General features: G+C 44.9%; 33 protein-coding genes, 6 tRNA genes and 6 rRNA genes (2 of these 45 only partly in view). 32 read left to right on the top strand and 13 right to left on the bottom strand.

All coding sequences use genetic code 11. The features are described 5' to 3' along the window. The 5 genes from fabR to OCU30_RS11800 form a co-directional block, all read left to right on the top strand. A protein-coding gene (gene fabR, locus OCU30_RS11820; protein WP_077315501.1) for an HTH-type transcriptional repressor FabR crosses the window boundary here: on the top strand, positions 1-382 show its 3' portion. 242 nt of this gene lie to the left of the window's left edge; only the last 382 of its 624 coding nucleotides appear in the window; its start codon lies beyond the left edge, outside the window; its stop codon occupies positions 380-382. A 12-nt stretch (positions 383-394) separates the two neighbouring features. Beyond that, positions 395-769, top strand: a complete 375-nt coding sequence (locus OCU30_RS11815) for a YijD family membrane protein (RefSeq protein WP_077315502.1) — start codon at positions 395-397, stop codon at positions 767-769. 201 nt (positions 770-970) lie between these two features. Continuing rightward, positions 971-2,098, top strand: coding sequence for a threonine synthase (locus OCU30_RS11810; protein WP_077315503.1), 1,128 nt, complete (start codon positions 971-973; stop codon positions 2,096-2,098). A 14-nt stretch (positions 2,099-2,112) separates the two neighbouring features. After that, positions 2,113-2,490: a RidA family protein gene (locus OCU30_RS11805; RefSeq protein WP_077315527.1), complete on the top strand. Its 378-nt coding sequence runs from the start codon at positions 2,113-2,115 to the stop codon at positions 2,488-2,490. Positions 2,491-2,557: 67 nt separating this feature from the next. Beyond that, on the top strand, positions 2,558-3,532 hold the full coding sequence (locus OCU30_RS11800) for an asparaginase (RefSeq protein WP_077315504.1): 975 nt from the start codon (positions 2,558-2,560) through the stop codon (positions 3,530-3,532). A gap of 39 nt (positions 3,533-3,571) precedes the next feature. On the opposite strand, the gene OCU30_RS11795 is transcribed toward OCU30_RS11800, so the two are convergent. The 3 genes from OCU30_RS11795 to OCU30_RS11785 form a co-directional block, all read right to left on the bottom strand. Continuing rightward, the gene (locus OCU30_RS11795; RefSeq protein WP_077315505.1) at positions 3,572-4,432 is read right to left on the bottom strand and encodes a LysR family transcriptional regulator; all 861 of its coding nucleotides are present in this window, start codon (positions 4,430-4,432) and stop codon (positions 3,572-3,574) included. A gap of 190 nt (positions 4,433-4,622) precedes the next feature. Beyond that, positions 4,623-5,834, bottom strand: coding sequence for an MFS transporter (locus OCU30_RS11790; protein ID WP_077315506.1), 1,212 nt, complete (start codon positions 5,832-5,834; stop codon positions 4,623-4,625). Positions 5,835-6,012: 178 nt separating this feature from the next. Further along, positions 6,013-6,804 carry a CLCA_X family protein gene (locus tag OCU30_RS11785; protein ID WP_077315507.1) on the bottom strand — a complete coding sequence of 264 codons (792 nt, stop codon included), beginning with the start codon at positions 6,802-6,804 and terminating at the stop codon, positions 6,013-6,015. Positions 6,805-7,230: 426 nt separating this feature from the next. Here OCU30_RS11785 and OCU30_RS11780 point away from each other — a divergent pair, with 426 nt between their 5' ends. Further along, the gene (locus tag OCU30_RS11780) at positions 7,231-9,039 is read left to right on the top strand and encodes an AAA family ATPase (RefSeq protein WP_077315508.1); all 1,809 of its coding nucleotides are present in this window, start codon (positions 7,231-7,233) and stop codon (positions 9,037-9,039) included. An 8-nt stretch (positions 9,040-9,047) separates the two neighbouring features. Continuing rightward, positions 9,048-10,355 (top strand): HNH endonuclease, encoded by a 1,308-nt coding sequence (locus tag OCU30_RS11775; RefSeq protein WP_077315509.1) that lies wholly within the window; start codon positions 9,048-9,050, stop codon positions 10,353-10,355. Positions 10,356-11,011: 656 nt separating this feature from the next. Here the strand turns inward: OCU30_RS11775 and trmA are convergent. The 4 genes from trmA to OCU30_RS11755 all read right to left on the bottom strand — a co-directional run bounded on the left by trmA (position 11,012) and on the right by OCU30_RS11755 (position 16,924). Then, on the bottom strand, positions 11,012-12,121 hold the full coding sequence (gene trmA, locus OCU30_RS11770) for a tRNA (uridine(54)-C5)-methyltransferase TrmA (protein WP_077315510.1): 1,110 nt from the start codon (positions 12,119-12,121) through the stop codon (positions 11,012-11,014). A gap of 272 nt (positions 12,122-12,393) precedes the next feature. Next, positions 12,394-14,364 carry a TonB-dependent receptor plug domain-containing protein gene (locus OCU30_RS11765; protein WP_077315512.1) on the bottom strand — a complete coding sequence of 657 codons (1,971 nt, stop codon included), beginning with the start codon at positions 14,362-14,364 and terminating at the stop codon, positions 12,394-12,396. Between the two features lie 19 nt (positions 14,365-14,383). Beyond that, positions 14,384-15,958 (bottom strand): alpha/beta hydrolase, encoded by a 1,575-nt coding sequence (locus tag OCU30_RS11760; protein WP_077315513.1) that lies wholly within the window; start codon positions 15,956-15,958, stop codon positions 14,384-14,386. Positions 15,959-16,138: 180 nt separating this feature from the next. Then, on the bottom strand, positions 16,139-16,924 hold the full coding sequence (locus OCU30_RS11755; protein WP_077315514.1) for a 2,3-dihydro-2,3-dihydroxybenzoate dehydrogenase: 786 nt from the start codon (positions 16,922-16,924) through the stop codon (positions 16,139-16,141). A gap of 178 nt (positions 16,925-17,102) precedes the next feature. Between OCU30_RS11755 and OCU30_RS11750 the strand changes: the two genes are divergently transcribed. From OCU30_RS11750 to murI, 9 genes are all read left to right on the top strand, one after another. Then, positions 17,103-18,287 carry an isochorismate synthase gene (locus OCU30_RS11750; protein WP_077315515.1) on the top strand — a complete coding sequence of 395 codons (1,185 nt, stop codon included), beginning with the start codon at positions 17,103-17,105 and terminating at the stop codon, positions 18,285-18,287. A gap of 10 nt (positions 18,288-18,297) precedes the next feature. Further along, complete coding sequence (locus OCU30_RS11745; RefSeq protein ID WP_077315516.1) at positions 18,298-19,923, top strand: (2,3-dihydroxybenzoyl)adenylate synthase; 1,626 nt, start codon at positions 18,298-18,300, stop codon at positions 19,921-19,923. 10 nt (positions 19,924-19,933) lie between these two features. Next, entirely contained in the window at positions 19,934-20,818 is an 885-nt protein-coding gene (locus OCU30_RS11740) for an isochorismatase family protein (protein ID WP_077315517.1), read from the top strand. A gap of 12 nt (positions 20,819-20,830) precedes the next feature. Further along, positions 20,831-21,511, top strand: coding sequence for a 4'-phosphopantetheinyl transferase family protein (locus tag OCU30_RS11735; protein ID WP_077315518.1), 681 nt, complete (start codon positions 20,831-20,833; stop codon positions 21,509-21,511). A gap of 41 nt (positions 21,512-21,552) precedes the next feature. Beyond that, complete coding sequence (locus OCU30_RS11730; protein ID WP_077315519.1) at positions 21,553-21,747, top strand: MbtH family protein; 195 nt, start codon at positions 21,553-21,555, stop codon at positions 21,745-21,747. A gap of 32 nt (positions 21,748-21,779) precedes the next feature. Further along, on the top strand, positions 21,780-28,862 hold the full coding sequence (locus OCU30_RS11725) for a non-ribosomal peptide synthetase (RefSeq protein ID WP_077315520.1): 7,083 nt from the start codon (positions 21,780-21,782) through the stop codon (positions 28,860-28,862). A 65-nt stretch (positions 28,863-28,927) separates the two neighbouring features. After that, on the top strand, positions 28,928-30,208 hold the full coding sequence (gene entS / locus OCU30_RS11720; RefSeq protein WP_077315521.1) for an enterobactin transporter EntS: 1,281 nt from the start codon (positions 28,928-28,930) through the stop codon (positions 30,206-30,208). Between the two features lie 273 nt (positions 30,209-30,481). Beyond that, on the top strand, positions 30,482-32,308 hold the full coding sequence (btuB, locus tag OCU30_RS11715; protein ID WP_077315522.1) for a TonB-dependent vitamin B12 receptor: 1,827 nt from the start codon (positions 30,482-30,484) through the stop codon (positions 32,306-32,308). A gap of 100 nt (positions 32,309-32,408) precedes the next feature. Further along, entirely contained in the window at positions 32,409-33,215 is an 807-nt protein-coding gene (murI, locus tag OCU30_RS11710) for a glutamate racemase (protein ID WP_077315523.1), read from the top strand. On the opposite strand, the gene OCU30_RS11705 is transcribed toward murI, so the two are convergent. Further along, on the bottom strand, positions 33,181-33,642 hold the full coding sequence (locus tag OCU30_RS11705; protein ID WP_077315524.1) for an RNA recognition motif domain-containing protein: 462 nt from the start codon (positions 33,640-33,642) through the stop codon (positions 33,181-33,183). The genes murI and OCU30_RS11705 overlap by 35 nt on opposite strands. A 627-nt stretch (positions 33,643-34,269) precedes the next feature. Between OCU30_RS11705 and OCU30_RS11700 the strand changes: the two genes are divergently transcribed. The 12 genes from OCU30_RS11700 (at position 34,270) to OCU30_RS11645 (ending at position 45,416) form a co-directional block, all read left to right on the top strand. Continuing rightward, positions 34,270-35,810: ribosomal RNA gene (locus OCU30_RS11700) — 16S ribosomal RNA — on the top strand. 73 nt (positions 35,811-35,883) lie between these two features. Then, positions 35,884-35,959, top strand: a tRNA-Glu gene (locus tag OCU30_RS11695). A gap of 2 nt (positions 35,960-35,961) precedes the next feature. Further along, positions 35,962-36,037: transfer RNA gene (locus OCU30_RS11690), tRNA-Lys, on the top strand. A gap of 27 nt (positions 36,038-36,064) precedes the next feature. Beyond that, a tRNA-Val gene (locus OCU30_RS11685) sits at positions 36,065-36,140 on the top strand. Positions 36,141-36,510: 370 nt separating this feature from the next. Further along, positions 36,511-39,404, top strand: a 23S ribosomal RNA gene (locus OCU30_RS11680). A 128-nt stretch (positions 39,405-39,532) separates the two neighbouring features. After that, positions 39,533-39,648 (top strand): 5S ribosomal RNA (gene rrf, locus OCU30_RS11675). A gap of 372 nt (positions 39,649-40,020) precedes the next feature. Next, a 16S ribosomal RNA gene (locus OCU30_RS11670) occupies positions 40,021-41,561 on the top strand. A 69-nt stretch (positions 41,562-41,630) separates the two neighbouring features. Continuing rightward, positions 41,631-41,707 (top strand) — tRNA-Ile (locus OCU30_RS11665). A 44-nt stretch (positions 41,708-41,751) separates the two neighbouring features. After that, a tRNA-Ala gene (locus tag OCU30_RS11660) sits at positions 41,752-41,827 on the top strand. 322 nt (positions 41,828-42,149) lie between these two features. After that, positions 42,150-45,043, top strand: a 23S ribosomal RNA gene (locus OCU30_RS11655). Positions 45,044-45,173: 130 nt separating this feature from the next. Beyond that, positions 45,174-45,289 (top strand): 5S ribosomal RNA (gene rrf / locus OCU30_RS11650). Together the 16S, 23S and 5S rRNA genes with 6 tRNA genes alongside form the textbook arrangement of a ribosomal RNA operon. Positions 45,290-45,339: 50 nt before the next feature. Then, positions 45,340-45,416 (top strand) — tRNA-Asp (locus OCU30_RS11645). 249 nt (positions 45,417-45,665) lie between these two features. Here OCU30_RS11645 and add read toward each other — a convergent pair. The 4 genes from add to glnA all read right to left on the bottom strand — a co-directional run bounded on the left by add (position 45,666) and on the right by glnA (position 51,033). Beyond that, positions 45,666-46,667: an adenosine deaminase gene (gene add, locus OCU30_RS11640; RefSeq protein ID WP_077315199.1), complete on the bottom strand. Its 1,002-nt coding sequence runs from the start codon at positions 46,665-46,667 to the stop codon at positions 45,666-45,668. A gap of 127 nt (positions 46,668-46,794) precedes the next feature. Then, entirely contained in the window at positions 46,795-48,198 is a 1,404-nt protein-coding gene (gene glnG / locus OCU30_RS11635) for a nitrogen regulation protein NR(I) (RefSeq protein WP_077315198.1), read from the bottom strand. 34 nt (positions 48,199-48,232) lie between these two features. Beyond that, positions 48,233-49,282 carry a nitrogen regulation protein NR(II) gene (glnL, locus tag OCU30_RS11630; protein WP_077315197.1) on the bottom strand — a complete coding sequence of 350 codons (1,050 nt, stop codon included), beginning with the start codon at positions 49,280-49,282 and terminating at the stop codon, positions 48,233-48,235. Positions 49,283-49,623: 341 nt separating this feature from the next. Further along, on the bottom strand, positions 49,624-51,033 hold the full coding sequence (glnA, locus tag OCU30_RS11625; protein ID WP_077315196.1) for a glutamate--ammonia ligase: 1,410 nt from the start codon (positions 51,031-51,033) through the stop codon (positions 49,624-49,626). A 513-nt stretch (positions 51,034-51,546) separates the two neighbouring features. Between glnA and typA the strand changes: the two genes are divergently transcribed. The 4 genes from typA (at position 51,547) to OCU30_RS11605 (ending at position 55,879) form a co-directional block, all read left to right on the top strand. Then, the gene (gene typA, locus OCU30_RS11620) at positions 51,547-53,373 is read left to right on the top strand and encodes a translational GTPase TypA (protein ID WP_077315195.1); all 1,827 of its coding nucleotides are present in this window, start codon (positions 51,547-51,549) and stop codon (positions 53,371-53,373) included. A gap of 162 nt (positions 53,374-53,535) precedes the next feature. Continuing rightward, on the top strand, positions 53,536-54,444 hold the full coding sequence (locus OCU30_RS11615; protein ID WP_077315194.1) for a virulence factor BrkB family protein: 909 nt from the start codon (positions 53,536-53,538) through the stop codon (positions 54,442-54,444). Further along, positions 54,416-54,850 carry a D-aminoacyl-tRNA deacylase gene (gene dtd / locus OCU30_RS11610; RefSeq protein ID WP_077315193.1) on the top strand — a complete coding sequence of 145 codons (435 nt, stop codon included), beginning with the start codon at positions 54,416-54,418 and terminating at the stop codon, positions 54,848-54,850. The genes OCU30_RS11615 and dtd overlap by 29 nt, the downstream gene beginning before the upstream one ends. Before the next feature lie 102 nt (positions 54,851-54,952). Continuing rightward, positions 54,953-55,879: a bifunctional GNAT family N-acetyltransferase/hotdog fold thioesterase gene (locus OCU30_RS11605; RefSeq protein ID WP_077315192.1), complete on the top strand. Its 927-nt coding sequence runs from the start codon at positions 54,953-54,955 to the stop codon at positions 55,877-55,879. On the opposite strand, the gene OCU30_RS11600 is transcribed toward OCU30_RS11605, so the two are convergent. Further along, positions 55,876-57,671 carry the 3' portion of an AsmA family protein gene (locus tag OCU30_RS11600; RefSeq protein ID WP_077315191.1) on the bottom strand. It continues 91 nt past the right edge of the window, so 1,796 of the gene's 1,887 nt are visible here — the last part of the coding sequence; its start codon lies off the right edge, out of view; its stop codon occupies positions 55,876-55,878. The two genes, OCU30_RS11605 and OCU30_RS11600, sit on opposite strands and share 4 nt — an antisense overlap.

Below are 57,671 nucleotides of genomic sequence, written 5' to 3'. Positions count from 1 at the left end.
GCAAAGGATAGTGCGTGAAGGGAGTGTGATTCGGACCTCAGTACTCACGTTTATGGAATTTATTGATAATAGCCCTAACATATTTCGTTTATTATTACGTGAGCGCTCAGGTACCTCGGCCGATTTTCGTGCTGCTGTCGCTCGTGAGATCCAACATTTTTCTGCCGAGTTAGCCGAGTACCTAATTGCTACAGGTATCACTCGTGATGATGCTAAAACTCAAGCAGATGCATCGGTTACCTTAGTGTTTAACTCGGGAGCTGAAGCATTAGATCTCAATAAAAAAGCACGAGAGGAGTTAGCGCTCCGTTTAATTAAACAGTTGCGCATGATGGCCCAAGGGGCACATCATCAACGTAAAACCTTACATACGATCAAATAAGAGGCTAGGTGAATGTCTAAGCAAAGTGAGAGCATGCCATGCTCTGAACGCAAAACGTTAGTTTTGGCACTGGTTGCTGGTATGAGTGGTGATGCCATTTTATCTTGGATGACAATGAGTCAGGTGTCATTTTCGATTTTTCCACTGATTGCATTGGTATTATCACTGCAAGCGCTGTATCAAGAATACTTGCGTCACCCGATTGCTGAAGACATTCCTTTGGTTGGTTTAGCATGTTTCTTTGTTGGCGCATTTGGTCACTCTGCCTTTATTAAAGCGCAATACCCAGATGCCGGCTCCAACTTCTTTTCCCTGATTATTTTGGTCGCTCTTGTCTTGTGGGTCGGTTATAAACTGGGATTTTTAACCCCTAAAAATAAAAAGTAAGTGAAGTGGAACTACCTATCTAAATAAAAACGAGCCTTTGGGCTCGTTTTTTTGTGGTTAGCGTTGCGTGCTTACCTCGCCAATGTGTCTGATATGTTCTATTCCAATTAGGAATAGAACATATACCTGAGTTTCTCTAACGGGCAAACACCAGAAGTTTGTATGCTGGCGTGAAGACGAATGATTAAACAGGTGTGAGACGTGAAATATAACTGTATGCATTGTGACAAAGAATATGAGCCTAATCCGCTTTTAATTCGTTGTGAGTGTGGCGCGGCGTTATGGGTAAAGTCCGACTTTAGTTTGACCAAAGCTGACCTTATTTCTAATGACTTTACGATGTGGCGCTACGCAAAGGCGTATCCGCTGAGCAAAGAATCGATCACTATTTCTTTTAATGAAACCATTACACCGCTCGCATCAGCACGCATCGGCGATGTTGATATTTTCGCAAAAATGGATTCGCTCATGCCGACAGGGTCTTTTAAAGATCGCGGTGCTGCGATGGTGGTCAACTATCTTAGCCAGCAAGGCGTGCGTTCGATTGCCGAAGATTCGAGTGGTAATGGTGGCTCGGCATATGCCGGTTATGCGGCTAAAGGAGACTTTGATTGTCATATATTTGTGCCGGCTGGTACGTCCTTGGGAAAAACGGTACAGACTCGGCTTTATGGAGCGCAATGTATCGAGATTGCCGGATCTCGAGAAGATGTGGCGAATGCGGCCATGAACAGTATTCAGACTCATAGTAGTTATTATGTCGGTCATAATTGGCATCCCTTGTTTATTGAAGGAGTCAAATCGATAGCGTATGAGCTTTGGGAGCAGTGCGGTTATCAAGCGCCCGATAACTTTATTGCACCAGCCGGTAATGGCAGTTTGTTAGCGGGGGCTTATTTAGGTTTCCAAGAGTTATTGAGAAGTGGTGAGATTGATAAAATACCACGTTTATTTGGTATTCAAACGGAAGGTATTCAGCCTTTTGTGCAGCAATTTAATCATGAAGATATCGAAATTACCTCGACGAAGACTTTGGCTGAGGGCATTAAAATTCAACGCTCATCTAGAATCAATGAAATTATTCACTTTGTACGTGAATCTCAAGGTGGGTTCGTGAGTGTTAATGAAGAGCAGATCGCCAGTGCGTTACATACCATGGGGAAACAAGGCTTCTTTATTGAACCGACGTCTGCAACCGCATTTGCAGGTATTCAGACGCTGATTGAGCGCCATGAGATTACCGCAGGACAGGTGACAGTTGGCGTGGTAACCGGAAATGGGTTGAAATCAACCAATACTATTCAAACTTTGCTGACCGATAATCAATAGGCTGACTGATGACAATGGAATATATACAAACAAATAATGCACTCAAGCCTGCAGGCCACTACAGCCAAGCGATTAAACACCAAGGACTGCTCTACGTATCTGGGCAGTTACCGATTGACCCGGATTCGGGCAAGAAAGTAACGGGAACAATTCAAGCTCAAGCGCGACGTGTGTTTGATAATCTGAAACTTATCTTGGCTGAAGCGAATACTGACCTGAATCAGGTTATTAAGCTGGTGGTATATATCTCAAGTGTTGAGCTATGGGATGAAGTTAACCAAATTTGCGGTGAATATTTCGTCGTACATAAGCCTGTGCGCACTATTGTCCCAACGCGCGATCTGCATTTTGGCGTCACAATTGAGATCGATTGTATTGCTGCATGTGATTGAATAGTTTTATTAAGCATGACGCCTTGATGGGCAATGATTTATAACAATTTGGCGGTGAGGAGAACACATGCCTAAGCAACATATTATTGTACTGTCGACTGGCGGTACAATTACCAGTAACACCGATAGTGAGCAGTCATCGACGTATCAGTCCGGTGGCGTGGATGTGGCGGATTTAATCGCCGTGAATGCCACGGTCAGTGTGAGTTGTGAAACGCTCGCGTCGGTCAGTTCACAAGATGTCGATGATCATATTTGGGATGTTTTATTGACACGTATTCGAGAGATATCCATGAATAATGCGGCTGATGGAATCGTGGTCTCTCATGGTACGGATACGCTGGAGGAATCCGCTTTTTTATTAGAGCTAACCTTGCAGCCAACGTGTCCCATTGTGTTGGTGGGCGCAATGCGTACCGCCAATACCCTTGGCTCGGATGGCGAAAGGGCGTTAGCGAATGCAATACAAGTCGCTGCTCATCCACAGTCTCAAGGTATTATCGCGATTTCTGGTGATCGAATTTTGCAAGGGCGTACTGTCTATAAATCTCGTACCGATGGCATTGATGGCTTTGCTAGTTACCCGGTGGGTGAGTTAGGGCGAGTGACACCGAAGAGGGTCGATTATTTTACTCAGGTGATGCCGCCCGTGTTCACGGAGCAATTGACTTTACCAAGTGCTGGCCTCTGGCCGAGTGTGCCGATTATTTATGTATCAGCGAATATGGAAAAATCGACGCTCTTGGTCTTGCGTGATGAGAACATAAAAGGTGTCGTGATTGCGGGGGTAGGGCACGGTAATGCTCCGCGTTGGTTGATGGATGAACTGCAAGCATTAGCGGCACAAGGTAAAAGCATAGTACGCTCTACCCGCTTGAATACTGGACATGCCTATCGCAACTTAGAAGTGGACGATGATGAGTTAAACTTTATTGCCTGTCGCAGTCTAAATCCACATAAATCTAGGATTTTACTACAATTATTGCTCGCTAATGACGTTGATTCGCCTCAAGCTCAGCAGCAGTATTTTGACTATTTTTAGCGTATTATTCCAACAATGACTGGCATGCATTGATATCGATTAAGAAGGTAAAAAAGCATTTGGATCATGGTAGGCGTAAAACTCCTCAATCAGCGTTTTAACACGCGGTAAGTTGTAATTATTTTGCCGTACACAAATGTGCACTGGGCGAGTGAGTTCATTGAGCTCGGTAAAATAGTGTAGGTGCTGGGGGGCAATATTTAACGCATTAATGATCGATAAAGGGATTAAGGCCGGCGTCGCACCACTTAACGCTAAATGGGCGGCGGCGGTATACGAGTCTAACTGCATGGCTGATGTTATTTGCAGTTGATTGAGAATCACGGCCTGATAGGCATTCGCTGAGTTACTTAAATCCGTGGTAATAACGTGGGACGGCAGATCTGTTAACGGTGCTTGGCTTAAAATATAAAAGGGCTCATCAAATAAATGAAAGGTGAGCAATCCTGTATGTGCCGGTAAATAACCCGCACATAATCCCATAGTTGCTTTACCAGAAACGACATTTTCAATGATTCTTGGTGTGTGATTCGTCGAGAGAATAATGCGACTATCTTTCTGAATCGCGGTGGACAACAACGTACTGAAATATCCAGAAATTAACGTTTCAGAGCAGTCTATCTTAATCGGGATGTCATTAGGCGTTGAGAGACTCTGTTCGTAGATTTTCCCTCGTAGCTCATTGAAGGTCGGGCCTATATTATCCAGCAGGGTGTTTGCCTCTGGCGTAAGGCGGACATACCTTCCCTGCGGCTCGATCAGTTTTTTCCCCAGTTTTTTTTCTAAGTGGCGAATACGTTTACTGACCGCTGATTGGCTGATATATAGCATGCTGCCTGTTTTACTCATTGTTTTAGCTTCTGCCAGCACCATGAGCGTTTCTATGCCTTCGAGTAACATATGTCATCCTTGAATATTGGGAATAGAAAGATTTTACGTGATCATCTAAGAAAAGGAAGCGTTCGGCTTAAAGGGATACTCACATCACCATGAGCTTATCCACTTAGAGCGTGATTGCCCTTTGCCGTGCGTCCATGCTGTCGCTGTGCCCATCCCATTTAACGCCACTCGCGCAAACGCGAGTAAGCCGTTATTTGTCGACGTGCATAGGTTTGGGACTGGCAAACCAACCCAATAAGATCCATATAAAACCAATCACTAATAGTGCAAGTAATGCGCCCGTCCATGAATGTTGCCAATCATGTAATGCACCGATCATAACGGGACCTAGCGCCGCTAAAGTGTAACCAATAAGTTGTGCCATCCCTGATAATGCAGCCGCTTGTCGAGTACTCGTCGTTCGTAGTGCCACAAAAGATAATCCCATAATAAAACCCATGCAGATCCCAAAACCAAATAAGATAGCCCATACACCTGACCAGCTTGGCAGGAAAAGTAATCCCAATATACTTAACCACGTTAAGCTGGTGGCGATTAGACACAGTCGACGATGACTCCCTAAACGGTTTATGAAGGGCGTGAGTATCAACGAGGGTAATGCACCTGCTAATTGCATATAGCCTTGATATAGCCCAGCGGTGGTGTCGCTATAGCCAAAAGCAATTAAAATCGATGGTATCCAAGCGATAACAATATAATTAAACAGAGAATTGACCGCGAGAAACCCAGCAACCTGCCATGCCGTTCGTGAGCGCCAAACATTGACGTTAGGCTCGACGGCGTTGCGTGGAGGCTGAGTGTGCGGAGTGAATTTTCCAGTAAACCAAATAACCAAAGGGAATAGGATCATCATGGCCTGACAGGCGAGGGCGAAAGCCCATCCGCTCATAGGCAGTGCGACACTGCCGCGTTCTAGCCATTGACTTAAAGGGACCGCAACACTGGACATAACAAAGCCGCCAACACTCATCATTAGTACATATAGGGCCGTCAACTGGACGATGTGCTGAGGATATTCACGCTTAAGCAAACTAGGTAATAAAACATTGCCAATCGCGATACCAGCACCGATAAATATCGCACCGAGATACAGAACGCTGATATTACCCACAGAGCGAATGGCCATGCCAAAAGCGATTAAACCGACGCCAGAAGCGAGAAGACGCTCAATATGAAAATATCGAGTCAGCCACGACGCCACAGGTGCAAACACCGCAAAGGCTAATAACGGAATGCTGGTTAATAAGCCGGATTGGGTACTCGACAGTTGTAAGTCGCGACTAATGCTCTCCAATAGCGGCGGTAATCCTGTTACTGGGCCGCGTAAATTAAGTGCAATAAACAAAATAAATAGTAGCAAATACAGTGTGTTTTTCTCAGTGATACGACGTGAATTATTCATAGGGAGATCCAAACTTGAGAGATTTTAAAGGTCGTACTAAATGCGTTAGACGTTGCGTTTAATTGAGTTATTTGGACAGTCAGTGACTCAATCCAGAGATGACGACCTTGCCGACGTTTTTGTCACCTCGTGTGTGGCTTTAGGACTGATACAATGTTCTAGAGCCTTTGCTGAGCGCTTAACGACTGAGCGCATTCCCGAGCGGTGAAAAATAGGCGAGTACCGCCTGATAAATCCCCTGGCGATGCGTGATATCGGGGTAAACTGGCTGCACATCCTGGCGCATGGTTCCAGCCACTAGATAAGCATTGTCAATCTGTGCACACGACTCGATCGCCGCCTCAAACGCCCGCGCCATCATCTCTGTGGGCGTGGAAAAGTACCGCTGGGCTAACGCCTGATCGGCTCGGACACTACGAGCCACATAATCATGCTTGTCGAGGGTGTCGTCGCTCAATAAAGTGATCGCGAATAGGGCCATCAGTCGCTCATTCAGCGGATGCTTTATCGGTGTACAGTTCTCAAGCCAGCAGTCACTGGCAAATCGGGGACGTAAGGTCGGCTGCACTGACGTGTCGAGGTTAAAGGCTTTATCCGCAATGTAATGATCGAAGGCGTGCCAGAATTCATGCGCCAGTGCGCCTGCGCCAGCATTCTTGGCTAAAGCTAACTCACGCTGGCGGGGATCATAATGTGCTTGCACGCCCTGACGTCCACCAGTGCCAAAGGCTAAGTTTAATGTGCCGCGCAGGCCTATGGCGTGCGGCGGAAGAGCGAGCAGATAGGCGAGATCGGCCAACGAGTCGTAGATAAGATTAGCCGCAAGCGCCTTTTCTTCTTGTGTCACCCAACGGCCAACCCGCAGGTTACCCATGGCAAAGGTGCGTTGGATGTCTTTGAACGTCGCAGGTTCGCCATGCCGATAGTCAGGGCCGCAGCGGGTTCGGTGTTTGAAATGCGTCAGCTTCACTGTTGGGGAATCCGGTCGCCTAATGTCTTAGTTGGGTAGTATACCCTAATCTCGGGGACAAGGACGAGGCCTGAGGTGGGTCATATCTAACTAAAAGGCGTCTAGGAAATCAGTGGCGATTCATCTGTCCATCTTCGATTCAGCTTGATCTTAGCTGACTTATTTGTGCCCCAAAGTCGTTTAGAGTTGGGACTCATTCATAGGCTGTTCATGTTGATTTGTCATGCCTAAAATTATGTAGTGATGGTGGGCTTGAGAGCCAACATTGCGCAATGACAAGTAGTCACTATTTGAACTATATTTGTGCTTCTTTACCCACTGTAGTAGAGCTGATAGTCTGTCAACGGTATTTGTTTTGTTGGGCTACAAACAAAAATTTGGTTATATTACCTTATTGGCTTAACCTCTATAAATAATAAAATTCACATGAATGACTACCGACTTATTTATCTTCGGATTGATCAGTATAAAAATGTTCAAAACAAAGGTATTCGCTTTACACTCGACTACAACATCCAAATTGACCAACACTGTGTCACTGTAACCTCCAGTGACTTTGGTTCAAGCGATCCTGTCAAAAATCCGCTCTCAGGTTTGGATGGTTTTAGTGCGATAGTTGGGCCTAACGGCTCAGGAAAATCTAACGTTTTAGAAGTACTTACGCATTTAGTTTGTCTAAATGAGTTCCCCTCAGACGGGAACAATGCCTCAGGTTTTCTGATCATTGAACGGTATAACTCTGGGTGTGACTCGGATCTCGTTATGATAACTAATAACAATGATTACACATTTAAGAATGGTGAAATTTCAAATAACATTAATTTTACAGAAAAAAAAGCCATTTATTACAATCCAATAGATGAAAATCACAGGCCAATAAATATAAAGATAGATGGAAGAAACCTATATCGTATTGGAGGTGATCCCGTACATAATAAGTTCAAAAATTCTAGTACCACAAACAATGTAAAGCAATTCGCAAGTTTTAAAGAAAGTATTGGTAATTACGACATATTTGAACAGATTTTCAAGAACTCTCACGCAAGTTATGTACTGCAATATGAGGAAATTAAAAATAAGGTTAGTTCATACTTATCTGCAATGGGGATTGGGGGCAATGCGATAAGACATAAGTGGTTTAGAGAACTCAAAACGGAGACGATAAAAATATTAGATGATGATAAGTTTAGCATTAACTACTTTTATATTTGTTATTTTTTCCTTTTCGCTACAAAATTCATTGAAAGAGAACAAATTAATGGAACTAAGTTAAAATATCACAAAGATGACATTTCATTATTATTTACAATACTTAGATTTGGTATTAATAATGATAATATTAAAAATGCCCAAGATAAAGCTCAATCTTTTTTGGAAGATCTCGGCCTTCAAAGCCATTATATTGAGTTTCATAAGTATGTAGGCCAAACTAGACATAAATTAGATCTCATTTCTGATTGTTTTCAAGAAACCGAAGTTTATGGTGGTTGTATCATTATCCCCTTCAATCAGGCTGGAAAACTTGATTTACTTAAACACCTAGTTGATGGAAATGAGTTAGAAGAGTTAGGAACTTACGAGATCAGCGGTGATAATATTTTCTCCTCTGTCTGTATCGATGGTTTGAGTTCAGGTGAAATGAATATCATCAACTTCATTGGAAATCTTGAGGAGAAACTCGACTATTTTACTAATATTCAGCCTATTGTGATTTTTGACGAAGTTGAACACACGTTTCACCCAGAGTGGCAACGCTTATTAATAAATACACTTATTAAAGTGTTCGAAAATAATAGAGTACAACCTCAGGTGGTGTTAGCTACGCATTCTCCGTTTATTTTATCTGACATCCTAAATAAAAAGACACTTTCATTAGGGAATCATAATGATATCAATGTAAATACATTTGCAGCAAATATTCATGACATATTAAAGTCTCAATTTATTTTACAGCGTTCAATCGGAGAGCATGCGGCAAATATTATAAAAAAGATAGCCGTTCAATTAGAAGATTTAGATACTAACAGTTGTGAAGAGTACAACTTAGAAACTATTAAAACGATAGAGCTAGTAGTGGATCAAGTCGGAGACCCACTGCTAAAAAGGGAATTACAATCCCGACTCGATCGAGTTAAAATACATCCTAGATCTATTAAAGGGCGTATTTTATCTCTTCTGGATGAAGGCTTAGACGAAAGGCAACTTTTAGCTCGTATCAAATCAATAGATGAATAAATATAATCATGTTTCTTATTAACAATGCAACCATTATCGATGCAATAAAAAAACACAAAGCGCATTTTAATCAACGACCATCTCAGATAAATATCTATACGGTTTATTTATCTAGAAATTTTGAAGAAATAATAACTGGCACGCCTGAAACTTTATTGAAAATTCTTAATGGTTTTTTTGACAAAATTAAAGATGACTTAATCAGTTTACCTATCTCAGATCAACTTAAACACAAATATGTTCATATTAGTGGTATCAAGAAAAAAAGCGGAAAAATTATTGATGTTGAGCTTACTTTTGAATGCCCTATATCACTAAGATCATTTTGGGATGCGCTGGACAACCATCTTGGAACTAATGCCAACATAGATTATGCTATTCAAGCTTTAGATAACATTGATTATCAATTGAAATGTCACTTAGATATACATACTTTAAATCGCCAAAAACTCAGTGAATATAAGAGGAAAAGTAAGAATCTTAGATCTGGAAAAACAGTAACAATTCTTGCGTCAAAATTAAATCCTTACCTTAATGAAAGGCTAATTACCTGCTATGTGGAATGTAAGGCAGTGTTTGATTACGATCTGTTTAGAGAAAAAAGTTTGGAATGGTGTGCGTACTCATTGACCAAGTATGTAGCGCCTAGGATTTGCCCTTATTGTAATCGAAATTTTACTCCAGTTGTTGTCATAGATAAAAATGATGAGGCAAGACCTGAGCTTGATCATTTTATTCCTAAGTCACTGTTTCCGATGTTTGCTGTTTCTTTTTATAACCTGATACCTGCTTGCCACAATTGTAATCATGCCAAAGGTAACTACAATGTGATCAATATCGACGCTCGAGGAAACTTGTCTTATAACATATCACATCCGTATTTGGTAGAAGATGACCTTAGCGAAAGGAAAGTATTTACTATAAAAAATAAGGCCCAAGATATTGGTATATTTTTTGATTACAATTCTCAAGAAAAATTACAGATAGCTCTTGAGCCTAACTTACCCTTCAAAGTTACTAACTCCCTGTCTATATATAAGTTAGCCGTGGCAACTGAAAATGGGCTTGAAGGTTATTATAGTCATCATGATAAAGAGCTTATCACCAGCCTAAATATGGTTAGAAAGTACCCTGATACTGCCATTGAGTCTATCGTTAAATTGTTTAAAGAAGAACAACAGATTATAACACCTCAATCAATTGGAAATTTAAAACGCTCATTGCTACAAATGGTTATTCCAGAAAACGCAAAAGAAGAGACCTTGGGAAAGTTGAAAAAAGATATACTCACTGAACTACTTATGCATCTTATATGATGATATGAAAATGGAATTGTATTAACTATTTTACTAACTCAATTAGACGATAGTACTTTAGTGCATTTTGTCCAAAAACGCGATAAGTCCGCAAAGAAATCGGATTGTGATGGCGTATAAAATATCGATATTTATGAATATTTTAGATGACTAAACTGATTATTTGAATACATGCTTCTACCCAAATCAAGCGTGAGAGATGCATTAGAGATGGGATATCGTAAGTCATTCATGATGCCTCAAATTATTCGAGTTATCGATATTAGGGCAGATGATCTAACAAGGTTTTGTCCAGAAACGTGTTACTGATCACCAAGCGATTCTGTCGTACTACTAAATCAAAATTGTCAGATCGTGCATGAATCAGCACATTTAAAAAGAGGATGCCAGTGGCATCCTCTTTTTTTGCTTATGTCTAAATGACTATGTGATTTAAACAGCGCTCTGCGATATGGCTAGGAACTTTTACTGAAGCGAGTAGGCTACGGCATGTGCGGCGTAGATCGTGAACCGCAAAGTGTTTGATGTTTCCACTCTAGCTGGGGGCTAAAACATAGCCCCAAATATTTATAAATACTTTACCCTGTTTAAATGTTTCCCGTACCCCACGCCGTACCCAGATTGATTTTTATTGGATATATAATCCGTCAAATCCCTTATTTAATGCGCTCTAAAAACACACCTGCTTCCATATGGTGGGTGTATGGGAACTGATCAAATAAAGCAAAACGTGTGATTTTGTGTGTTTCGCTCAGCACATCGAGGTTTTCTTTTAATGTGTCTGGGTTACAAGAGATATACATGATGCGCTCGTAGCCCTGCACCATTTTACAGGTATCAATATCCATCCCCGAACGTGGCGGATCAACAAAAATGGTATTGCAGTTATAGCTTTGCAGATCAATACCTGCAGCATTTAGGCGACGAAACTCGCGCTTGCCTTCCATTGCTTCGGTAAAATCTTCGGCCGACATGCGAATAATTTGTACATTCTCAACTTTGTTTGCGGCAATGTTATATTGCGCTGATTGAACCGATGGTTTAGCGAGCTCTGTCGCTAAGACACGCTCGAAGTTTTGTGCTAATGCGAGTGAGAAATTACCGTTACCACAGTACAGCTCTAATAAATCACCTTGGCTGCCTTGGGTACAATCCACCGCCCATTCCAGCATTTTTTCGGCGACTGGCCCATTGGGTTGGGTAAAGCTATTCTCAACTTGCTGATAAATATAGGGCTGACCATGTACATTCAAGGTTTCGACAACGTAATCACGATCAAGGACCACTTTCATTTTGCGTGCACGGCCGATCAAATTGATATTGTAGCCTTCTTCAATCAAGGTGGCTTTGAGGGCTTTAGCCGCTTCGGTCCAAGTGTCATCGAGTTGGCGGTGATATAATAGTGAGACAAGAATCTCGCCGCTCATGGTAGATAAAAAGTCGACTTGGAATAGCTTGCGACGCAATGTGTCATTGCCTTTTAATGCGTCAATCAGACGTGGCATGAGCTGATTGATTAACTGACTGGCAACAGGGAACTGATCAACGCGATACTTTTCGCGCGTTTCTTGGTTGAACATGATGTAATACATATCATCACCTTCATGCCAAACACGAAATTCTGCCCGCATACGGTAGTGTTGCTCTGGAGACTCATAGACCTCTAGCTCAGGAACGCCATAGGGTGCAAACATCTCAGTTAAGCGTGAGACTTTTTCTGCAAGTTGTTGTGCGTATCGGTTAGGGTTGACATCAAGAGTCGCCATTCGTAATACCTTTATAGGGTGCATTTCATGTGAGAGCGCAGATTCTATTCAATCACACTGAGTTGTCCAGCGTTTGTCTCATAATTTATGTGAATTTCCGCCAGATTGATGCCGAGCCATCACGTATCAATGTGCTTGGTGAGCGGTATGAATATTACCATAAATACGGCTTATGGGAGAGGGCGCTTGCCGAAAGGAGTGGTATGTACGAAATGAAGATTATTAAATCGTCAAAAGAGTCAGGCCTGAGAATACTCTCAGGCCTTTTTTGACTACATCGCGTAATCTAGAGTAACGAAGTACGTACGTCCGACAACATTTTCCATGTAATCTTGGTCATCATCTTCAAGATTTTTATCGAGAACATTATTGACGCCAGCCTTCAGTGTGAATTGATCATTGATATGATAGCTACCACCTATATCAACGATGGTATATGGGTCAAACCAAATACTCTCATAATTCTTAGCGTAGCTCTCACCGTACTGCTTACCTGTATAGTTGATACCGGTATACAACGATAAGTCGTTTGTTGCCATCCAATGTAGTCTTGCGTTAACGAGCCAGCGAGGATTATTTTGTAGATCACTGTCATCCTCAGTATTGATCGCACGTGTATAGGTCGCTGTGGATTTTAGATATAGGTCATCGTTAATATCAACGGAGCCTTCTAATTCAAGGCCGCTAGTTTCGACATCATCCTCAATGTTTGTATAACTGATAAAGCCTGTTGAGCGAGTCGATGTGTCACGGTCAATCATATTTTCCACTTGGTTATAGAATACAGTCGCCTGTACATTCCATGACTGAGCGTTATAAGCCGTAGAAAATTCGTAACTTTTTGACTCTTGCGGTTCAAGGTCTGGGTTACCCGTTAACGTACATCTACCGCCACAACTGATAATGCCAAATTGTTCAGAGGATTGATAAATAGTTGGGGCTTTAAAGCCTTCGGCATAACCACCTTTTAACGTGAGATTATCCGTTGCGTTGTAAACCAAATAAGCTCGCGGGGTAAATTTACTGCCAAACTCACTGTGGTGGTTTAAACGTCCACTCAAGGTGGCGGTGAGATCATCGGTTAGGCCAATTTGGTCTTGAAGATAATAACCGGTTTTCGTCACAGACGGCGTACCATCATAGTCGCGGTCAATTGAAATCGACGTGTACTCAAGGTTGATACCTGTGGTGATAGTTTGTTGGTCGATGGCAGTGACGGCTATCCGCGCATCGACGTTGTGGTTTTGTTGTTCTGCGTTCGATTTTTCTAGAAGAGGGCTGGCATTATCAACATAAACTTTTGAGTTTTCATAGAGGTAGTCGACAGTATCTGTACCCCAGCTCCATGTACCCTCATGGCCAAGTGAGGCGTTAAACTTTTTACTATTGTAGGTATCATCATCAGAAGAGTCGCTTTTATCTGAGCCAGGGAATTTACGATCGTCTTTAAGATAGCCCAGCCCAAAATTGATAGTATTGTCATCATTCACGAGCAATGATAATTGAGTATTAATACCCTGACGTTTCTGCTGAGCATTACCGGTAAAACTGTTGTTGTTTTGAATGTCATCCGGGAACCACTTATCTTTTTGAGTGGCTTCGATAGATGTGGTGTAAAGTAATTTTCCAGGTACAGCTGCACCGCTTAAGAAAACATTGCCTTTTTTCAGTGTCCCATCGCCTTCTTCTGGTTGAGAGTAACTGACGCTGGCATTCACCCTCGTGTCTTCTGTCGGTTTTTTCAAAATGACGTTAATGACACCACCAATCGCATCACTCCCATACAGAGAGGACATTGGACCGCGGATAACTTCAATATGATCGATGGCACTCATAGGGATACTGGAAAAATCGAAGCCAGCGCCACGGATCAAGGTTTCTGAAGAGCTAATACGTTTACCATTGACGAGTAATAAGGTGTAGTTGTCATGAGCTGAAGCGTCATTTTTGAGGCCACGAATGACAATTCTTGGCTCGCTAGACATATCTTTCGACACATGAACGCCGGCGACGCCTTGCAGAACTGTTGCTACATCCGTTACCGGAATTCGGTTAATTTCTTCATTGGTAACAACACTAATTGATGCCGGTGCATCTTTGATTGACGTTTGGTTGGTGGTTGCGGTCACGACGACGACATCAGAAACATCCGCTTGAGATGTTGCCTTCGTATTATCAGCGGCCACCGCGGAATTTGCGATGAGTGCGAATGCGACTGCGCAACTCAAATTTTGCAATTTCATACTTATCCCTTAATACAAGTTACTTTTTCTTTTGGTTAAACAAAGTGATGAGTCCTTTTGCTAGCATGACACGCCAACTTAAATAGTCATGGCCGCTAGCAACTTCCTCAAATTCAACGTTATAACCTTTATATTTCAATATCTTATAAAGGTCTTGGTTGGTTTCGAGAATACTGGCAAACGCAGGGTTAGTTTCGAATATTCCCGCGTTCATATAAATATCAATAGCTTTGTGTGGGGCTTGTGCAAATTCGTTGGCCATCCAGTTGTCCTGGTGTGTATGGGGAGAGGCTTGAGTATCTGGTGACCACCAAAATGAGCCTGACTGGCTCAGCACTTTGCCAAACTGCTCGGGATGCTTGAATGCGATATACATGGAGGCTAAACCGCCGAAACTAGAGCCGGTTAGTATGGTATTGCTGGCATCTGGACATAGATGATGAGCGTGACATAGCCAAGGTTTTAATTCGTTGGCGAGAAAATCGGCGTAGGGCTCATTGGGAGTGAGCTCTTTGGCTCGCAAACTCGGAGTTGGTGTATTAATAAACACCGCTCTTATCGGTGGAATTTGACCAGTCGCAATCAAATTATCCAAGATGGTCGGCGTTGGGATTTTGGTTAGATAGCTATCCCCATCAAATACCATCAGTAAAGGGGCATCTGCCTCTAGGTGATAATGAGGATTAGGTTGATAAAGGCTAATCTTACGTGTGTTATTAAGCCGTTTACTGGTGTATTGGTAATCTGTTATCTGACCTTTAGGATTCCCCATGGTACGGTCATAGAGGTGACTCGGGGCTTTGTCGAGTTGCACCGTTGAAGCTGCGCCAAAAAGGCCGTCACGCGAGCCAAAAAGCGCGTTATGATTGAGTGGGTCCGGCTGTGCAGTAGCGAGTACTGCTCGACGTTGCTCGGTGCTGTTATCGTCATCAAGTTGCGGTACATTGGGAGCGATGCGATAGGAAAAGAGTGTCTCTTCTGGCACCTCGTAAGTTTTAAACCAAATACTACTCCCCTCTAATAAAGAAAGGTGAGCGTGACCTTCATAAGGAGCGCCAAGCACGCGAACATTATTCACGTTACCATGATAAAGAAAGGTCAGTAGTACATTGCCATTGGGCGCTTTTTCTATTAGAGGCGCGCCTTTCTTTTGGATAATCTGCCAGAAATGCTCTTCTGCAAATGACAAACCCTGCGTGAGCTTGTGTTGGGTTTCGAGAAGAAGAGGGCTGATGAGCTCCTGCTTTGGAGAAACAAACTGATTTTTCTTTAAAGGTAGTGTGTGTAGATTGAATTGAATATGCGTTTGCTTATGGAATTCTGGTTGGATATGAAAGGTGTAATTACCTTTCTCTGATGCAAACCAAAATATCTCCGCTTCGGTATCACCTGATGAAACAAGCTCTTTTTCTATTTTTCCATGATGATTCGTGACCACAAGGCTATGTAGTGGCTGATCACTGGTGATGGTACCGCGATAATATTGGGGCGCAGAGACGGGGAGGACGAATGTGTCACCATGATCGATATTCAACTCTCTCGTGAGAGTCGAAGCATCAGCTGTGATGGAAGAGACCAGCGTTATCATTGTCATGGTTAAACCTAAGAATCCTTTCACTTGAGAACCTAACTGATAATCATTATCAATATTATTTGTATTTGTTCGAATTATACATATGGTTGAGTAGAGGTAAAGAAAAATTCATGAGAAACCTGCGTCATATCGTTCTCGATATGACGCACTGGCTATTTTTGATAGCAACGTGATTTTTAATTAGTTATCGAGAGTTGCACCACCATCAACGCGCAGATCATGGAGCGTAATATGATTGGCAGCGTCAGACATGAGGAAGAGTATGGTCTGCACGATGTCGTCAGGCTCTGCAATTTTTTTCAATGGTATTCCTAGACGGTAGTGCTTCGCGTCACCGTCTATTACCTGTTGCTCGCCATAATTTTCATTCCATAACTGCATTTGCATGGCGGTACGAGTGGAACCTGGGCTAACAATATTGCATCGAATGCCAGACTCAGCCAGTTCCATGCCAAAGCATTTGACGAGCATATGCAGTGCCGCTTTCGAGGCGGCATAAGCACCCATATTGGCACGTGGTGTGTTGGCGGCATTAGAACCGATGACGACAATATTACCGTTACCGTGAGATTTCATATGCTGCCCAATTTGTTGGAGCAAAGTGGTTGCCCCAAAGACGTTGACTGAAAAAGTCTCAGTTATCGTTGATGTAGGAGCGGTTAAAATGGGGTTTAAATTTAATATGCCAGCACAGTGTATCAGCTGATCTATCGTGCCAAATGAGTCTATCCAGCGCGGCACCTCAGCCATAATGTCTTCGCAATTAATTAAATCTAACTCTCTGATATGTAATGTTTTTGGGTGGGTTTCTTGCAGCTGTTGCGTGGCACCGTGGAGCTCGGATAGATCGCGGTCTGTGGCCAGTACACGAGCACCGCAACGTAATAGTTGTTTGAGAGTGGCCAGCCCGATGCCCTGAGAAGCACCAGTGAGCAGTACCTGCTGATTTGATAAATCGATAGTCATGAAATATGCCCTTTTTTTATGCGTTAAGTGGAATAATTTGTGATCTTTGTCCCTCTTATTTAAATGCTAACACAAATAATAATGATAATGTTTCGTATTTAGATTGTTAGTGTGTAATCTTAGCGGCCTATTGGATTTAATGTCCAGAAACAGGTTATAAGATTAAGAGGGAGCTGTGATGAAACGAGAAGTGATTGGCTACAACGAGCTGTCGAATGTAGTTTTAAAGCAAAACCTTGATTCGGCACCATTCTTTTTTGCATCTCCATCCGCGACCATGTTGGGAGTAGGGATTGAAGATACGTTCACAGGGGTTATCCCTTTTGCTCAACTGGCTGAAAAAGCAACGTCAATGTTGCAAAAAGCAAAGAAAAATGAGCAAGATAATCCCGTTTTGTTTGGTATCGTGCCATTTAGCGAAGACAATCCATCTCGATTTTTAATTCCTGACCATCTGCACGTATCGAGTAGTACTAGAGCGGAACAGCATGCCCAACCTGCCTATCATGCGCCCGGTAAATTGGTCTCTGCTCCAACTGGAGAGCATTATAAACAGGCAGTGCAGGATGCTATTGGGTTATTTTCAAATACGGATCTCTCCAAAGTGGTTCTTTCCCGCGCGCTAGAGGTAGGAACGGATGAGGATATCGATCAACTTCGTTTACTCAAAAATATGCTGGCGATTAATTCGGCGGGGTATACCTTTGCGGCAAGCTTAGCCAGTGGCAATAAGATGATGGGTGCTAGCCCAGAATTATTAGTCGCCAAAAAAGGCAGTAATATCACCTCGAATCCGTTGGCTGGATCGCTGCCTTGTTCTGATGATGTGGCGGTTAATGCTATGCGTTCTGAACAGCTCCTTAATTCGGCGAAAGATCTCTACGAGCATAGCTTCGTTGTTGAAGAGGTAGAACGGGTTCTCAATAAGTACTGTCACGGCCTCTACACTCCTATGGCTCCCTCGGTGATAAAAACCAAAACAATGTTGCATTTAAGCACCCTATTGGAAGGTCAGGTGGATAACCCTGATATTAGCGTATTGCAACTGGCCTCAGACCTACATCCTACACCTGCGGTCTGTGGTTACCCTCGTCAAGCGGCCTATCAAGCAATTCGTAATATTGAACAATACGATCGAGGCTATTTTACTGGCATGGTGGGGTGGTGTGACTCGCGCGGTAATGGCGAATGGGTGGTGACTATCCGCTGCGCTGAAGTACAGAAACGGTCGATGAAAGTCTTTGCTGGGGCGGGTATTGTCAGTCAGTCGCAACCGCAAAGTGAGCTGGATGAAACGGGCGCTAAGATGAGTACGATATTGTCTGCGGCTGGAATTGAACTCAACGATATGCTCGTTGCTTGAGGTGTCTGACATGCAAAATGAACTGACTCTCTGGCCGGATAATTTGGTGCAGCAGTATCGTGACCATGGTTATTGGCAGGACAAAACCTTGTGTGATTATCTGTTTGAGCGCGCGCGCGAGCAGCCTGAGAACCTCGCGATGATTTGTGGTGAGCGGCGCTATACCTACGCTGAGATGGTTGACATCATTCATCGATTTTCCGCTGGGTTTACCAAGTTAGGCCTTCAAGCTGGCGATAACGTCGTTCTGCAAATGACGAATGTCGCGGAGTTTTATTTGTGCTTTTTCGCCTTAGTGCAAAAAGGTATTCGACCTATCATGGCATTGCCTGCTCACCGTTACTCAGAGATCGCTTACTTCTGTCAGCATGCCAACGCTAAAGCCTACATAATTGATGGAACCTGCTCGACTTTTAACTATCAAGCGCTAGCGCACGACATACTAGAAAATAATGCCAGCGTTTCGCGAGTGATCGTAAAAGGTGACCTGCATTATACGGATTCTCGTTTTACGTCGTTAGCGGAGTGTTTGGCTGATACGGATGTAACTCAGGATGCCAATCCCTGTGATATCGCCTTTTTTCAGTTATCAGGCGGGACAACAGGCGCACCTAAACTGATCCCAAGAACCCATAATGATTATGCGTACAGCGTCATTGGTAGTAACGCGCTCTGTGATGTTGATGAGGAAACACGTTTCTTGTGTGTCTTACCTGTTGCGCATAATTACCCATTTAGTTCCCCTGGTGCATTGGGGGTTTTTTGGGCGGGAGGCTGCGTGATTATTGGCGCGGATACTCAGCCCCAAACGGCGTTTCGTTTGATAGAGCAACATAAAGCGAATTTTGTGCCGCTGGTACCGCCCTTAGCATTGTTGTGGATGGACTTTGCCAAAACTCAGCCTTATGACTTGTCCAGCTTAAAAGTAATACAAGTGGGGGGCGCAAAATTTAGCGAAAATGCAGCGAAAAGATTACTAAATGTATTCAATTGCCAGCTACAACAAGTTTTTGGTATGGCGGAAGGATTGGTGAATTACACCCGTTTGGATGATCCCATTGAGGTGATTACACAAACACAAGGCCGTCCTATTTCTAAACTGGATCAAGTGCGTGTGGTCAATGAGGCGGGAGAGGATGTTGCGCAAGGTGAAGAAGGATTCTTAATTACACAAGGGCCTTACACGATCCGCGGTTATTACAACGCGCCGCAGCATAATGCGCGCTCCTTTACTCCTGAAGGGTTTTATCGAACGGGCGACATTGTCCGCCAAACTGAGCAGGGCAATATTATCGTCACCGGTCGTGATAAAGACCAAATCAACCGCGGTGGTGAAAAAATTGCCGCGGAAGAAATTGAGAATCAACTACTCCGTCATGACGCCGTACATGATGCCGCTTTGATCGCGATTGCAGATGACTATTTAGGTGAGCACAGCTGCGCAGTCATCGTTATGTCATCGACACAATCTATTCGACCCATCGAACTCAAACGTTTCTTGCGTCAGCAGAGCTTAGCGGAATTTAAAATCCCCGATCAAATCCAATTTATCGATGAACTTCCGAAAACGCCCGTAGGAAAAATCGATAAGAAAAAACTCCGAACTTTATTTTCAAAAATAACAGCATCCGTTTAAGGAAGATAACATGTCGATACCAAAGCTTAACTCATACTCTCTGGATAACCTTCTTGATGGCATAACCAATAAAGTAAGCTGGAATCTTGATGCCAACCGAGCGGTGTTACTGATTCATGATATGCAGCAATACTTTCTCGACTTCTATGCTGATGATGCTTTGAAGGCGCGCTTAATTCAAACCGTATCGGAAATCAAAGCGGCATGTAAAGCACAGGGTATTCCCGTTGTGTATACCGCACAGCCTGGTGATCAAGCACCTCAAGATCGTGCTTTGCTCACGGATTTTTGGGGTACAGGCTTAAAAGCAAGCGACCAAGTGACGCGTATTGTGCCAGAGCTTGCTCCGGATACGGATGATACGGTACTAACCAAATGGCGTTACAGTGCGTTCAAACGTTCACCCTTGCTCGAGACCATGCAAGAGCAACAGCGCGATCAGTTAATTATTGTCGGTGTTTACGCGCACATCGGGTGCATGCTCACTGCTGCGGATGCTTTTATGTATGACGTACAAGCGTTTTTTGTCGCCGATGGGCTGGGGGATTTTTCTCGTGAAGATCATATTGATGCACTTCAGTATGTCGCGAAGCGATGTGGTTATGTCACGAATCAGGCTGACATACTGCAATGTATTCAAGAGCAACAGAGCGTAGCAACGTTACCGACCAGTAAAGCGCAGTTAAAGAGCTTGATTGCTCAACTGATTGAAATCGAAGAAAACGACATTTATAACGATGACAACCTATTGGATTTAGGGTTGGATTCTGTACGGGCGATGATGTTATTAGGACGCCTGCAAAATGCTGGCTTAAACACTTCCTTTGCTGAGTTTGCCTCAGCCCCTTCTATCGATGGCTGGTGGCAGTTAATCGAGCCTCAGATTGCGGCTTAGTTGGAGTGGGTCATGGCATTCATTGGTCATAAGCAAAGCACTCAACTGGGCGGTATGGTGGTGTATTTTCGCCAGTTTGATCCAGAAAAATACCGCCCCAGCCGACAGACGCTTAGCCTGATTAAGCGTCACAGCTTAGAGTTAGCCGTAAAAAAACGACAAGTTGAATTTATTGCTGGCCGACAGGTTGCCAATGATGCCTTATCTACACTGGGATTTTCTCACGACACAGTTATCCCTATCGGCTCAGGAAGAGAGCCGGTATGGCCAACAGGCATCGTGGGCTCTATTTCGCATAACCACAACACTGCAGTATGTGTCACTAGCCAGAGTGATGCACTTTCAGCGCTCGGGGTCGACGTTGAAACGCTGCTCCAGCCTTCAGTGATCGATGCGGTATTGCCATTGATTGCAACCCCCAATGAAATCGATCTCTTTAACATGAGTCGATGGACCAAGTCATCGATGGCAACTGTGTTGTTCTCTGCCAAAGAAAGTGTATTTAAAGCCCTTTATCCACGAGTAAAGCAATATTTGGAATTTAAAGATGCAGTCCTAACCGAGCTCAATGAAGTGAGTGGGACTGCGACATTTACTCTATCTTCGTATGTGCGTCAGCTATGTGGTAAGACGGAATGCCGGAGCTTTTTCCGTTTAGGTGATCATCAAGTCATCACGCTGACCTATTTTTAAGTGCGCACTGCCTTTAATGCTATTTAAAGAAAGACCTTATTATGAAAGATCAATATATCAATCCATTTGATGATGAGCGTTATCAGTTTTTTGTTTTAGTCAATATCAAAAACCAACACAGTTTATGGCCGGATTTTCGACCGACTCCTGAAGGGTGGAGCGTGTTATTCGGGCCGGCGACAAAAGCAGAGTGTTGCGAATATATTGAAGACAACTGGCTTGATATTCGAGTTTGAGTTGCGACAGAGAAACAAAAAAGGAAGAAAATATGTCTCAGTCTGTCAGTGATAGCCTGTTTCCGTTAGTTGGGCCGCAACTCGGTATTTTGTTTGCCGACCAGCTATCCGAAATAAAGAACGAGTTTAACGTTGCACATTACATTGATATTCAAGGAAAGGTTGATATTGATGTTTTAACGACAGCGATTGAGTTGGGGGTGTCGGAAGCAGATACTCTACATAGCCGATATATTGAGGAACAAGGTCATTGGTATCAGACACTTTGTGATACTCAGGTGGTGAGTCAATTTGTTGAGCAATATGATTTTTCTCAGAGTGCGGATCCTCTTGAATCTGCTCTAGAATGGATGAAAAGCGAGTGTGCTCGCGCGGTTGATATTGAACAACCTGACACACCGCTTTTTCGGCATTGTTTAATTCAAGTGGGGACTGACCAACAGCCTCGTTGGTATTGGTATCAGCGCTATCATCATATTGCGGTTGATGGGTTCAGTTTTACTGCACTTACGCAACGTATCGCCAAGATTTATCACAGTTTAATGCATGGTAACTCTCATGAGCCAACGCCGTTTATCTCTTTTAAAAAAGTGATTGATGAGTATCAGATTTATAAAAATTCTGAAAAGTATCAGCAGGATAAGGCTTTTTGGTTAGAATACGTAAAGGCTCTGGAAGCGCCGCTACGTTTAAGTTATCGAGAGCGTATGGACACATCTTCCGGGGTTATTCGCCATGTTGTTCCGTTAACTGAGCATCTGCTGGCTCCCATTGAGGATAATTTACTCCCCTCTGAAACCGCCATGGCTTTGGTTTTTGCGTATCTGGCTCAGCAAACAAATCGTACTCAGATAACCCTTGGTTTCCCCTTTATGCGTCGTTTGGGTTATGTGGCGTTAAATGCGACTGGCCCAGTCGTCAATGTATTGCCAGTCTCGCTGACGATTACCGCGGATCTCACTTTGCCGGATATTGTTAGAGCGCTCAAAAAAGAACTCAGGCAGGTTAAACGGCATCAACAGTACGAAGTTGAGCAGATTAAACGCGATATTGGTCAGGTCACTAGCCCATTGTACGGTCCTGTTCTCAATTTAAAATTATTTGATGATGCATTGAGTTTTGATCATGTAGCGGCGCAGACTCATGTGATTGCCACAGGACCGATAGACGATATTGAATTTTCGCCTGTTATAAAAAGCGATCAGTGCAGCCTTGAGTTATCCGCGAACGCGAATTTATATACTGAACAACAATTGGCGTTATACGCACAACAATTTAACGATTTTACTCAGCAATGGTTAAGTCAGCCTGAGTGCGCACTAAAAAATATTGTCTGGAAGGATGAAGCAACAAAGTCGCTTATTACGGCTCATGGCAGTGGCCCAGTGCAGTCTATGCGGTTTTCATCAATAGTCTCTATCTTTGCTGAGCAAGTAACACAGTATCCAAATCGAACTGCCGTCATCTTTCAAAATCAGAGCCTGACATTTAAGCAATTGAATCAAAAAGTTTCATCATTAGCTGCAGGATTAACACAGCAGGGCGTTGTGAAAGGAGACACGCTATGCGTGGCGCTTGAACGTAGTGAGCAAGTGATAATTACCATGCTGGCAGTGATGCGTGTTGGTGCCGTGTATTTACCGATAGGTGTCAATTACCCTCAAGAGCGTATTCGGGCGATTCAAGCCCAGTCTTGTCCTAAGGCCTGTTTAGTTGAGTATCGAAATAGGCTCGATATTAAAATGCCACAATGGGATATTCACGAGCTATCTCATAGTGGCCATGAGCCGTTTGATGCACCATTACCAGAAGCATCGTCAACGGCCTATATTCTGTTTACCTCTGGCTCAACAGGAAAGCCCAAAGGTGTCATGATTACCCATGGCTCATTAGCTAACCTTGCCGAGCATCACAAACACTATAGTTTCTCCGACTTACTGCTGCATTCTGTCGCTCCGATTCGTGCCGCTCATACTACGGCCTTTGTGTTTGATGCGGCGTGGGAGCAGATTTTATGGATGATATGGGGACAAACGTTGGTGATTTATGATGATGAGGTGAGACGCGATGCGTTTGAGCTCAATCAACGTATTAGCCAAGATGAAATTGATGCGTTGGATTTATCTCCTTCATTATTCACACAAATGCTTGATGCTGGGCTTATGGATCAGCCGCACTCGCCGGTTTATGTCATGGTAGGAAGTGAAGCCATTCCGTCATCGTTATGGGAGCGAGTTCGCCAGTACCCAGGATTAAACGTCCAGAATTTCTATGGGCCAACTGAATATACGGTGGATGCTCTCAGTGCCTCATTTTCTGATGATGCTTCCCCTGTCATTGGGCGGCCTATCACGAATACTGAGGTTTATGTGCTTAATGAGTTGCTTGAGCCTGTTCCGGTCGGAGTCCTTGGTGAGTTGTACGTCAGTGGCGCTGGGTGTGCGCAAGGTTATCTTAATGAGCGCGCCATGACTGCTGAGCGTTTTGTTGCCAACCCATTTATTCCTGGTGAACGAATGTATCGCACTGGGGATTTGGTCCGTTGGTATGAAACAGGGCAATTGGCTTATGTTGGACGTAGTGATGATCAGGTTAAAGTTCGTGGTTATCGTATTGAGTTAGGGGAGGTAGAGAAAGCGCTTCATGGGCTACCTCAGGTGGCGAATGCCGTGGTGATAACTGAAAAGTCTTATTCAGACAATCGGTTAGTAGCATACTGCACATTAACATCATGCGGCGACGGTACCCGCGAAAAGGAACTACTACATCAGTTAGGAAAAAGGGTGCCCGATTACATGGTACCGTCTGCGCTGTGTATTCTTGATGCATTTCCGCTGAATGTGAATGGAAAAATAGATAAGAAATCACTTCCCATCATAGAGCGTCAACAGAGCACGCATGTCGGTTCGCAACCTGTGACTGACAATGAAATTGCTTTATGCGATGTCGTACAAATTCAGTTAGGGTTACAAGATGTTGTCGTGGAAGACGATTTTTTCGCGCTGGGCGGAGACAGTATTTCCGCAATGGCGATAACGACCCAGTTAAGAAAAGCGGGGTTAGTCCTTAAAGCGAAAGATATTTTTGAGCATGGCACATTAAAAACCATTGCGGAAACGATTTATCCAGAGGCGAGTGTCGTAGAGACAAGCCGCGAACACGCGGATCATTTTTCGTCACTTTCCGTGGATAATATGTCACGTTTTGTCGAGCGTTATGGCGACATAGATACGATTCTTCCCACATTACCCTTACAACAAGGGCTGGCCTTTCAATCTCAATTAAAAGATGCAGGCAATAATTATAACTCTACCACGCAGATGACATTGGTCGGTGAGTTTGATGTGCAGCGCTTTCAGCATGCTTTAGATTGCATCATTCGTAAACATACTCAGTTATGGGCTAGGTTTGATAGTGATATTTTGGGCGAGTCGGTGCAAGTGATACCTCAATTACCAGCAGGGATTACAACGCTTTGGCCGATACATCAAGTCAGTCTTAATGGCTTAGCTGATGCGGAACAATCTGCGCAGTTAGTCGAGATTGAGACAAGCGAAGCGGCCCGATTCTTTGAGATAAATAATCCAGATATCCCCTTACTCTATGCTTGCGTGGTACATCATCACGACAATCAGCATACGGTCATTATTTCCATGCACCACTTAATTGTGGATGGGTGGTCAACGCCGATATTGATGAATGACTTCTTTGCAGCGTATCGTGAAGGCCGAATACACAAGGTGTTACAAACCAGTTATGCTCAAGTTGTGAATCAGCTTGCTGCTCGTGAGAAAGAGCCTGCACGTCAATTATGGCACACACAGCTTAACGGGGTGACGCCGACCTTGGCTTATGATGGTGAAGTTAACCTTCAGCCGATTAAGGAAGTGCCAGTCAAGCTGGACCGGCAATTAACAGAGCGTATTAACCAATTATGTCGGCGTGAAGGCTTAACATTAAACTCCCTGATGCAAGGAGTATGGGGAGTCTTGCTTGGTCTTATGACAGGAAAAGAAGAGGTGGTATTCGGAACCCCCATCTCCGGCCGATTTACCCATATTGAAGGCGTTGATGAGCATATCGGGTTATTTACAAACACTATCCCCATTCGGCTCAATCTTAAGCCACATGTGTCGTTAATAAAACAATTGGTAGAAGTGCAGAGCCAGCAAATCCAGTTATTAGAGAACGATGTCCTGGGGTTAAGTGACATTCAACAAATCGCTGGCGGAGAGACACTATTTGATACCATGCTATCAGTAGAAAATTATCCGAATACCGAGCATTGGTTTGAGAGGCAGCATGCTGGGTTACGTTTAGTCGGTCTTGATAACCGTGGTTATACCCATTTCCCACTGACTGTTTTTGTTGTTCCCGGTGAACAACTTGAGATATTAGTGGCGTATCGCCATCAAAAATATGATCCACATCGTTTGGCTGAGCAACTGGAAACCTTATTAAAGGCGGTCGTTGAAGCTCCTCATCGTGCCCTATGCCAATATCCATTGTTGACAGAGCGCGATGCCAATCAATTGTTTCACGTGAATCATACGCATACAGAAGTACCGCATACGACACTTCGCGATTTAATGAGAGCCCAAGCCAAACAAACCCCAAATGCCGTGGCATTATGTGATATTGAGCACCGACTGACTTACCGTGAAGTGAGACATCAGGTCTCTCTACTTGCTCAGCAATTGCACTACGATGGTGTGTGTGGTGGTGATATTGTGGCAGTGGCGTTACCGCGCAGCGTTAAACTCAGTATCGCGCTCAATAGTGTTCTAGACGTTGGCGCAGTGTACTTACCTTTGGATGTGACTTATCCAACGGAGCGTCTACTTGATATGGTTGAGGATGCCAAGCCAACGGTCATTATTACAACTTCTGATTATCGCGAGCTCTACGCCCCTTATACGCAGGTGATTGTGTTTGATGATCTCTATGATGAGGTCGGTCAACCACAGCTTGCGATGGATGCCGACGTTAAGCCAGAGCAAGGTGCATATATCATTTATACCTCAGGGTCTACTGGTCGTCCTAAGGGCGTATTGGTGTCCCATCAAGCCATCGTTAATCGCTTATTATGGATGCAGCATGAGTATCCACTGAACAAAAATGATGTGGTGTTGCAGAAAACGCCCTGTAGCTTTGATGTCTCAGTATGGGAGTTTTTCTGGCCATTGATTCAGGGGGCGCAATTGATGATGGCTCCGCCAGAATCACATAAAGATCCTGATGCGTTATTATCGTTGATCGAAGATTATCAAATCACAACACTGCATTTTGTTCCATCGATGCTGGCGGCATTTATGGCCTATGTGAAAAGTCGAGTGGTGGCCGGTGAACCTGTGGCCGAGAGCCTAAAAAGAGTATTTTGTAGCGGTGAAGCGCTAACGAAAGAGTTATCACAACTCTATGGTCAATATCTATCGGCGCCGTTACATAACTTGTATGGCCCGACGGAAGCGGCGGTTGATGTCACGTACTGCCCAGCTTTTGGTCCTTCGTTAACCGAGGGGGACGGTAATGGCGTTCCGATAGGACTTCCGGTTTGGAATACTCAACTGCGAGTGTTAGATAATTGTTTACGTGATGTTCCTATTGGAATTCCTGGGGAGCTGTATTTGGCTGGTCAACAGTTAGCAATGGGGTACCTCAATCGCCATGCTTTGACTGCTGATCGATTTATTGCCGATCCGAGTGGTAATGGGCAACGCCTATATCGGACAGGAGATATTGTACGTTGGTTGCCATCAGGCAAAATTGATTATCTTGGGCGTAACGATGATCAGCTTAAAATTCGCGGACAGCGAATTGAGTTGGGCGAGATTGAACACTGTCTGAGTGAGCTTCCTGGTGTCAAGCAGGCGATCGTGTGTGCGAAGTCATTCGTTGATTCCACTACGATGGAAGGGGCGGATAACCGTCAGTTGGTTGGCTATATAATCACTTCGTCCTCTGATGTGGATGGCTCGGATCTAAGAGACATCATGAAGACTCAGCTGCCTGCACATATGATTCCTGTTGCGATCGTGGTTTTGGACGAGTTTCCATTGAGTGTTAATGGCAAGTTGGATCGTAAAGCCTTGCCACTTCCTTCGGTTAGCGGAGCTAAGCATGGCCGACAGCCAGAAACCGCGTTGGAATGTCAACTCGCGAAATTGTTTTGTGCCATCCTTGAGCAGCCCTCGGTCTTGGCAAATGATGACTTTTTTGCTTTAGGTGGTCATTCCTTACTATGTATGCGCTTAGCGGCTGACATTCGTCAAACGCTCAACGTATCTATCGGTGTGGGGGACATCATGATAGCGCCAACAGTTGCTGGTTTGGCTAAAACACTCACGCATGAAAAGGCCGCACACGCAAGAGCCGGTCATGAACTAGTGTTACCCATTCGCCAAGGTAAGGGAGCTCCCTTGTTCTGTATTAATCCCGCGTCTGGATTTGCATGGCAGTACACAGGCCTACAAAAATATTTACAGGGTTCATTTCCTATCATTGGCTTACAGTCCCCGCGGGAAAACGGTCCAATTGCCGACTGTGATGATATGGCATCGGCGTGTGAACGGTATTTCGAGCAGCTACGGCGAATTCAGCCTTCTGGTCCCTATCATCTAATGGGGTACTCCTTCGGCGGTAACGTTGTACATACACTGGCAGCAAAGTTAGAAGCTCTGGGAGAACACGTCGCTTTTATTGCTCTATTTGATACCTATCCAACCGAAGTGCAGGACTGGAATGCGCCACTCGATGTAGAAGAAATCGAACAAGAGAAAGCGCTCTTTATGAATGCGAATAATGCTTATCCGATGGATAGTGATATGAACCGCGAGCGGGCTGACATGTTGCGTGACATAGAAGCGAACTACGAGGATGCAGTGGCCGTGATGATGAGGGCTTCCACGCCAACGTACTCTGGGCCTGTTCATCTTTTTGTGGCGAATAAAACGTTACCAGATTTTGACATTAAGACGGTTTGGGCGCCTTTTGTTGGTGAGCTAACCGAGCATTATATGGATTGCCGTCATCAGGATATTTTAGCGCCTGCATCATTGAGCAAAGTCGGCCCTCGTCTTAATAAGTTGCTCTCTTGCTGTCCAACCCTTGACTAAAACAAAGTGGACCAGCGTCCTCTTGGGGATGTTGGTCCGCTTTTAATGATAAGATTAATGAAATTATGAAAAAACCTTCCTTTTTAGTAGATTTCTCTCTACTTAGACAAAACCGTGATTTTAGAATGGTATTTATCGCTCGTCTGGTGTCAGTGCTGGGGTTAGGTATGATGACGGTTGCGGTGCCAGTACAGGTCCATTTATTAACCGGGTCGACGCTGCAAGTGGGCGTGATTATGGCGTTAGATGGGATTGGCATGTTCATTGGCTTACTGCTCGGTGGCGTGCTAGCCGATCGTTATGATAGAAAAAAGCTGATTATTTTTGCGCGCGGGACTTGTGGTTTAGGATTTGTCGCTTTAGCACTCAATAGTGTTGTGGCTTCGCCTTCTTTAGTGGCTCTGTACCTATTATCGGCATGGGATGGATTCTTTGGGGCACTCGGCATGACGGCGCTAATGGCGTGCATGCCGGTGATTGTTGGTAGAGAAAATGTTCCGTCCGCCGCGGCGTTAAGTATGCTGACCGTACGCATGGGCATGGTGTTATCTCCAGCAATCGGTGGCTTTGTTATTGCGGCTGGAGAGGTGAGCTGGAACTATGGCCTTGCCGCCTTGGGAACGTTAGCCACGCTTATTCCGTTGCTTCAGTTACCGAGTATGAGAGCAGAACATCCACGTAATGAATCACCATTACAAGCATTAGGTGAAGGCGTTAGTTTTTTGTTTAATCATCGATTAGTGGGGAGTGTCGTCGCGTTAGGTACGCTGGAAACCCTCGCCACAGCGGTAAAAGTTATTTTCCCAGCGTTAGCGTTAGTGACATTCGGTGGTACCGCAGCTGATGCTGGACTGATGTATGCAGCGATGCCTTTAGGCGCGATGGTGGGAGCGTTGACGTCCGGTTGGTTACAAACAACGCGTAAACCCGGCTGGGTAATGATACTGAGTACGCTGGGGACATTTCTCTGTATTACTGCCATTGGACTGGCCGCTCATTATTTATTATTACTCTTCGTTTTAGTCATTTATGGTTATTTAGGCTCGGTCACATCGATCATTCAGTATTCTTTAGTACAAGGTCATACTCCAAATCATTTACTTGGCCGAGTAAGTAGCTTGTGGACCGCGCAGGACGTGACAGGAGACTCCATTGGCGCTCTTGGTATGGGGGCGCTAGGGAAAGTCTTCGCTCCTGTTGCCTCTGCCATGATATTTGGGTTAGGAGCACTGGGTCTTGGAACCGTGATGGCGGTAGGCTTTAAGTCATTGCGTCAGGCTCGATTATTTGATCCAGACTTAATGCCAGAAGAGAACAAAGAAGATAAATCCACAGTGACCGCTTAACATAACACGCAATCAGGCCATGTGCCTGATTGCAATCTCCTTCGATGACTCGCAAGCTATTGCTATCTTGTCTAAAGTTTGAACGTGTAATAACGGCATTATTAACCTGTTCACCAATCTTATCGCTTAAGTAGCACTTCACTTGTGAGTGTTCATTATGCCTAACTCTTATCTTTATATTGATATTTAATAACAACCCACTTCGGGTATCGTCACTGTCAATGTATAGTATTTCAAACGAATATTTTTCTGATTATTAAATGGTTTAATTAAATGAATAAGTCATTACTGGTATGTTCAGTGGCTGCATTATTATGTGCGTCAGTTCCTAGTCATGCCAAACTTACGCCTACGAGCATGGATACGGTAATAGTGACGGCGAATCGCTTTCCTCAACAAGAGCGTACGGCTCTTGCTAATATCGATGTGATTACCCGCAGAGACATTGAGCAGTCACAAGCGAAAAGTTTACCGGATGTGCTGTGCCGTTTAACGGGAGTGCAAATCTCGCAAAATGGTGGGCGAGGGCAACTAGCGAGCCTCTATGTGCGCGGAACAGGACCATCACAAGTGTTAGTCCTGATGGATGGTGTGCGTTTAGCTCGCTCTGCGAAAGGGGCGGTGGATTTTAATCAAATACCGCTGAATTACGTTGATCATATTGAGTACGTGCGCGGGGCTAAGGCCTCTCTCTATGGCTCTGAGGCCATCGGTGGCGTCATCAATATCATAACGGTGGCGCGTTCGCGTCAGCAGATAACCAAAGTCAATGTTGGTTTAGGCAGTTTGGACTACAAACAAATTGGCGGTTCGACGGGAGTCGCGACGTCTGAGAATGGTCAATTGAATATGGCAGTGAGCCATGAGGCCGATGATGGCTATAACGTTCATCCTGTGCCTGGCATTAATGATGGCGATAAACATGGTTTTAAAAGTAATAATGGCTTAGTAGGGTATACCCATGATGTGACCGAACAACTCTCACTGTTTGCGAATGGCCGGTTGTTTAAAAACACCTACCAATACGACTCTTCATTTGGTTCGCGTCAATATATGGAAGCCGAGAAAGAAGATCAGTCTTGGACATTGGGGGGAGCATTCAATGGCCAGCAATATCGCTCGTTATTGCAGTTTAATTATCAGCAGCAAAAGCAGTGGGATTATCAACAAAAGCTTGGTAAGGCATCGTCTGGTGCCACCAAAGATCGCGTCACGCAAAGCGTCGCCAAGTGGTCGAATAGCTTTGAAGTGAATCAGGGACTCACCCTCGCTGGTGGAGTTGATTGGCGTCAGTCAGGTTATAAAAACTTGCAAACCAATCGCGAGTACACGCGTGATAACACCGCGGTATATGCACTAGTGACATCCGACATTGATCAATTACGCTTACAAGCCAGCGGACGCATTGATGATAACGAAGCGTTTGGTCAAGACGAGACTTACAATATCGCGGCAGGCTATCGCTTTATTCCTGAGTTGGCGCTACGAGCCTCATATGGCACTGGCATTAAAGCGCCAAACTTATATGAGTTGTATGACCCAACTTATGGTAATGAAGGTTTAACGCCGGAAACATCGAAAAGCTATGAATTAGGTGTCTATGGGCGTGTTTATGATGTCTATTGGTCGGTGACTGGTTACGATAATAAGATAACCAATCTACTAAGCTATGATCCCAGCACTTATGTGTCCAAAAATATTAATGGGCAATCGCATATTAAAGGGATCGAAGTAGAAGCCAACTTTCGGACTGGAATTGTCGATCATCAGCTGAGTGCTGATATTAAATCGCCCAAAGATAAAGATGGCAAACAATTGGTGCGCCGATCTCGACAAATTTATAAGTGGAATACTACTACTCACTTTGATGATATCGATTGGGTCGTGAGTTATATGTGGTTTAGTCGTCGGCCAACTTCTACCGCTCATGTTGATTTAGCCAGTTACGCCTTAGTGAATACGTCGATTAATTACTACGTGACAAAGAAGGTGACGCTGAGTGGACGCATTGCTAACTTACTTGATAAGGAATACGCCACGGCCGCAGGTTATCCAGCGGCTGAACGGGCCTACTATATGAATATGGGTTATCAATTTTAACTATTAACCGCCTTCGGGCGGTTTTTTTATCGTATTTTGACCGTTGCAGCAGAAAAAAGAGCGAGTATCATTAATGCGTTTTTTCTAGTGAGAATAATTTGTGACGACTCGACCCAAAGTACTGATTTTTGATTCTGGTGTAGGTGGGCTGTCTGTATATCAAGCCATCGTAGAGCATTTACCACAATTATCGATAGTGTATACCTTCGATAATGAAGCATACCCATACGGAGAGCTTGAGCAGGACGTATTAATTTCGCGAGTGACCAGCATTGTCGTATCAGCTGTTGTAAAAGAATCGATCGACTTAGTCGTGATTGCGTGTAATACCGCTAGCACTATTGTTTTACCTTCTTTACGTGCTGAACTTTCTATACCTGTTGTCGGAGTCGTTCCTGCTATTAAACCTGCATCATTACTTTCAAACTTAGCCGTGGGTTTGATAGCAACGCCAGCAACAGTAACTAGGCAGTATACCCATGACTTAATACAAGACTTTTCGCCGCATCAACCCGTTGAATTATTAGGCTCAACACGGTTGGTCGATATGGCAGAAGCAAAGCTACGAGGTTATACCATTGACTTACAAGAATTGAATTGCATTCTTGCACCACTGCGCCAAAAAATTGATGTTGCTGTTCTTGGGTGTACACATTTCCCTTTAATAAAAGATGAAATTCAGACGGTATTAGGTAAAGAGGTTTTACTAGTAGATTCTGGAAAGGCTATTGCGAGGCGAGTTGCGCAGTTGTTAATGCTAGACATTGGTCGGATATATAAAGGCAAGCGCGAGAAACATAAAATAATGTCCAGTACCATTCCCTGGGAAGAAATGGCACTGAACGTAGAACTAGACAAGTTAGGATTTGGCGTTATTCAAAACTGTCCGTTCCGGAGGGATGTTTAGGATCGTTGGCTACTCGTACTTTTAAAGTACGCTGCATGTAGTCAGCTTCATTAAGCGCATTAATGGTTTGGTCGGCACTAGCAGAAGACATAACGACAAAACCAAAGCCGCGTCTTTTGCCAGTACGCTTATCTTTCATTAATCGTACAGCGAAGACATCACCATGTTCTGCAAATAAATCGCGCACATTGGTTTCATTCGCTTTATAAGGCAAGTTCCCCACATAAAGAGTAGTCGTGGACATGTTGTCACTAGTAGGTTCTTCATGTTGAGGAGCCGGTGTCTTTTTCGTCCACGTAAACACCAACGCGGTTAATACGACACCAATAAGGAAACTGATTGCGGGCGACACGGAAACCTGAGAAAAAAGGATTGCGCCTATCAGTGCTAAAACTACGGTAATTAATATATCTTTAGTAAAGTTCATATCGAATACTACTTATTCTGAAGAAAACAATAAGGGAAAATATCTACTATTCACAAAATAGATATATGAATAGTACGTACATGCTTGGGATTTTTCCAATAGATTGCTGTGACTACCTTCAAATGTTCATATTTTATTCGTAATTTATTGCTTTGATGCCTTTTTGAGCGAACAAAATAAAAAAGCGAAAAAACACTTGTCATAATTTCTAGTCTCCCTATAATGCCGCCTCACCGACACAGAGTAAGACGAATATTACGAAGTGGCTTAGGAAACTAAGTAATCGGGCTTGAGAAAAAAGTTTAAATAAACTCTTGACTCAAACAAATTAAAGCGTATTATACGCACCCCTAGCAACGACGCTTTATGCAGTTCGAAGCTAAGGAAAAGCTCTTTAACAATTTAAACCTATCAATCTGTGTGGGCACTCGTTGATGATAATCAATAGTTTCTTCGGAAACAAAATTGGTTTCAATGAACTGAGTGACCAATCGAGATTAACTTCGGTTAGTCTTGGCACAGTCAATTCATTATCATTCTGTTGGAATGATAATAGCTTTAAGATTACATGTTTGTTTTTAACAAATATTAGTTTTGAAGTCAGTATTCATTGAGCCGAAAAAACTTTAATTGAAGAGTTTGATCATGGCTCAGATTGAACGCTGGCGGCAGGCCTAACACATGCAAGTCGAGCGGTAACATTTCTAGCTTGCTAGAAGATGACGAGCGGCGGACGGGTGAGTAATGCCTGGGAAATTGCCTTGATGTGGGGGATAACCATTGGAAACGATGGCTAATACCGCATAATGCCTTCGGGCCAAAGAGGGGGACCTTCGGGCCTCTCGCGTCAAGATATGCCCAGGTGAGATTAGCTTGTTGGTGAGGTAAGAGCTCACCAAGGCGACGATCTCTAGCTGGTCTGAGAGGATGATCAGCCACATTGGGACTGAGACACGGCCCAAACTCCTACGGGAGGCAGCAGTGGGGAATATTGCACAATGGGCGCAAGCCTGATGCAGCCATGCCGCGTGTATGAAGAAGGCCTTCGGGTTGTAAAGTACTTTCAGCAGTGAGGAAGGGGTAACGTTGAATAGACGTTATTCTTGACGTTAGCTGCAGAAGAAGCACCGGCTAACTCCGTGCCAGCAGCCGCGGTAATACGGAGGGTGCGAGCGTTAATCGGAATTACTGGGCGTAAAGCGCATGCAGGTGGTCTGTTAAGTCAGATGTGAAAGCCCGAGGCTTAACCTCGGAATTGCATTTGAAACTGGCAGGCTAGAGTACTGTAGAGGGGGGTAGAATTTCAGGTGTAGCGGTGAAATGCGTAGAGATCTGAAGGAATACCAGTGGCGAAGGCGGCCCCCTGGACAGATACTGACACTCAGATGCGAAAGCGTGGGGAGCAAACAGGATTAGATACCCTGGTAGTCCACGCCGTAAACGATGTCTACTTGAAGGTTGTGGCCTTGAGCCGTGGCTTTCGGAGCTAACGCGTTAAGTAGACCGCCTGGGGAGTACGGTCGCAAGATTAAAACTCAAATGAATTGACGGGGGCCCGCACAAGCGGTGGAGCATGTGGTTTAATTCGATGCAACGCGAAGAACCTTACCTACTCTTGACATCCAGAGAACTTTCCAGAGATGGATTGGTGCCTTCGGGAACTCTGAGACAGGTGCTGCATGGCTGTCGTCAGCTCGTGTTGTGAAATGTTGGGTTAAGTCCCGTAACGAGCGCAACCCTTATCCTTGATTGCCAGCACGTAATGGTGGGAACTTCAGGGAGACTGCCGGTGATAAACCGGAGGAAGGTGGGGACGACGTCAAGTCATCATGGCCCTTACGAGTAGGGCTACACACGTGCTACAATGGCGCATACAGAGGGTTGCCAACTTGCGAAAGTGAGCGAATCCCAAAAAGTGCGTCGTAGTCCGGATTGGAGTCTGCAACTCGACTCCATGAAGTCGGAATCGCTAGTAATCGTGAATCAGAATGTCACGGTGAATACGTTCCCGGGCCTTGTACACACCGCCCGTCACACCATGGGAGTGGGCTGCAAAAGAAGCAGGTAGTTTAACCTTCGGGGGGACGCTTGCCACTTTGTGGTTCATGACTGGGGTGAAGTCGTAACAAGGTAGCGCTAGGGGAACCTGGCGCTGGATCACCTCCTTAATACGAAATGATTATTGCGATGAGTGTTCACACAGATTGATATGGTTTAGACAAAGCAAAAGAGTATCTTAGTGTCCCGTTCGTCTAGAGGCCTAGGACACCGCCCTTTCACGGCGGTAACAGGGGTTCGACTCCCCTACGGGATACCATTGGGTCGTTAGCTCAGTTGGTAGAGCAGTTGACTTTTAATCAATTGGTCGCAGGTTCGAATCCTGCACGACCCACCATTCCTTCCATGGGAATTAAAATACAATGGGCGATTAGCTCAGTTGGGAGAGCACCTGCCTTACAAGCAGGGGGTCACTGGTTCGAACCCGGTATCGCCCACCACTCTCTAAATATTTTTGGATCTTTCTTCCAAACCACTACCGAAACGTGCGTGGTTGGAATTTGTGACGCTGAAAATCTTTAGAAAGTGTATTTTATAAGAAAATACTCTGCTCTTTAACAATTTGGAAAGCTGACAAAATAATCGTATTTAGCGATAAATATGAATTATTTGTAAAAGTTCTCAATGTTTGTTGTATCGCTTGATACCAACAAACACCAAACACATTCAAGTGTTCTTGGAAAATCATACTCTATTAATAGAGTGTGTATTCAAAATTGAGTCCGGCAATATCGAGTCTGCAACATGTATAAAAATGCAGACAAACCTTGGTGACTTTGTTCATCAATCCAAAACTTTTTTGGGTTGTATGGTTAAGTGACTAAGCGTACACGGTGGATGCCTTGGCAGTCAGAGGCGATGAAGGACGTATTAACTTGCGATAAGCGTAGATGAGGCAGTAAAAGCCACTCGAGTCTACGATTTCCGAATGGGGAAACCCAACTGCATAAGCAGTTATCGTTGCGTGAATACATAGCGTAACGAGGCGAACCGGGAGAACTGAAACATCTAAGTACCCCGAGGAAAAGAAATCAACCGAGATTCTGGAAGTAGCGGCGAGCGAAACCGGATTAGCCCTTAAGCTTTTTATGCGTCAGGTGAAGTGTCTGGAAAGGCACGCGATACAGGGTGATAGCCCCGTAACCGGCAACGTATTTAAGGTGAAATCGAGTAAGGCGGGACACGTGATATCCTGTCTGAATATGGGGGGACCATCCTCCAAGGCTAAATACTCCTGACTGACCGATAGTGAACCAGTACCGTGAGGGAAAGGCGAAAAGAACCCCTGTGAGGGGAGTGAAATAGAACCTGAAACCGTGTACGTACAAGCAGTAGGAGCCTCTTTTATGGGGTGACTGCGTACCTTTTGTATAATGGGTCAGCGACTTATATTCAGTGGCAAGGTTAACCGTTTAGGGGAGCCGTAGCGAAAGCGAGTCTTAACTGGGCGCACAGTCTCTGGATATAGACCCGAAACCGAGTGATCTAGCCATGGGCAGGTTGAAGATTGAGTAACATCAATTGGAGGACCGAACCGACTAATGTTGAAAAATTAGCGGATGACTTGTGGCTAGGGGTGAAAGGCCAATCAAACTCGGAGATAGCTGGTTCTCCCCGAAAGCTATTTAGGTAGCGCCTCGGACGAATACTACTGGGGGTAGAGCACTGTTAAGACTAGGGGGTCATCCCGACTTACCAACTCTTTGCAAACTCCGAATACCAGTAAGTACTATCCGGGAGACACACGGCGGGTGCTAACGTCCGTCGTGGAGAGGGAAACAACCCAGACCGCCAGCTAAGGTCCCAAATTATTACTAAGTGGGAAACGATGTGGGAAGGCTCAGACAGCTAGGATGTTGGCTTAGAAGCAGCCATCATTTAAAGAAAGCGTAATAGCTCACTAGTCGAGTCGGCCTGCGCGGAAGATGTAACGGGGCTAAGTAATAAACCGAAGCTGCGGCAATATTCCTTTTGGAATGTTGGGTAGGGGAGCGTTCTGTAAGCCGTTGAAGGTGGATTGAGAAGTCTGCTGGAGGTATCAGAAGTGCGAATGCTGACATGAGTAACGATAATGGGGGTGAAAAACCCCCACGCCGGAAGACCAAGGGTTCCTGTCCAACGTTAATCGGGGCAGGGTAAGTCGACCCCTAAGGCGAGGCTGAAAAGCGTAGTCGATGGGAAACGGGTTAATATTCCCGTACTTCTTACAATTGCGATGGGGGGACGGAGAAGGCTAGGTGGGCCTGGCGATGGTTGTCCAGGTTCAAGTGCGTAGGCTGAGTATTTAGGTAAATCCGGATACTCATTAGGTCGAGACACGACGTCGAGCACCCAAGGGTGTGAAGTCATTGATGCCATGCTTCCAGGAAAAGCCTCTAAGCTTCAGATTGTAAGGAATCGTACCCCAAACCGACACAGGTGGTCGGGTAGAGAATACCAAGGCGCTTGAGAGAACTCGGGTGAAGGAACTAGGCAAAATGGTACCGTAACTTCGGGAGAAGGTACGCTCTATATAGGTGAAAAGACTTGCTCTTGGAGCCGAAAAGAGTCGCAGATACCAGGTGGCTGCAACTGTTTATTAAAAACACAGCACTGTGCAAAATCGTAAGATGACGTATACGGTGTGACGCCTGCCCGGTGCCGGAAGGTTAATTGATGGGGTTAGACTTCGGTCGACGCTCTTGATCGAAGCCCCGGTAAACGGCGGCCGTAACTATAACGGTCCTAAGGTAGCGAAATTCCTTGTCGGGTAAGTTCCGACCTGCACGAATGGCGTAATGATGGCCACGCTGTCTCCACCCGAGACTCAGTGAAATTGAAATCGCTGTGAAGATGCAGTGTACCCGCGGCTAGACGGAAAGACCCCGTGAACCTTTACTACAGCTTGGCACTGAACATTGAACCTACATGTGTAGGATAGGTGGGAGGCTTTGATATGCAGACGCTAGTTTGCATGGAGCCGTCCTTGAAATACCACCCTTGTAGTTTTGATGTTCTAACTTGGTTCCCTTATCGGGAATGAGGACAGTGCCTGGTGGGTAGTTTGACTGGGGCGGTCTCCTCCCAAAGAGTAACGGAGGAGCACGAAGGTGGGCTAATCACGGTTGGACATCGTGAGGTTAGTGCAATGGCATAAGCCCGCTTAACTGCGAGAATGACAATTCGAGCAGGTGCGAAAGCAGGTCATAGTGATCCGGTGGTTCTGAATGGAAGGGCCATCGCTCAACGGATAAAAGGTACTCCGGGGATAACAGGCTGATACCGCCCAAGAGTTCATATCGACGGCGGTGTTTGGCACCTCGATGTCGGCTCATCACATCCTGGGGCTGAAGTCGGTCCCAAGGGTATGGCTGTTCGCCATTTAAAGTGGTACGCGAGCTGGGTTTAGAACGTCGTGAGACAGTTCGGTCCCTATCTGCCGTGGGCGTTGGAGAATTGAAAGGGGCTGCTCCTAGTACGAGAGGACCGGAGTGGACGAACCTCTGGTGTTCGGGTTGTGTCGCCAGACGCATTGCCCGGTAGCTAAGTTCGGGATCGATAACCGCTGAAAGCATCTAAGCGGGAAGCGAGCCTTGAGATGAGTTCTCCCTGGCGCTTTAAGCGTCCTAAAGGGTTGTTCGAGACTAGAACGTTGATAGGCAGGGTGTGTAAGCGTTGTGAGGCGTTGAGCTAACCTGTACTAATCGCCCGTGAGGCTTAACCATACAACACCAAAAAGGTTTTGTAACGGACTCAATATGAGTACTTGAGTGTGTGAGAACGGCTTTTATAGCCACAAAAACAGCTTTCCAGATTATTGTTATGGCCTTTGGGCGATAACAGAAAGAATTTGCTTGGCGACCATAGCATTTTGGACCCACCTGATCCCATGCCGAACTCAGAAGTGAAACGAAATAGCGCCGATGGTAGTGTGGGGTTTCCCCATGTGAGAGTAGGTCATCGCCAGGCTTTAATATCGCTTGCTTGATGAAAAATCAAGCAAGTCACCATAAAGTTTTAAATTTTTAGAATTTTATGTTGACTTTCAAAGTGTAACGCGTACTATACGCACCTCGCTTAAGTACTTCGGTACAGAAAGCCAAGCTCTTTAATAATTTAAACCTATCAATCTGTGTGGGCACTCGTTGATGATAATCAATAGTTTCTTCGGAAACAAAATTGGTTTCAATGAACTGAGTGACCAATCGAGATTAACTGAGTTAATCTTGGCACAGTCAATTCATTATCATTCTGTTGGAATGATAATAGCTTTAAGATTATATGTTTGTTTTTAAACAAATATTAGTTTTGAAGTCAGTATTCATTGAGCCGAAAAAACTTTAATTGAAGAGTTTGATCATGGCTCAGATTGAACGCTGGCGGCAGGCCTAACACATGCAAGTCGAGCGGTAACATTTCTAGCTTGCTAGAAGATGACGAGCGGCGGACGGGTGAGTAATGCCTGGGAAATTGCCTTGATGTGGGGGATAACCATTGGAAACGATGGCTAATACCGCATAACGCCTTCGGGCCAAAGAGGGGGACCTTCGGGCCTCTCGCGTCAAGATATGCCCAGGTGAGATTAGCTTGTTGGTGAGGTAAGAGCTCACCAAGGCGACGATCTCTAGCTGGTCTGAGAGGATGATCAGCCACATTGGGACTGAGACACGGCCCAAACTCCTACGGGAGGCAGCAGTGGGGAATATTGCACAATGGGCGCAAGCCTGATGCAGCCATGCCGCGTGTATGAAGAAGGCCTTCGGGTTGTAAAGTACTTTCAGCAGTGAGGAAGGGGTAACGTTGAATAGACGTTATTCTTGACGTTAGCTGCAGAAGAAGCACCGGCTAACTCCGTGCCAGCAGCCGCGGTAATACGGAGGGTGCGAGCGTTAATCGGAATTACTGGGCGTAAAGCGCATGCAGGTGGTCTGTTAAGTCAGATGTGAAAGCCCGAGGCTTAACCTCGGAATTGCATTTGAAACTGGCAGGCTAGAGTACTGTAGAGGGGGGTAGAATTTCAGGTGTAGCGGTGAAATGCGTAGAGATCTGAAGGAATACCAGTGGCGAAGGCGGCCCCCTGGACAGATACTGACACTCAGATGCGAAAGCGTGGGGAGCAAACAGGATTAGATACCCTGGTAGTCCACGCCGTAAACGATGTCTACTTGAAGGTTGTGGCCTTGAGCCGTGGCTTTCGGAGCTAACGCGTTAAGTAGACCGCCTGGGGAGTACGGTCGCAAGATTAAAACTCAAATGAATTGACGGGGGCCCGCACAAGCGGTGGAGCATGTGGTTTAATTCGATGCAACGCGAAGAACCTTACCTACTCTTGACATCCAGAGAACTTTCCAGAGATGGATTGGTGCCTTCGGGAACTCTGAGACAGGTGCTGCATGGCTGTCGTCAGCTCGTGTTGTGAAATGTTGGGTTAAGTCCCGTAACGAGCGCAACCCTTATCCTTGATTGCCAGCACGTAATGGTGGGAACTTCAGGGAGACTGCCGGTGATAAACCGGAGGAAGGTGGGGACGACGTCAAGTCATCATGGCCCTTACGAGTAGGGCTACACACGTGCTACAATGGCGCATACAGAGGGTTGCCAACTTGCGAAAGTGAGCGAATCCCAAAAAGTGCGTCGTAGTCCGGATTGGAGTCTGCAACTCGACTCCATGAAGTCGGAATCGCTAGTAATCGTGAATCAGAATGTCACGGTGAATACGTTCCCGGGCCTTGTACACACCGCCCGTCACACCATGGGAGTGGGCTGCAAAAGAAGCAGGTAGTTTAACCTTCGGGGGGACGCTTGCCACTTTGTGGTTCATGACTGGGGTGAAGTCGTAACAAGGTAGCGCTAGGGGAACCTGGCGCTGGATCACCTCCTTAATACGAATGATTATTGCGATGAGTGTTCACACAGATTGATATGGTTTAGAAAGTTAAGAGCACCTTAGTGGGTCTGTAGCTCAGCTGGTTAGAGCGCTCGCCTGATAAGCGGGAGGTCGGTGGTTCAAGTCCACTCAGACCCACCAATTTCTGCTTCATGCGTTTGTTTGAAAATGAAATTGACCAAGATGGGGCTATAGCTCAGCTGGGAGAGCGCCTGCCTTGCACGCAGGAGGTCTGCGGTTCGATCCCGCATAGCTCCACCATCTTTAAGCACATTGGTGTGCAGTGTTCTTAAAAATGGTGTCTTTGTAAAAAGATACACATTGCTCTTTAACAATTTGGAAAGCTGACAAAATAATCGTATTTAGCGATAAATATGAATTATTTGTAAAAGTTCTCAATGTTTGTTGTATCGTTTGATACCAACAAACACCAAACACATTCAAGTGTTCTTGGAAAATCATACTCTTTTATAGAGTGTGTATTCAAAATTGAGTCCGGCAATATCGAGTCTGCAACATGTATAAAAATGCAGACAAACCTTGGTGACTTTGTTCATCAATCCAAAACTTTTTTGGGTTGTATGGTTAAGTGACTAAGCGTACACGGTGGATGCCTTGGCAGTCAGAGGCGATGAAGGACGTATTAACTTGCGATAAGCGTAGATGAGGCAGTAAAAGCCACTTGAGTCTACGATTTCCGAATGGGGAAACCCAACTGCATAAGCAGTTATCGTTGCGTGAATACATAGCGTAACGAGGCGAACCGGGAGAACTGAAACATCTAAGTACCCCGAGGAAAAGAAATCAACCGAGATTCTGGAAGTAGCGGCGAGCGAAACCGGATTAGCCCTTAAGCTTTTTATGCGTCAGGTGAAGTGTCTGGAAAGGCACGCGATACAGGGTGATAGCCCCGTAACCGGCAACGCATTTAAGGTGAAATCGAGTAAGGCGGGACACGTGATATCCTGTCTGAATATGGGGGGACCATCCTCCAAGGCTAAATACTCCTGACTGACCGATAGTGAACCAGTACCGTGAGGGAAAGGCGAAAAGAACCCCTGTGAGGGGAGTGAAATAGAACCTGAAACCGTGTACGTACAAGCAGTAGGAGCCTCCTTTGTGGGGTGACTGCGTACCTTTTGTATAATGGGTCAGCGACTTATATTCAGTGGCAAGGTTAACCGTTTAGGGGAGCCGTAGCGAAAGCGAGTCTTAACTGGGCGCACAGTCTCTGGATATAGACCCGAAACCGAGTGATCTAGCCATGGGCAGGTTGAAGATTGAGTAACATCAATTGGAGGACCGAACCGACTAATGTTGAAAAATTAGCGGATGACTTGTGGCTAGGGGTGAAAGGCCAATCAAACTCGGAGATAGCTGGTTCTCCCCGAAAGCTATTTAGGTAGCGCCTCGGACGAATACTACTGGGGGTAGAGCACTGTTAAGACTAGGGGGTCATCCCGACTTACCAACTCTTTGCAAACTCCGAATACCAGTAAGTACTATCCGGGAGACACACGGCGGGTGCTAACGTCCGTCGTGGAGAGGGAAACAACCCAGACCGCCAGCTAAGGTCCCAAATTATTACTAAGTGGGAAACGATGTGGGAAGGCTCAGACAGCTAGGATGTTGGCTTAGAAGCAGCCATCATTTAAAGAAAGCGTAATAGCTCACTAGTCGAGTCGGCCTGCGCGGAAGATGTAACGGGGCTAAGTAATAAACCGAAGCTGCGGCAATATTCCTTTTGGAATGTTGGGTAGGGGAGCGTTCTGTAAGCCGTTGAAGGTGGATTGAGAAGTCTGCTGGAGGTATCAGAAGTGCGAATGCTGACATGAGTAACGATAATGGGGGTGAAAAACCCCCACGCCGGAAGACCAAGGGTTCCTGTCCAACGTTAATCGGGGCAGGGTAAGTCGACCCCTAAGGCGAGGCTGAAAAGCGTAGTCGATGGGAAACGGGTTAATATTCCCGTACTTCTTACAATTGCGATGGGGGGACGGAGAAGGCTAGGTGGGCCTGGCGATGGTTGTCCAGGTTCAAGTGCGTAGGCTGAGTATTTAGGTAAATCCGGATACTCATTAGGTCGAGACACGACGTCGAGCACCCAAGGGTGTGAAGTCATTGATGCCATGCTTCCAGGAAAAGCCTCTAAGCTTCAGATTGTAAGGAATCGTACCCCAAACCGACACAGGTGGTCGGGTAGAGAATACCAAGGCGCTTGAGAGAACTCGGGTGAAGGAACTAGGCAAAATGGTACCGTAACTTCGGGAGAAGGTACGCTCTATATAGGTGAAAAGACTTGCTCTTGGAGCCGAAAAGAGTCGCAGATACCAGGTGGCTGCAACTGTTTATTAAAAACACAGCACTGTGCAAAATCGTAAGATGACGTATACGGTGTGACGCCTGCCCGGTGCCGGAAGGTTAATTGATGGGGTTAGACTTCGGTCGACGCTCTTGATCGAAGCCCCGGTAAACGGCGGCCGTAACTATAACGGTCCTAAGGTAGCGAAATTCCTTGTCGGGTAAGTTCCGACCTGCACGAATGGCGTAATGATGGCCACGCTGTCTCCACCCGAGACTCAGTGAAATTGAAATCGCTGTGAAGATGCAGTGTACCCGCGGCTAGACGGAAAGACCCCGTGAACCTTTACTACAGCTTGGCACTGAACATTGAACCTACATGTGTAGGATAGGTGGGAGGCTTTGATATGCAGACGCTAGTTTGCATGGAGCCGTCCTTGAAATACCACCCTTGTAGTTTTGATGTTCTAACTTGGTTCCCTTATCGGGAATGAGGACAGTGCCTGGTGGGTAGTTTGACTGGGGCGGTCTCCTCCCAAAGAGTAACGGAGGAGCACGAAGGTGGGCTAATCACGGTTGGACATCGTGAGGTTAGTGCAATGGCATAAGCCCGCTTAACTGCGAGAATGACAATTCGAGCAGGTGCGAAAGCAGGTCATAGTGATCCGGTGGTTCTGAATGGAAGGGCCATCGCTCAACGGATAAAAGGTACTCCGGGGATAACAGGCTGATACCGCCCAAGAGTTCATATCGACGGCGGTGTTTGGCACCTCGATGTCGGCTCATCACATCCTGGGGCTGAAGTCGGTCCCAAGGGTATGGCTGTTCGCCATTTAAAGTGGTACGCGAGCTGGGTTTAGAACGTCGTGAGACAGTTCGGTCCCTATCTGCCGTGGGCGTTGGAGAATTGAAAGGGGCTGCTCCTAGTACGAGAGGACCGGAGTGGACGAACCTCTGGTGTTCGGGTTGTGTCGCCAGACGCATTGCCCGGTAGCTAAGTTCGGGATCGATAACCGCTGAAAGCATCTAAGCGGGAAGCGAGCCTTGAGATGAGTTCTCCCTGGCGCTTTAAGCGTCCTAAAGGGTTGTTCGAGACTAGAACGTTGATAGGCAGGGTGTGTAAGCGTTGTGAGGCGTTGAGCTAACCTGTACTAATCGCCCGTGAGGCTTAACCATACAACACCAAAAAGGTTTTGTAACGGACTCAATATGAGTACTTGAGTGTGTGAGAACGGCTTTTTATAGCCACAAAAACAGCTTTCCAGATTATTGTTATGGCCCTTTGGGCGATAACAGAAAGAATTTGCTTGGCGACCATAGCATTTTGGACCCACCTGATCCCATGCCGAACTCAGAAGTGAAACGAAATAGCGCCGATGGTAGTGTGGGGTTTCCCCATGTGAGAGTAGGTCATCGCCAGGCTTGAATTTAGACATAGTGCTGCGTGCAGCGTTATGGAAAAACCAGTTTGCGGAGCGGTAGTTCAGCTGGTTAGAATACCGGCCTGTCACGCCGGGGGTCGCGGGTTCGAATCCCGTCCGTTCCGCCATTAAGTTTTAAAGCCTCGTTCTTATGAACGAGGCTTTTTTTTCGTCTATAACTTTTCTATCTTGTCTCTAGTGGCTCAGTATTACTGCAGTCATATCAGTAATGCCCTTATGATGAGCAGCCTTCACTTTTTTATAACGAGTGGTTACTGCAAGATGAGAGCAATGTAATGTCACTATCAAGATATTAGGGATTAAAAAAACCCAGCTTACAGAGCTGGGTTTTTTTATCGATTTGTATGTCTAATAGTTTATCGTTGTAACACTTTATCAGTCAGTTCTTTTTTCTCTGAGTCAGATAGAAAACTCATCGCTAAACCATTCATTTGCAATTGACGTAGTTGCGTTTGATTAAGACCCGCTTGAGCCGCAGCTACGGTATATTCATATTCCAGCTCAATACCCTCGACGGCTGGATCATCAGTATTGAGACTTGCCATGATCCCGCTATTTAAGAATGTTGTTATCGGGTGACTTTCAAGAGAAGCTATGGTGCTGGTTTGGATATTCGAGGTTAAGCATGACTCAATACCAATACTATGTGTGGCCAAGTATTCAAGTAGGCTGGTATCTTCTACTGCTTTAACACCATGACCAATACGCGTTGCTCCTAAGTCATTAATCGCTTGCCAGATGCTTTCTGCGCCTGCTGCTTCGCCAGCATGTGTTGTCACCTGCAAGCCGGAATTACGCACTTTCTTGAAGTGTTCAACAAATTGATTGCCTGGTTGGCCTAATTCGTCTCCAGCAAGGTCGACAGCGACAAAGTGGTTTTGGTATGCCAGTATGGAGTTAAGTTCTTTTAAGCACGCCTGTGTGCCAAAGGTGCGGCTCATAATACCAATAAGGTTGGCTTGGACATCAAAATCACGAATACCAGCTTGAACACCATCAATTACCGCTTCTACAACCCCTTCTAATGGTAAGTTGTGCTCTAGCGCCATGTAATAAGGAGAAAAGCGTAGCTCTGCATAATCGATATTAGCACGCAGTAAGTCTTCAACATTCTCATAGGCGACTCGACGGCATGCATCTAGGTTACCAAGAACCTTTACTCCCCAATCTAGTTTTGACAGAAAAGCCATGAGAGATGGTTCGTTTTCTACTACTTGGACAAATGGAGTCAGCGCATCAACAGTATTGGCAGGAAGATCCAGATTAAATTGCTGGCCAAGTTCGAGAATCGTACTGGTACGAATATTACCATCTAAATGACGGTGGATATCCGTTAAAGGAAGGTCTTTACTGATCATGAGTGGTTTCCTAGTCGAAATTTACCCGTCAGTATAAGAATCGTAACGCACTCTGTCAGCACTATTCTCATTTTCAACTAGGAAAGAGTAAAAGGCAGCGCTCGGATGGACTGCCTTGGTCGCTGGATCAGTAAAGCTCTTTGAGTTTACGGGTAAGGGTATTTCTGCCCCATCCAAGCACTTTTGCCGCTTCTTGTTTATGGCCGTTAGTGTGAGTAAGCGCAGCTTCTAGTAAGATGCGTTCAAATTCCGGGAGCGCATAAGATAAAATATCTGTCTCTCCTTCAGAAAGAGAAGACTTTGCCCAAGACTCTAATTGCTTTTGCCAACTGTGGTCACTTTCAACCTCGGTGTTTTTCTTACCCGACAAGACTTCCGGCGGGAGGTCGTTAGGTAATACTTCTGTGCTGGTCGCCATTACGGTAAGCCAACGACACATGTTCTCTAATTGACGTACATTGCCTGGCCACTCTAGGTGAGTCAGCATTTCGAGCGTCTTAGGATGCAGTGTTTTCATTTCTACACCGAGCTCATCGGCGGCGGAGGCTAAAAAGTGTTTGGTCAGCTTTTCAATATCTTGTCGACGTTCTCGCAATGCTGGAATTTGAATACGAATCACATTCAAACGGTGGAATAAGTCTTCTCGAAATTGTCCCTTATTGACGAGTTTTTCTAAGTTTTGATGCGTTGCTGCGACGATTCGCACATCGACTTTTATCGCAGAATGACCACCGACACGGTAAAATTGCCCTTCGGCTAATACACGGAGTAGACGAGTTTGGATATCTAAGGGCATATCACCAATTTCATCTAAAAACAGTGTGCCACCATTGGCCTGCTCAAAGCGCCCTTGCCTGACATTATTCGCTCCAGTAAAGGCTCCTTTCTCATGCCCAAACAGCTCAGATTCAATCAAGTCTTTAGGGATGGCGGCCATATTCAGTGCAATAAATGGGTTTTTAACGCGAGGACTATGTCGATGTAACGCGTGTGCGACGAGTTCTTTACCTGTTCCGGATTCACCATTAATAAGCACAGAGATGGAAGAGCGCGAAAGACGCCCGATAGCACGAAACACTTCTTGCATCGCAGGCGCTTCACCTATGATTTCAGGAGTATCATCAGCGGCTTGTAGATTAGCGGTTTGTTCTTTACGTTGCTCGTGGCTATGAGAGATTGCTCGTTCAACCAGCGTAAGTGTTTCATCGACATCAAACGGCTTGGGAATATATTCAAAGGCACCTTTTTGGTACGCATTAACTGCGGCATCCAGATCGGAATGCGCGGTCATAATGATAATCGGTAAATCAGGTGAGGTTCTGTGTACTTGATTTAACAGCTCTAAACCATCAATACCCGGCATGCGAATGTCTGATACGAGTACATCAGGCGTTTCTCGCTCTAACGCTAATAATACGCTTTCTGCATCAGAGAACGTTTCGCATTTGATATTCGCAGAAGAAAGGGTTTTTTCCATAACCCAACGAATTGAGCTGTCATCGTCGACAACCCACACGTATCCTTTACTCATAATGTTATCCTCAATATCAATTCAGCTGTGACGTTCATTGAATCGGTAAGTAAATAGTAAATATGGTGCGCCCAGGCCAGCTTTCGACATCAATCTTGCCATTATGCTGATCAATTAAGTTTTGTGAGATAGAGAGCCCTAATCCGGAGCCTCCATCACGGCCACTGACCATGGGGTAAAATAATGTATCTTGTAGTTCGATGGGGATACCAGGTCCGTTATCGATGATTTCGATACGAGCAACCAACTTATGGCGTTGCCCATGGATATTGGCTTGGTGGACTGTACGCGTGCGTAGAATAATTTCACCATGAGGCTGCTGTGATAAAATTTGAGCGGCATTGCTGACAATATTCAATAATGCTTGTTCAATTTGATCGGGATCCATCATGATGTCAGGCAGGCTAGGATCGTAATCACGCTCAAAAATTAGCTCACGGTTGCCATCGAGCTCGATCAATTGACGAACTTTTTCCAAAATTTGGTGTAAGTTACCTAACTCTTTTTTACCTGGTTTCTGTGGCCCTAATAAACGATCAACCAGTGCTCTTAAGCGATCGGCTTGCTCTATGATGATTTGGGTGTACTCAGTTAGGCTCTGATCTTCTAGCATGCGCTCGAGTAATTGTGCAGCCCCACGAAGCCCCCCCAACGGATTCTTAATTTCATGAGCGAGACCTCTGACTAACAGTTTAGCTGCTTGTTGTTGAGTGTGTTGATTAAGTTCTTGAGTTAAGCGACGTTGCTGGCCGATACGACGCATTTCCACTAATAGCATGAGCTCACGATTCCAAGACAGCGGACTAACGGTCACTTCAAGCATTAAGGGTTTGCCATCCACGACAAAAGTGACATCACTATCAGTAATGCTTTGGCCGCTTTGTAGTGGTTGAGACAGTAGGGCGAGATCCATGGAAGCATGTTGTATTAAGTTAGAAATAGGCTGATTGATGATTCGCTTAGCGCTCTGAGAAAAAAGTTGTTCTGCAGATGGATTTGCATAACAGACACAAAGAGATTCATCGAGTATCAGAGTGGCTGATACAATATTGTCTAATATGATTTCACTTAATTCTGCACTCACAACGTGTTCCTCTCTTCCTAGCTGAGTCTCAATGCACTAATATAGTGCATTTTAGCATGAAGCATGGTGCACTACATACTGTCTAGTTGACTATTTATTATCCATTGAAAAATAAGTATGCACTAAATAAGTATTTTTAAACTGTAATTGGTTTTTTTGCACCATATTCATAGGGTTTAATGCAATAAGCTTGCCGCTTATGGCTAATAATGGTTTTAAAACAGATAGGATATAATGGGTTAGCTATATGCCACCATTTTGGTGCTAGCGCCCTAAAATAAGACAGTAGAAAAAAGCCTGCTCGTTTGAGCAGGCTTTTGAATCTAGGTTTGCAGTCGTACTTATACTGAGTAGTACATTTCGAACTCAACTGGATGAGTCGTCATTTGTAGACGAGTCACGTCTTCAGATTTCAACTCGATATAAGAATCGATGAAGTCATCAGAGAATACGCCGCCAGCGGTTAAGAACTCACGATCTTCATCTAGAGCTTTCAATGCTACTTCGAAGTTTTCTGCAACTTTTGGAATCTCTGCTGCTTCTTCCGCTGGAAGGTCGTAGAGATCTTTATCCATTGCATCGCCAGGATGGATCTTGTTTTTAATACCGTCTAGGCCAGCCATTAGCAATGCAGAGAATGCTAGGTATGGGTTCGCTGTTGGATCTGGGAAGCGAACTTCAAGACGACGTGCTTTAGGACTTGGTACTACAGGAATACGGATAGACGCTGAACGGTTACGTGCCGAGTAGGCAAGCATAACAGGTGCTTCAAAGCCCGGAACAAGACGTTTGTACGAGTTGGTTGATGCGTTTGCAAAAGCGTTGATTGCACGAGCGTGTTTGATGATACCGCCAATGTAGTAAAGCGCCATTTCAGATAGACCGCCGTACTTATCGCCTGCAAATAGGTTTACGCCGTCTTTTGCAAGAGATTGGTGAACGTGCATACCTGAACCGTTATCACCAACAAGTGGCTTAGGCATAAAGGTTGCGGTTTTTCCGAATGCATGAGCAACATTATGAACAACGTATTTGTAGATTTGGATTTCATCTGCTTTCGTGGTCATAGTGTTAAAGCGAGTCGCGATTTCGTTTTGACCAGCGGTTGCCACTTCGTGGTGGTGCGCTTCAACAACGAGTCCCATTTCTTCCATCACTAGACACATTGCAGAACGGATGTCTTGAGAAGAGTCGACAGGAGATACTGGGAAATAACCGCCTTTCACGCCTGGACGGTGACCTTTGTTACCGTCTTCGTATTCAGTACCGCTGTTCCAAGCTGCTTCTACATCATCGATTTTGTAGAAAGAGCCAGACATATCTGAAGAATAGCGTACATCGTCAAACAAGAAGAACTCTGGTTCTGGACCGACAAGAACAGTGTCTGCAATGCCCGTTGAACGCATGTACTCTTCAGCACGTTGTGAGATAGAGCGAGGATCGCGATCGTAGCCTTGCATGGTAGCAGGTTCCAGAATGTCACAACGAATGTTCACTGTTGCTTCTTCTGTAAATGGGTCAAGTACAGCAGATGATGCATCTGGCATCATTACCATGTCTGATTCGTTGATACCTTTCCAGCCAGCGACAGAAGAGCCATCAAACATCTTACCTTCTTCGAAGAAGTCTGCGTCTACTTGGTGAGCCGGAATTGATACGTGTTGTTCCTTACCTTTCGTATCAGTGAAGCGCAAGTCAATAAACTTGACTTCGTTTTCTTGAATCAGCGATAAAACATTTTCAACTGACATTTTGGATAACCTCCAGTGTTAAAATAGCAATTGGGGCTCGAATTTACTTTGAAACCAGCAAGTAAGACTGCTGTACCCATTTCATAAACGAATGTAATATTCGTAAAGCTAAATTCGTGCCAAAAAAATAAATCCTTTGATTTCATTGGCTTAACTTTGCCGTGACAGATGTTGGTGCTATGGGTTGCACTAAAATGATCACGTGTTGCACCAAAATGGACTAAATATGTTTATTTTGGTGCATGGTGCTGTGTAAGCTGGCTACCATTCAGCCTCTATCTCATTAAGATGTCAATGAATGTTTAACTAAAATAATGCAGCAGAGTAATGTTGTTTAACCTCAAATACGGTTGAATTTCTTACTAAAATAGAAAAATAACCGAAATAGATCACATATTTCTGGGTTTTTCGCTAAAATCTGGTACATTATGGTCGTTTTTTTAACCAAACTCTGACCTCAATTGCGACATGGTGTCGTAAAGGGTCTTTTGTGAAATAAGTGAATCAGAATCCATGGCTACTCCGCATATTGAAAAACTAAGAAACATCGCGATCATCGCTCACGTTGACCACGGTAAAACCACGCTTGTTGATAAGCTACTACAGCAATCAGGCACGTTAGAGTCTCGCGGTGAAGTTGAAGAGCGCGTCATGGACTCAAATGACATTGAAAAAGAACGTGGCATCACCATCCTTGCTAAAAATACAGCAATTAACTGGAATGACTACCGCATCAATATCGTTGATACTCCTGGGCACGCAGACTTTGGTGGCGAAGTAGAACGTATTATGTCGATGGTAGATTCAGTACTACTTATCGTTGATGCTGTTGATGGCCCTATGCCACAAACACGTTTTGTAACACAGAAAGCGTTTAACTACGGTTTGAAACCAATCGTTGTTATTAACAAAATTGACCGTCCTGGCGCTCGTCCTGATTGGGTAATGGATCAAGTATTTGATTTGTTCGATACGTTAGGCGCGACCGACGAACAGTTAGACTTCCAAGTTGTTTATGCTTCAGCATTAAACGGTTGGGCAAGCCAAGAAGAAACAACAACTGGCGAAAACATGGAACCATTGTTCCAAGCGATCGTTGATGGTGTTGATGCGCCAAACGTTGACCCAGATGGTTCTCTGCAAATGCAGATCTCTCAGCTTGATTACAGCGCTTATGTTGGTGTTATCGGTGTAGGCCGTGTAACTCGCGGTACGGTTAAACCAAACCAGCAAGTTACTATCATTTCTGCTGACGGCAAAAAACGTAACGGTAAAGTGGGTACGGTATTAGGTTACCTAGGCCTTAACCGTTCTGAAGCAGAACAAGCTTCTTCTGGTGATATCGTGGCAATTACTGGTCTCGGTGAACTTAAAATCTCAGACACCATCTGTGATGTTAACGTTGTTGAAGCACTACCTGCATTGACTGTTGATGAACCAACAGTAACCATGACTTTCCAAGTAAACACGTCTCCGTTTGCGGGTAAAGAAGGTAAGTTCGTTACTTCACGTAACATTCTTGAGCGTCTAGAAAAAGAATTGGTTCACAACGTAGCACTACGTGTTGAACAAACTGAAGATCCAGACCGTTTCCGTGTATCAGGTCGTGGCGAATTGCACCTTTCGATTTTGATCGAAAACATGCGTCGTGAAGGCTTCGAGCTAGCGGTATCACGTCCTGAAGTTATTTTGAAAGAAGAAAACGGCCAGCTAATGGAACCGTTTGAAACGGTAACCATTGACGTTGTTGAAGAAAACCAAGGCGCGATCATGGAAAGCGTTGGTTTACGTAAAGGTGAACTAACAGATATGAACCCAGATGGTAAAGGTCGTGTTCGCATGGACTTTATGATGCCTTCTCGTGGTCTTATCGGTTTCCAAACTGAATTCCTAACTATGACTTCAGGTTCAGGTCTTCTTTACCATACGTTCGACCACTACGGCGAACACAAAGGTGGTGAAATCGGTCGTCGTCAAAGCGGTGTTCTAATTTCAAACGCAACAGGTAAAGCACTGACTTACGCACTATTTAACCTGCAAGGTCGTGGTCGTTTATTTGCCGAGCATGGTGATGAAGTTTATGAAGGCCAAGTTATTGGTATTCATAGCCGTTCAAATGACTTAACAGTAAACTGTTTGAAAGGTAAGCAGCTGACGAACGTTCGTGCATCTGGTACGGATGAAGCTCAGACGCTTAGCCCTGCAATCAAATACACGCTAGAACAAGCTCTAGAGTTCATCGATGATGATGAATTGGTAGAAGTAACGCCAGAAAGCATTCGTATTCGTAAGAAATTCTTAACTGAAAACGATCGTAAACGCGCTTACCGTGGTAAATAAGCAATAGCTTAGCCACGCTACTGTAAGATAGAAACTAAAGCCTTTGGTTATCCAAAGGCTTTTTTTTATCTTGCATTCATGGTGTTATTAATTAGACAACGATTTTAGCAAGGATGTTAACGATCGCTTAGACTAAGGGAAACATCGTATTGAGTAACTGTTATGCCTAATTACCAGCAATTACCCCAAGAGTGCATTAACTTTGCACGTTACATATCTCACCGTATGAGCCAAGATCGAGTGAATGTCACTGCCGGTTATTTGGCTTATATTACCTTGATTTCGCTCGTGCCAATGCTAACAGTACTGGTGTCGATCCTGTCATCGTTCACCGTGTTTGATAATGTGAGTGATGTCATTCAAGATTTTGTCATTACCCACTTTGTTCCCACTGCTGGAGATGCAGTGAGTGGTGCATTAAAACAGTTTGTCTCCAATACTGGAAAAATGACCGCGGTTGGCAGTATTTTCTTATTCGTTGCGGCGCTAATGTTGATTTCGAATGTCGATCGCAGTCTCAATTTTATTTGGCGAGTACGTAATAAGCGCCGGATGGTGTTTTCTTTATCCATGTATTGGATGTTTTTAACATTGGGGCCGCTACTGATTGGTGCCAGTATTGCGTTAAGTTCTTATATTACCTCTTTGAAAGTGATCGATAATGAGACACTAACCGGAGCCTATAATCTGTTCTTGCGTTGGTTACCGGTATTATTATCCTTTCTGGCTTTTACCGTGTTGTATTTGTTAGTTCCTAATAAGAAAATCAAACTACCGCATGCGTTTACTGGCGCATTAGCGGCCGCTGTGTTGTTTGAGTTGAGTAAAAAAGGCTTTGCTTTTTACATCACTCACTTTCCTTCCTACCAACTGATTTATGGCGCATTAGCAGCCATTCCTATTTTGTTTGTTTGGGTGTACTTATGTTGGTTGATAGTATTGTTCGGTGCTGAGATTACCGCTGGACTTGGTGAAGATGTTCAGTGGCGCTCTCGGTATCAAGAAGCGATAGAAGACATTGTTCAAGTTAAGGAAAAAGAGAGTGATAGCGTTAATTCAAAGAGTGAGTGAGGCGGCGGTACGTGTTGAGGATGAAACCGTTGGAGCCATTGAGCAGGGCCTATTAGTACTGCTTGGTGTCGAAAAAGGGGATGATGACGCCAAAGCTAAGCGTCTTATGGAGCGTGTTACTCAATACCGAGTATTTGAAGATGATGCAGGGAAAATGAACCTGAGCGTCAAGGATGTGGGCGGAAGCGTTTTAGTTGTCTCACAGTTCACTTTGCCAGCCGATACCAAAAAAGGCACTCGGGCTGGCTTTTCTAAAGGAGCTGCGCCTGATGAAGCCCGCCGTTTGTATGACGTCTTTTCCCAATTGTGTGCAGAACAGTTACCGACTGAGTGTGGGCGTTTTGCCGCCGATATGAAGGTTTCATTAGTGAATGATGGTCCAGTGACGTTTTGGTTGCAGGTATAGAGTAGTGGATTCAAGCCGCGTTGAGGAAAGAGTAGGCGTGGCTTTCAATCTAGTATAGGATCGACCCCATCGAGTTAAATGGATACTTAACCGGAAGTTTGTATGTTTAAACTGATTACGCCGCGCACGGAAAACCAAATCAAAAAGTATTATCAGTTTCGCTGGCAAATGCTGCGTGAACCCTGGCAGATGCCATTAGGATCTGAAAGGGATGAGTTCGATGGCATGAGTCACCATCGTATGATTGTTGATGGTCGTGGTCGTCCTATTGCCATAGGGCGTTTGTATATTACGCCTGACTGTGAAGGTCAGATTCGCTATATGGCCGTAAAAGCCAACCGACGCGGTAAAGGTATGGGCTCATTGTTAATGGTCGCGCTAGAATCGTTTGCACGTCAAGAAGGCGCTAAGCGTCTCGTGTGTCGAGCGCGTGAAGCCGCGGTACCGTTCTACCAAAGCAATGGTTTTGAGTGCCGTGGTGAGCTTGTGAGTGGCCGTGGCCCTTTATTGCATCAGCAGATGGTCAAGCCATTAGATGTGCGCTCAACGGTACTGCGTAAGCCTGAATGGTGCGCAGAGTTGCAAGATCGCTGGCAAGAGCAAATTCCTATTTGCGAAAAAATGGGGATAAAAATTCAAGAGTATACTGGTTATCAATTCCAGTGTAGTGCCCCTCTTAACCCTAATCTAAATCCACATAATACGATGTTCGCCGGATCGGCATTTACTCTAGCGACCTTAACGGGTTGGGGGATGGCGTGGCTATTGATGAAGGAGCGGGATTTATCCGGTGATATTGTACTGGTAGATAGCCATATTCGTTATCATCAACCTCTATTTTCTAATCCGCTTGCATCAACTTCGATGGATGGCATTAGTGGTGATTTAGATCGCTTAGCCGCGGGGCGTAAAGCTCGGATTGTGGTCCAAGTCTCGATCACCAGTGATGGTCATGAAGCCGTCGACTTCTTTGGTACCTACATGTTGATGCCTGATTACAAGGCGACGTTAGAAGGTATGCCTCATTAATTCACCGACTCTGATTTTTCTGGCGGTTTTTCGTGATTAGCATGGAGTAGGTCATAACGTGTGCTTTTATCTTGGTTGGTAACCGTCATGTCTAAGTGGCCAGATTGATAGTCAACCAAATCGAACTTTGCGGATAACTCAGCATCAAGCGTGGTGCCTTGGATGGGGGTTTGAGGAATAGCAATACGTCCACGGTCGGCGGTTATATGGAGATCGTCGATACCAAATGGCTGAATCGTGGTGGTGTTATCGTGCTGCATTGTCATAACGCCATGATAGATATTCGTTTTCGCACTACCACTTAGGGTATGCTTAATAATAGTTGGGTTTCCCGCCATCCCTGAGAAAGAAGCGTCGGTATCGGCAAAGCCGCTTAGCCAAATAGGTAATGATAACCATTGATTCAGTGGGTCAAGCGGTAGACCGTCGGCTTGGATATGTAATGACCACGGCGTATCTTGGTTAGTCATTGGCCATGTGCCTTGTGCTTTGAAATAACCATGCTTGAGTGGTAAGAATGCACGGGTCAGTGACCACACCTGATTATCGTTACTCATTTCAATTATTGCTTGGCTAGTATGGAGTTTCCCTATACTGGCGCTGTTCGCGCCCAGATTGATATTGCCCTGCCATAATCCAAACTGCTTATCGCGGCGTAATGTGAGATCTTGCCCATTAATGCTAAATCCAGATAACTGCCAGAAAGGCTTTTGTTTCAGCTGAATAAGCTGAGCATTATTTATTGCTAACTGATCCACTTGAATTGTTGACCACGGTAGATCATCGAGCGATAGCGTAGGGAAGTCCTTTTCATGCTCGCCATACCAGCGAATACCAGCAACATTGAATTGGGAGAGGTGTAATTTTTTAGGGGTCACCGAGCCTTTCAACTGTAACTGGCCTTGCCAAACATCGGCGATAAAATCATTGATGGTGATTTTCCCAGGCACAAGGGTGACGTCCAAATCGGGTTCTATCCATGTCATGTCTTGCCATTTGGCGTTATCAGCATGTAAAGAGAGCATGCCTTGAGTTTGCCATAATGAATTGAGTGTCCAGTTTTCAATTGAAATGTCAGCGTTATTGAGTGTCACTGTTCCAAATTCTAGCTGGCTGTTGAGGATATCGAGACTGTTGATGTGCGTGATCACGCGTGGCGGGAGCGTTTCCCATTTGTAGCGTAATTGGTCGATAATATTTTGCGTTAGCGCGAGATGATTCATAGTAACATTAACCAGTGACCAGCCACTCGGATAATGCTCTGCTTGTCCAGTCACCAATCCATTACGCCAATGAAAAGAAAACCCATTAATTGTACTGTCTGTTAGTTGATGATTCATATCAACTAACAAAGTATCGAAGTGTTCACCCTGCCATTGTATTTCTCCAGCAGAGAGTTGCATTTTTCCATAAGGTAGCCATTGTTCACGATGATACCAGTGCGGCTCTTTGACTTGAAAGTTAACGTGAGAGGCATCGATATTATCATGATGGATCGAGAGGTTATGCACCGCAAGCTGGTGGATCTTAAAGTTGGTAGGCTCTACAAAATGTGGCAACGTGTTATAAACGCTAATCCCATCGAATAACATACTATCAATTTGCCATTGGTCGTCATCATACACGGCATCATTGAACCAAATATCGAGATGCTGGAAGCTCAGCGAGGAATTATCTAATGCAATTGTCGGCTGCGTTAGACGCACATGCAGAGGATAGTTATATTCGGCTTTAGAGAACGATAAACGCGGATCACCAAAGAGTTGATTAACCCATTGCACTACGGGGGTGG

Origin of the sequence: Vibrio palustris (assembly GCF_024346995.1) — a bacterium.
Taxonomy (GTDB): domain Bacteria; phylum Pseudomonadota; class Gammaproteobacteria; order Enterobacterales; family Vibrionaceae; genus Vibrio; species Vibrio palustris.
Note: the sequence above shows the minus strand (reverse complement) of the source record. Positions and strands in the feature narration are given on the sequence as shown.

What these genes read in the sequence shown, in the direction of transcription:
- OCU30_RS11735 (WP_077315518.1), top strand. Translation starts at nt 20,831, where the DNA reads ATGGCATTCATTGGTCATAAGCAAAGCACTCAACTGGGCGGTATGGTG.
- OCU30_RS11805 (WP_077315527.1), top strand. Translation starts at nt 2,113, where the DNA reads ATGGAATATATACAAACAAATAATGCACTCAAGCCTGCAGGCCACTAC.
- OCU30_RS11740 (WP_077315517.1), top strand. Translation starts at nt 19,934, where the DNA reads ATGTCGATACCAAAGCTTAACTCATACTCTCTGGATAACCTTCTTGAT.
- OCU30_RS11750 (WP_077315515.1), top strand. Translation starts at nt 17,103, where the DNA reads ATGAAACGAGAAGTGATTGGCTACAACGAGCTGTCGAATGTAGTTTTA.
- OCU30_RS11795 (WP_077315505.1), bottom strand. Translation starts at nt 4,432, where the DNA reads ATGTTACTCGAAGGCATAGAAACGCTCATGGTGCTGGCAGAAGCTAAA.
- entS (WP_077315521.1), top strand. Translation starts at nt 28,928, where the DNA reads ATGAAAAAACCTTCCTTTTTAGTAGATTTCTCTCTACTTAGACAAAAC.
- OCU30_RS11800 (WP_077315504.1), top strand. Translation starts at nt 2,558, where the DNA reads ATGCCTAAGCAACATATTATTGTACTGTCGACTGGCGGTACAATTACC.
- trmA (WP_077315510.1), bottom strand. Translation starts at nt 12,121, where the DNA reads ATGGCGACTCTTGATGTCAACCCTAACCGATACGCACAACAACTTGCA.
- OCU30_RS11760 (WP_077315513.1), bottom strand. Translation starts at nt 15,958, where the DNA reads ATGACAATGATAACGCTGGTCTCTTCCATCACAGCTGATGCTTCGACT.
- OCU30_RS11790 (WP_077315506.1), bottom strand. Translation starts at nt 5,834, where the DNA reads ATGAATAATTCACGTCGTATCACTGAGAAAAACACACTGTATTTGCTA.
- OCU30_RS11815 (WP_077315502.1), top strand. Translation starts at nt 395, where the DNA reads ATGTCTAAGCAAAGTGAGAGCATGCCATGCTCTGAACGCAAAACGTTA.
- OCU30_RS11615 (WP_077315194.1), top strand. Translation starts at nt 53,536, where the DNA reads ATGCCTAATTACCAGCAATTACCCCAAGAGTGCATTAACTTTGCACGT.
- add (WP_077315199.1), bottom strand. Translation starts at nt 46,667, where the DNA reads ATGATCAGTAAAGACCTTCCTTTAACGGATATCCACCGTCATTTAGAT.
- OCU30_RS11730 (WP_077315519.1), top strand. Translation starts at nt 21,553, where the DNA reads ATGAAAGATCAATATATCAATCCATTTGATGATGAGCGTTATCAGTTT.
- glnA (WP_077315196.1), bottom strand. Translation starts at nt 51,033, where the DNA reads ATGTCAGTTGAAAATGTTTTATCGCTGATTCAAGAAAACGAAGTCAAG.
- OCU30_RS11705 (WP_077315524.1), bottom strand. Translation starts at nt 33,642, where the DNA reads ATGAACTTTACTAAAGATATATTAATTACCGTAGTTTTAGCACTGATA.
- OCU30_RS11745 (WP_077315516.1), top strand. Translation starts at nt 18,298, where the DNA reads ATGCAAAATGAACTGACTCTCTGGCCGGATAATTTGGTGCAGCAGTAT.
- OCU30_RS11605 (WP_077315192.1), top strand. Translation starts at nt 54,953, where the DNA reads ATGTTTAAACTGATTACGCCGCGCACGGAAAACCAAATCAAAAAGTAT.
- glnG (WP_077315198.1), bottom strand. Translation starts at nt 48,198, where the DNA reads ATGAGTAAAGGATACGTGTGGGTTGTCGACGATGACAGCTCAATTCGT.
- btuB (WP_077315522.1), top strand. Translation starts at nt 30,482, where the DNA reads ATGAATAAGTCATTACTGGTATGTTCAGTGGCTGCATTATTATGTGCG.
- OCU30_RS11775 (WP_077315509.1), top strand. Translation starts at nt 9,048, where the DNA reads ATGTTTCTTATTAACAATGCAACCATTATCGATGCAATAAAAAAACAC.
- OCU30_RS11765 (WP_077315512.1), bottom strand. Translation starts at nt 14,364, where the DNA reads ATGAAATTGCAAAATTTGAGTTGCGCAGTCGCATTCGCACTCATCGCA.
- OCU30_RS11780 (WP_077315508.1), top strand. Translation starts at nt 7,231, where the DNA reads ATGAATGACTACCGACTTATTTATCTTCGGATTGATCAGTATAAAAAT.
- OCU30_RS11755 (WP_077315514.1), bottom strand. Translation starts at nt 16,924, where the DNA reads ATGACTATCGATTTATCAAATCAGCAGGTACTGCTCACTGGTGCTTCT.
- OCU30_RS11725 (WP_077315520.1), top strand. Translation starts at nt 21,780, where the DNA reads ATGTCTCAGTCTGTCAGTGATAGCCTGTTTCCGTTAGTTGGGCCGCAA.
- typA (WP_077315195.1), top strand. Translation starts at nt 51,547, where the DNA reads ATGGCTACTCCGCATATTGAAAAACTAAGAAACATCGCGATCATCGCT.